Genomic DNA, 56,945 nt, shown 5'->3' with positions numbered 1-56,945 from the left:
CAGGTAGAGCGCTTCACGTCCTTTTGCATCCAGGCCTTCATCCGGTTCATCAAACAAGACTAAGGGGCCATCGGCCATCAGGGCGCGGGCCAGTGCCAGGCGTTTCCGGGTGCCGCGCGACAGGTTTCGGCCCCCCTGTTCCAGCCGGGTCGCCAACCCTTCCGGGCTTTGCTCGATGAAGGGACGCAGGCCGACCGTATCTATGATCATAGAGAGGCGAGCGGGATCTGCCTCCGGGGCATGCAGGCGCAAATTGTCGGTGATAGAGGCATCCAGGAATGCCGGTTCCTGTGGCATATAGCAGATCTGGCGGTGCCACCATTCCGGCATTACCTGCCGTAAATCCATGCCATCGGCGGTGATCCGGCCCCGTTCCGGCGGCAAAAGCCCGGCCACCAGCCGCAGGAAGGTGGTTTTTCCCGCACCGTTGTCGCCCTGCAGGATTAAAATGCTGCCCGGCTCCAAGGTCAGGTTGACGCCTTCGAACAGGGGGGACGCCTGGTTGGGATGGCGGTAGGCCATGTCGGCAAAGCCGATCTGACCGGAAAAGGGGCTTAGTGTGCTGCCCTGTTGGCGTTCCAGCGGCAGTTTTGCCAATTCCGCAACCAGGTTTCGGGCCTGGCGTGCCCGGGCAAGGCTGTCGGCCTGGGCAGCAAAGCGGTTGGCTTCAGCAAGTGCGCGGGCGGCTAGGATATTGATCCCAATAAGGGTGCCCAGCGCGAGTTCGGCTTGGACCACCATGGTGGCCCCGAGGCTGATGATGGCAATGGTCATGACCCCCTGGGCCGCCAAGGACAGGCCTTGCTGTCGTGATTTGGTCGCCGTGATCCGGCGGGTCAGGAAAGCCATCTCCTGATTGAGGCTGTCCCACAGACCGGCAACATACCCGACGGCATTGAAGGCGCGAACGGTGTCCGGACGATTGGTCAGACTGTCGGTCAATTCGTCCATGCGGGCGCGTTTTTTCATCAAGGCGGCCGTCGGTTTTTGCAGCAGAAGATAGCCGACATAGGATAGCAGCAAGACGGCGGCAATGAGAGTGGTCGCCACCAAAGCCAGCGGCGGGCTCAAGAGATAGATCCCCGCCAGGAACAGGATCAGGAAGGGCAGGTCCATCACACCCGCAAGCAGGGCCGGGCTGTAAACCAGGCGCAGGGTTTCGCCCGCGGCCAAAATCTGGCGGCGCATGCCGGCAGGAATGGCGCTGAGTGCCTGGTTGGTCACGCCTGCCATCTGCAGCATCAGGGCACGGCGGGTTTCCTCATCCCTCGGTTCGGTTACGGCAATGGCCAGACGGTTTCTGACCTGGCGGAACAGAAACTCAAAAACCAGAGCCATGGCGGCCCCCGCCACCAGTGTGACAAGGGTCGCATCCACGCCAAAGGCGACATAGCGGTTCAGGACCTGGATCACAAAGACCGGCCCTACAAGGGCCAGCAGGTTGATGAACAGGGACGCTACCAGCATCTCCAGGGAAGCCAGGGGATGCACGCGAAAATGGTTCAAGAGATAGAGCATCGGCGCGGCAATCAGGTGGAAAAGCTGTTTTCGGTGAAACTGTCGGCGGTGATATTATCGAGCTCCGCGATCAGAGTGACCTCCCCGCTTTGGATGGTTGAATCGCCGGATGTATCATCGGCTTTGAATATGGCGGCCTTGCCGCCTGCATCATAGGCAACCACCAGGAAAGAATCGTTGGCGGTGGAGGTTTGCAGGCTGGATACTGCGGCGAGCAGATTGGCAGCGGTAAAGGAAGACAGGGTGCCGTTCTGAAATTCAATCACCGCCTCGCCGCTCGCCATGGTGACAGCGGGGGTCGAACTGATATCAACCGCCTGATAATGGGCGGCCGCTCCCAGATTGGCGGTGTTGGTGAAAGACCCGCTGTCAAAGGCCAGCTTGTCGGAAGTTGGATCGAAGTTTTTGATGGTTGCCCCGCCCAAATTACTGGCCCCGTCCAGGCGCAAGGTCTGGTTGCTGGCCGTGGTGCTGAAATTAAAACTGGCGATGGTGTTCAGGGTGACGCCGGCAAAATCCAGGCTGCCGCCCGTGGCCCCGCCGAAGGCGATCACGTCATCACCGCCGGTGCCTTTCAGCGTGATACCAGTGGTTCCGGCGGTCAGGTTGGTATTGTTGGTGAGGTTGAGCGCCCGGACGCCACCATTCAGGAGATCGATCTGGATTTCATTGATATTAAAGAAATCGGTGTTGTCGAAAGTGCCGCTGTCATTGAAATGGATTTTCTGGGTACCACCAGAGCTTCCGTAGATGATGGATAAACCGAAACTATTACTATTGCTCAGTTTTGCGGTAACGGAGGTGCTTAATGAAAGATCCAGCTTTTCAACACCAGTGATAGAGGATTGGCTGAAATCTACCGTGGTTACCGCGGCGGCGGTTTCGATCTTGTCCATCGTTGAATGCGTGCCGCCGTCATAGATCTCGGTGCCTGTGGCCTGGGTATCGGTGTCGATCTTGAAAATATCGTCACCATTGCCGCCATACAGGCGGTCATTGCCATCCCCGCCGGTGATGATGTCATTGCCATCCCCGCCATAGAGGTCGTCGCTGCCATTGCTGCCATCAATGCTGTCGTCGCCGAGGCCGCCGTAAATGATGTCACCTGCATTGGTACCGGTGATACTGTCATTGCCGCTGAGGCCAAAGACCAGGGCACCGACTATGGTGCCACCGCCAATGGTGGTGCCATTGGTTGTCTGGCCCAAGATCGTGCCGGTGGAAAGATTGATGGTGTCGGCGGTGCCGTTGTTGCCTGCTATCAACAGGCCAACACCATTGTCCGAGGTCACATCTGCCAATTGCACGGCGCTTGTCCCATCGCTGGCCAGCAGCTGTTCGATGGCGCTGGTGGTGATAGAGCCGCTGGCGCTGCCGGCAGCCAGGGTTCCCATGTCGATGCTCATGGCCGTGGTGGCCGAGGTGATGGTGGCGATCGCCGCCACATTTTCCAGGCCGAGCAAGGTCAGCTGGTCTATTCCGCCCTGCCCATTGAAAACATCAGTATCGCTCAGTGCCAGGCTAGTGCCTAGGGTCATGATGAAGTTATTGTTGCCGGCATCGCCTGTCTTGTTGTCGTTGCCAATGGTGCCGAAAATCTGACTGTCAAACTCTGTCACCGCATCTTCCGGCGGATTGTCTGGCGGCGGTGGTGGCGGCGGTGGCGGTGGCGGCGGTGGCGGGGGAGGCGGTGCTACGATGATATCAATTATCGTTTTCGTGATCGGGATGGTTTGGATCGTGTCTGTCACAGGCGGTGGCGGGGTATTGTTGAAGGAAGCTGGCGACGCATTGAAAGCTGCACTCAAGGCGGCTGATTGAACCTCGGCCAGGCTAGTGGCGCCATTGGCAACTGCCTGCTGGGCGGCCTGTGTGGCCGCGGCGCGAACCGCTTCGATCTCTTCCGGGCTGGCGCCATTGGCTTCGGCCTCGGCCACGGCCTGGTCAACGGCCTGCTGGATGAGCTCTTCTTCCGTAAGTTCGCCGTCGCTTGAAGTGCCTGGCTCTGCTTCTCCCTCGCCGTCGGCCGGAGGGGGCTGATCATTGCCGCCTTCACTTTCGGGCGTGTCGCCGGCATCGGCGAGTTGTTCTTCATTCTCCGCTTCGCCGTCTGCTTCCGTCGTGGTTTCAGGTGGCGGGGTTGGCGCGGGACCTTCTTGGCCTTCGGCGAGAGCTTCAGTCACTGGCAGGGGATCCCCTTCCTCCAGGCCGCCTTCAGTTCGCTCGCCTTCAATGGGGGCGTCTTCCAGGGCTGCCAGGTCCTCTTCGCCTTCGGGCGGACCATCCTCCAGACCCTCTTCAGCGGGACCTTCCGGCAAAGGTTCTTCCGGTAACGGTTCTTCTGGCAGTTCGCCTTCAGCAAGCGCCTCTTCATCTACAGGCTCGCCTTCCGGCGGGGCATCGCCTTCGGCCACGCCTTCTTCCGGCACCTCTTCTTCCGCTTCACCTTCGGGGCCAGCTGCCTCGCCACTTGCGTCTTCGTCGCCATCCTCATCCGCGTCGTCATCCGGATCGCTCGGCGGGGAGGGCGGGCGTGCGTTCAATGCCGCGCCATATTGGTTCTGGATCTGTATGTCGGACAAGGTGATAGGCGGGGGCGGGGCCTGGAAAGCACTGCTGACGATGGTGGTGGCGCCGGGGGTGCCCAAAAGCTGGCCACCGGCAGTGTTGGAAACGAAAACCTGTCCGACACCGCCATCCAAATCCGGCATGAGGGTGATGGTGTTTTGTGAACCTTCTGCCGCAGCCTGGCCGGCAACGGTGGTGCCGCGCACGCCAATGGTGGCGACCGGGGTGACCACGGTCATGGCATCATCGCCGGTCTTGGCGATTTTGCCGCTGACAAAGGAAAAGACGCCCTGGACCACCTCAAGATTCATTGATCCCGAATTGCTGGCCGGGTCATAGACCAGCTCATCAAGAACCATGCGCCCGTTATTGGTCAGGGACATGGTGGTATTGTCAAGAAAGACGATACCGACCGAACCGGGGCCGGTTTCAATCACATCGCCCTGGAATACGGGCGCCCCCGCCGACAGGGGCACCTTGCTGCCGTCGGCGCGGGTCGCGGTCACGGTGCCGATGATGGTTTCCACCTGTCCGATGCTGTCCCCGGAAACGGCGCCCCCGGCCTGGGCATATTGTCCGGGGGCCTGGGACCCGGCCAGTTGGCCCGCCAATTTTGCAGAAACAACCGCGCCATTCGGCGTGACGAGATCTATCGGGTCATTGAAATAATTGGTGAGCTGGGCCTTTTCGCCGCCTTTACCGCGTAAAATGAGATCCTGCCCGTCGCGGATGAAATCCGCACGCAACAGCCAGTCTCCGCCGGGAATGACAAGATGACCGGCCTGCTGGCTGATGGCATGGACAGAAGCCGCCTTTTCCGCGCTGCTGCCAAAAGGGCCGCCGGTTAAATCATGGATAAGCGGATTGCCGGCTTGATCGAAGGTCCGATAAGCGATGGTACGTTACTCCCCGAAATCACAATGCATCCATGCCCCATGCATTAACTATACCAGAGAATAGTTTAATCCTTGGTTACTGTTTCGGGCAATTATCAGTTTTACCAGCCGTCATTGTCCCGGTGTTTATTGGTTCAGTGCGGCATCGAGCGAAAGCTGACCCATGGCGTTGAGCAGGGAAAAACCGGCAATGGCAACGTCTGCTTCAGCCGATGCGGCGTCGCTGCTGGCGTTCAAGAGATTGGTTTCCGCCTGAGTCACTTCCAAAAGCGATCTTTGCCCCAGTTCGCGTTCGCGCCGGGCCTGATCCAAAAAAGCCTCTGCCAGTTCGGCCTGGCTGCGCAGCAATTCGGAATTGAGCCGTGCCACTTCCAACTGTGCCCAGGAATTGCGCACCTGTTCCTCGACCTGATCGCGGGCATCACGGAAACGCCGCAGGACGCTGGTATGATCCTGTTCGGCAGCTTTCAGGGTATTGATGGCGGTCAGCCCCAGATTGAACGGGAAATTGATCTCCACCTTGCCCAGGGCTTCACGCTTGAAACCGACCGTGCCGGAGACATTTTTTTTGTATTTCACATCGGCGACCACATCGATGGTAGGACGGAAACCGCTGGCTTCGGCATTCTTGCGCGTTTCATCGGCAATGTCGGCAGACAGTTGCGCGGCGGTCAATTGGGGATTGTTATCCAACGCGATGGCCACGGCATCTTCTACATTGGCCGGGATCAAATGCAGGGGCAGGGCGGGCCTGGACATGTCGGCTTCATTTTCAGGAAAACGTCCAAACACACCTTTGAAACTGTTACGTGCGACCTTCAATGTACCCTGGGCGGCAACCAGGCGGGCCTGGGCACCAGCCAGTTGTGTTTTGGCTTGCAGAACGTCGGATGAATAACCGCCGCCTTTCTGTACGCGGATATCTTCCAGCTCAGCTTGTTTTTTAATGTTGTTTTCCGCGCGCTCGGCATAACCGATGGCCTCTTTCGCACGGGCCACATTGGTGTAGGCGGTGAGGCCCCGCAACAGGAGTGTTTGCTCGGTGGATGTCAGTTGGGCTTCATATTGCCGTACTGTCAGTTTTGCGGCGTCGATTGTGGCGTCGGTTGCGCCGAAATCATACAGACGCTGGGTGATGGAGAAATCGGCTTCGGAGAAAGCGAGGCTGGTATTGTCATCTGCCGGTTTGGTCTGATACTCGTGGCCCCAGTTGCTGGTGGTTTCAAACTCCGGGTAATAGCCGCCGCGCGCCACTTGATAACGTTCCTGCGCAGCGCTCAAATCCGAACGTGCCGCTTCGATCAAATTATGGTTGCTCACCAAAGTCGGTAAAATAGCGCTCAAATCTTCCGCAGACCCTGCGGCAGGCAGCATCAGCCCGAGGCCGAAACAGGAAACCAAAAGCCGTCGCCGTAACGTGGACTGGTTTTTGGTTCTGGATGGATGAGCGTGTCGATCCGGGCGATAGTCACCAAAAATCACTTGGATACCAGCCTCCCTGTTTCATCAAGGTCCTTTGATCGGGACCAAACCCCATGGGTCAGTTAATCCGATTCTCGCTGCGCTGCCAACAAAGAAGGGAGAGAGCAGTCTTAATCTTATCGGAAAGGGGGCTATTCCAAGGCGGATGCGCCGCTATCCTGGGTTCTCGCCCGCAGGATGGCTTCACAGATTTTGAACAGACGTTGAAGCATTTCATAGTCCAGCCGCTTGCCGCCGCTGCGTTCATGATAGCGCTGCCAGGTGATGGCACATTGGGCAAGCACGCCGTTGCAGGCGCCGATTTTCCAATAAAACTGGCTGGCTTTCTTGAGAAAGCGCCGGAAATTGGTCGGGTCGTCTTTCTGGATGAAACGGCGATAGCTGGTTTCATAATTCCGGAAAACGCTGGTGTTGTTGTTGATGACATTCTGGATCCGTTCAATGATGGATTTGCGCATCATCTGGACGGTTTCTTTTTCACTGCGGCCCATGCGCAGATATTCAGATGGTAGGGAATCGTCTGAGACCAGCCAATCCATCATGCGGGCGATGTCGCTGCGGCTGTTGGCAAATTCATTGTAAAAGAAAGTAATGCCTTTCCAGGCCTCGAACACCATGGGGGCTTCGCTTTCCTTGATGCCGAAAGCCTGAATGAAAATCCGTGCGGTACTATTGGATGGGTTCCAGATGGCATCAACAAACTCCTGGGTTTTGGATGAGGTGCCAACCCCTTGTTCGACATTCAGCGCCTTGGCGATGATCGGTTCGACCTTATTGCCGATCAGATGCCGGATGGCGGCGGTTTCGTTTTCCGTGATCGAGATATAGTTTGGATTGATTGTGATGCTGGCCAGTTTGAAACTCTCATTGAGCAGGAATGGATCCAAGGACGGAATCTTTTGCAGCACATCCAGGGTCTTGCGGTCCGGCTGGGTGTCCTCGTTTTCCAGATCCAGGCCGACATGGCGTTTGAGATGTTCCGGCATCAACGGGTCATCCAGAAAGATGCCATAGCCGCCAAGCGGCATATCCTGGGCATCTTTAGGAATATAGATGGCGGTGCGCACGGCTTCCAGGCCGGTGGGGATATCCTTGTCGGTGAATATGTTATTCTGGGTGGTGTCGAAATTGGGATATTTGAAGATGACCGTCGCATTCATGGTCTCGTTACGGAACATCCTCTCGCCCGAATCCAGTTCTTTCGAGAGCTTGTTGATGTTCAGCGAAACGGTCGGGCTGGAATATAACACGGCTTCCAGGGAAGGTGTCATCGTGATTCCTTCTGCATCCGGGCCTCCCCCCAAATGTAGGATTTGGGTATGATGAATGATGGTTTTAAACATCAGGATTACCGAAAATTCCTAACAAACCGTGACCAATCCGGAATAAAGTCAGAAACGACAATGTCTTGGCGCGGTGATGAAGCATGAAGCGGACCGGCAAAAATGAGATTCAAAGCAACACGGATTGGTCGCGGTCTTTGGCTTTTTCTGGCCTGGTGCATTCTGGGCGTACCGGTAACTGCATCCGGTAATGAAATCGTCGGTTCGGAGGACTTGTCCGGCACCCTTCTGGTCCTGTTCGCACCGGATCCGGACCGGCATTACGATGTTTCCATCCTGCCTGCGGGTGAGGCTGCGGCGAAATTGCGGGCCGCCATGGAATTGATCCGGGGAAAGTCGGTCTTTGCGCGCTCAGAGATCGGGCGTCTGCAAAAAGGCGGACGGGTGTTTTTGATTTATGACCCGGATTACCCGAAGAAGGGCCAAGGGCTGGGGCAGGTAAAGGTTGCCGCCTTCTCAAAGGATTATCCGTTGCCGGATCAAAAGGCACCCGGCGGAGCCGCCTTCATGGCAGTGGTGGGGCGCCATGGGATCAAATGGCCATTGCCACAGTTATCAGCCATTTTGGTGCATGAACTGGTTGGACATGGGATCCAGCATCTGGAAGGCCGCTGGGCACCAAAACGCCTGCGGGACATGGAATGCGAGGCCTGGCTCTATGAAAGCCTGGCCTATCAATCTTTTGGCATCGACCGGATGTCAGGAGACATGATCCGCTTCCATAAGCAGCTTTCCCGTCAATGCGAGGGGTTTGTTGGCTATCTGCGCCAACATGACCGGGCGGGACTTGGTCAATGGGAAAAGCTGAACCGGAATGTGCCGGTCGTGCTCAAACATTTTCGGCGCTATGACAAATCCCGTCGGTGAACCCAGCCGTTCATACCAGCAAAGCCCCTTCATGCCTTAGCAGATATTCCTTGCGATCGAGCCCCCCCGCATAGCCGGTTAAAGTGCCATCCTTGCCAATCACCCGGTGGCAGGGAATGAAGATTGAGATGGGGTTGAGTGCGTTGGCCCGCGCCACCGCGCGCACTGCCGATGGATTGCCGATATGGTCAGCCAGTTCCGCATAGGACCAGGTTTCGCCCCGTGGGATTTCACATAGGGCGTTCCAAACGGTTTTCTGAAACTCAGTGCCTCCGGTTTTGCACTTCAAATCCATGAGACTGGACCAGTCGCCGTTGAAATAGGCGGCCAGGCGATCCCTCATTTTTGCGGCATTCTCTTTAGGTGTCAGCTGATATGCGCCATAGCGCCTTTTCAGCAAGGTTGCCATCCGCACATCGCCATTTTCGAAATCGAGATGGCAAAGCTGATCGCCCTCCGCCACGACAGAGAGTTTTCCGATCGGGGTTTCGACAATATCCACAGCCAGTTCCATGATCATCATCCTTCATCATTTTTATCAGTTTGGCCGGAGGTTCGGTTTTTCTTCAATTCTGGGCCGCCTGGATCGGCACTCCATAACAATTGCGCGGCATAGGCCCGCCAGGGGCGCCAGTTTTCGGCCATTGCCAGCAGATCTTTGGGGCAGATTCTCTCTTCGCCGTTGGGAATGGCGCGAATGAGGCCCAAATCGCTTTCCGGAAAGGCATCCGGCTCTTTCAGGGCGCGCAAGGCGATATATTGCGCGGTCCAGGGACCGATCCCCTTCAATTGGCAAAGCCTGTCGTGGATATCTGCCAAATCACCGGCTTCTTCCAGTTTCAGTTGGTCTTCGGCAAAGGCGCGGGCCAGGCCGTTAATCGTATCCGAACGCCGCTGGGTGAGCCCGATGCTGGTCAGGTCGGCTTTGGCCAGGATTTCCGGGCTCGGGAATGTGTGGGTGATGCCATGCCGGTCACCAATGTCGAGCGATGTGCCGAAATGGCTGACGATCCGTTTGGCGAATGTGGCGGCTGCGGCCACAGTGATCTGCTGGCCTAGAACTGCCCGCACGGATAGCTCGAACAAATCCCAGGCACCTGGGACGCGCAAACCCGGATAGGCTTTGATCAAGGGCGAGAGATGGGGGTCCTTGCCCAATTGGCTGGTGATTTCACCAATGTCGGTATCCAGATCAAACAGCCGACGGATCCGATCTATGGCCGGCCGCAAGAGGGTGATGTCCGGCAGGGAGAATTCGGCGATCAGTTGATGCCGTTGCGGGTCGTGCTTGACGGAAACCAGGCCGGTCTTTTCCTCCAGCTGGATCGCCCGGTGATAACGGCCATCGCTTACCGCCTCCAGGCCGGTGATGGCGCGGGCGGCAAGGAAACCGATGATCCGGTCCCAGTCATAGGGCGGCCGGTAGGAGAGTTTCAGGCTGATTGTCCCCTCATTGGCGGGAACCTCGGTCAATGTTTCACGACGCAGATCGCGGGGCGCGCGCTTATAGAGTTTGACAAAGGCATCATTGAACCGGCGGATGCTGCCAAAGCCTGCGGCAAAGGCGATCTCGGTCAGGGGCAGGTGGCTTTCAGTCACCAGCTTCTTGGCAAAAAGCAGTCGTCTGGTTTGGGCAACGGCCTTGGGCGATGCTCCCAGATGGTCCAGGAATAACCGGCGCAAATAGCGTTCGCCAATGCCCAGGCGGCTGGCCAGTTCTTCTACTCCGCCCTCGTCCAGGGCCCCTTCATTGATCAGCTTCAAGGCGCGGTTCACTGTGGTGGAAACCCCTTTCCAGGCCGGACTGCCGGGAGCGGTTTCCGGTCGGCAGCGCAGGCAAGGGCGATACCCGGCATTCATCGCCGCAGCGGCGGAAGGGTAAAAGACGCAATTGGCCCGTTTCGGCACCGTGGCGGGGCAGATGGTGCGGCAAAAAACACCGGTGGAGGTGACGGCGGTGAAGAACCGCCCGTCAAAACGGGCATCTTTGGTTTTGAGTGCCTGATAGCATATGTCTTGGTCAAGATTTGTCATAAGCCGGACTATATCAGCCCGGCCCGGACAAACTAGCCATTTTCGGACCTGCATGTTTCAGGCCCGGAATGAGAATTATTGGTGAATGATTTCCAGCGCTTTTTGATGCAGTTCCGCCGTGCTGCAGGCCAGGACATCGCCTTTGGAATCGGGGGCCAGAGGCTGGCCCTGCCAATCGGTGATGACGCCGCCGGCCCCTTCGATCACCGGGATCAGGGCGCAGAAATCATAAGGATGCAGACCGCGTTCAATGGCAATGTCGATATGCCCGGCGGCCAGTTGGCCATAGGTATAACAGTCATAACCAAAACGGGTGAGGCGACAATGATCGGTCATGGATTGATAAATATCGGGGCGGGCGGACAGCATCTTATCCGCTTCGCCGATAAAGCATGTCGCCTCCGCCAATTCGGTTATCGCGCTGGTTTTCAGTGGCCTGCTGTTCCATAAGCTGGGGCGGTTGACCTGGCCGATAAAGGTTTCGCCAAGCGCCGGCATATGGATCAAACCGATCGCGGGTTTTCCTTTCACCAGAACGGCAATCAGCATGCCGAACATCGGATTGCCCGAAATGAAGGATTTGGTGCCGTCGATGGGGTCGAGCACCCAAACGATGTCCCGGTCCAACCCTTCACAACCGTGTTCTTCACCAAAAATGCCGTGGTCCGGATACTGTTTCAGGATGATGTCACGCAGAACCTGTTCCGTTTCCCGGTCAGCCCGGGTGACGGGAGAATCATCCCCCTTGAAATCAATCTGCAGCGGATTTCGGAAATGGCTGAGGCTTACTTCGGCGGCGGTGTTGGCGGCCTTTTCAGCAAGATTGGCCAGTTCTTCCAAAGTCGGCAGGGTTAATGCGGTTTCCATGGCGTTTCCGGGTATCTGTAGGTTGTTGGGCAATTCAGGCAACGGTCAGGGCAAGCTGTGCCTGGGTCATGGCGCTGACAATCTCTTGTGGCGGTGTCCGGTCGGTGACCAGCATATCCACCTGATCCATCGGGCATAAATTCACCGGTGCCCGCCGACCATGCTTGCTCTGGTCCAGGCAGATCACCACATCGTCCGCCCGTTCGATCACCCCTGCATAAAGCTCGGCTTCGCAGAGATAATGGCAGGTGAAACCGTTCCGGGAATCGATGGCCCCGGCAGAGAGGATGGCATGGTGATAGTTGAATTTTTCCAGGAATGTTTTGGCTTCCAGGCCAAAGGCCCCGCCGTCATGGTCGCGCAGTTCGCCGCCAGCCATGAAGACACGGTTATTGTTGCGCGAAATCAGGATATTGGCGATGAAGGCGGAATTGGTGATGACCTGCAGGTCCTTGTGGTCTTTCAGCGCATGGGCGACCAGGGCGGTGGTGGAGCCGATATCCAGAAAGATGGTGTCACCATTGCTGATCATGGCGGCTGCTTTTGCGGCAATGCGTTCCTTGACCGCGCGATTGGCCATCAGGCGCTGCTGGAAGGCCGGTTCATGCATCACATCGGGCAGGGAAGCGCCGCCATGGTGGCGCAGCACCAGGCCGTTGGCCGACATGAGTTTCAAATCACGCCGCACGGTTTCTTCCGAAACATCCAGCTTCCCGGCCAGATCCGCGATACTGGCCGAACCGCATAGGCCCAATTCGTTCAAAATTGCGGCCTGTCTCTTCGGGGTCATTGCGCCCATACCCTTGTTCCCATGGATTTATATTCATTCCCAGCATGATGACGCTAATGATCAATCGGTCAAAAAACAACAAAAAACCACAATAAACCAAAATATTGTTGACAAAATCTTTATTTTTTGACCGAATTTGACTGTCGGTTGGGATTTTTGTTGGTGCTTGTAGTTTTGGAGTCGGTTTTCGGGATTGCAGCCACAAAGCGCCAAGCGAAGGAGATGTCTTGTCGATGCTGATGGAAAAACTATCGGATCAGGGGGGAGACGAAGAAACCGCCGCCCTGATTGGAGAGGCGCCCGTACTGCAGGTAGGGGGGGCAGAGCCGCGTGAATTGCGGTTTGTGTTCCTGTTGTTGCCCGGGTTTTCCAATTTTTCCCTGCAGGCACTGCGGGAACCCCTGCAGCAAGCCCAGGCTTATCGCGGGGTGTCGCGTGGCGCCAGCCGCCTGGTTTCGTTGGATGGCGAGCCGGTGAAATCCGGGGATGGGTCGATCTGCCTGGTGGATTGCGGGCCGGATGAAGTTGAAGATTTCGACTATCTGGTTTTGTGCGGCGGCGAACATGAGCCGGATATCATCCCGACAAAACTGGGTGTCTGGCTGCGCCAGGCCGCGAGCCGCGGCAAACATATCGGGGCGATTGAATCGGGCTGTGTTCTCTTGGCCCGGCTTGGCTATTTGAAAGGCTACCGGGCGACTGCCCATTGGCGTTTCATGAGCTCTTTGAGCGAGAAATTTCCCCATCTCCAGTTCGAGAGCAGCTTGTTTGAAATTGATCGTGACCGTTTCACCTGTTCCGGTGGCGTGGCCGGGCTGGATATGATGCTGGAATTGATCGCACAGGAAATGAGTGAGGATATCGCGACGCATTGCCTGAATTATTTCAATCAGGATCGGCATCGGGCCGGCAATGAGCCGCAGCGTGTGCCGGGCAGCCCCTGCACGACTGGCAATAATCTGAAATTGAAACGCGCAATGGCGATGATCCAGAATAATCTGGAGGAAGACCTTACCGCGGAAGAGCTGGCGAATATGGTCGGCAGTTCCCGAAGGCAACTGGAACGTTTGTTTCGACGGTTCCTCGGTAAATCTCCCATGGCCTACCGCCAGGAATTGCGCCTTTGGCGGGCGCGTGACCTGGTGATGGGCACAGGCATGACCATAACGGAAGTCGCCTTCGCCAGCGGGTTCTCATCAAACTCGCATTTCTCCGCCCGCTTCAAGATGCAGTTTGGCATGAGCCCGCGCGAGGCCCGTATGACACGGGAAAATTACGAAGCGGCATAGAAACCGCCGCATCGGATCAGACGTTCGCGGCCAGCAGATCTGCCGGGATGCCAAATTCCTCGCGCAGGGCCTGATAGCCGGGCGGGGTAATCTGAATGGTGCGGCTGTTTTTCCGGCGATTGAGCCAGCCTTTTTCCAAAAAACGGTCCAAGATGGCTGCCCCCAAGGCACCGCCCAGATGAGGCCGACGTTCACTCCAATCCAGGCATGGGCGTGTGACGGCACGTTTGCCCGTTTTCAATTGCGGGATATCAATGCCTATCTGTTCGAAATAGCGGCTGCCCGCTTCGGTAATCGCCAGGCCGTGATCCTGATCACGGATCAGGCCACGTTCGATCAACGCGTCGGTTAGGGCGACCCCAACACATCCGGCAAGATGATCATAGCATGTTCTGGCATGCCGCATCGCCTGGTCTTTCGGGCCGGTATGGCGCTTGCGCGGGTTTGTTTGGCTGGACAGGACCATCAGGGCCTCCAGAGCATCTGCCACATCCTGGCCCGACAGGCGGAAATAACGATGCCGGCCTTGTTTTTCCAGGGAGAGCAGTCCGGCTGTCTGCATTTTGCCCAGATGGCTGCTGGCGGTTTGTGGCGTGACCCCGGCAATCAGGGAAAGCTCTGTTGCGGTCAGGGCGCGCCCGTCCATCAGGGCGGAAAGCATATTGGCCCGGGCGGGATCACCGATCAAACTGGCGATTTCAGCAATATAAGGTCCTTCGATCATGGTTCGATGTTAGTCGAACTGTTGTGGGGTGACAAGATTACCTCTCTGGGGGCATTCTAATGATCAGAAAAAAAAGAAGAGGATGATGCTGATGATTGCCGTGATTTTTGAGGTCTGGCCGGCTGAAGGCCGCGGGGCCGAATATCTGGATTTGGCTGCGGGGTTGAAACCGGTTCTGGAAACCATGGATGGATTTATTTCGATCGAGCGTTTTGAAAGCCTGGCGGAGCCGGGCAAGCTTTTGTCACTGTCCTTTTGGCGCGATGAGGCGGCCGTTGCCGCCTGGCGTCGTCAGGCAGATCATCGGGAAACCCAGGGAAAGGGGCGGCAGGGCGTTTTCCGCGATTACCGGCTTCGGGTTGCGGCCGTCATGCGGGATTATGGTTTGAACGAACGGGACCAGGCGCCGGAGGATTCCCGCAGGGCACATGCCGGCTGAAAATAGATCGCCTGCTTTCGGTTTGTTGCCAAACTGCAACGCTGGACGGATTTGCCGCAAAAGCGCAATTTCGGTCATTGTCGCTTGATGCTCTGTTCGGTATACCAAATGCCTGAACCTAATCACTCACCTAAAAAACAGAGGAGGACACCCAAGATGACCCATCATATCGCACGCCGTCCGTGGGCCATGGTATCTCCCCTGGGTGAGGCTGATGATCGACCGGTTCTGCGCTGTCACTAAGGCAGTATTCCGGCTCTAAGCCAATTTCACCAAAATCAGGAAGATACCCGGCTGAGGTTTGATCTCGGGCTGTTTCGTTTTATGCGCTGCAGCTGAGCTTTTTTCCTCGCCCGGCCCTATCGCTCCGGTTGCTTTGCGGCATCCGGCATTCCTTCACCTTCTCAATAATTTCATCAACAGGAGTCAGGCAAATGCTGCTCGAAATCTTTCGTCGTCTCGTGAATTATCTCTTTTATCGTACAGGCCGGGTCCATTGGTATGAGCTCAATGACCGTCTGCTCAAGGATATCGGTTATGAACCGGGTACCAGACTGCCCACCCGGGATCATTACTTAAGACGGGAACATTGGACGGATTTTTATCTGTAAGGGGGGCGTCGCTCCGGGCAAAGTCAGGCCGACCGGAGCGGCGCTTCGCCGATCAAGGCCCATAAGCGATGCGGCACCATTAAGGGATCTTCGGGAAAATACTTTTCGAGCATCTCCTGGTGGGCCGTGTCGAAGGCCTGAACCTGGTCTGGCGCCAGGCTGGCAGAAATGCCGGCGCTGGCCCGGATCCGTCCGCGCCAGGCGTCATGGCTGTAGGCGACCGGCATTTCCAGGGAAAAGCTTTCCAGATTGCGGAAGCCAGCATTGCCGAGATCCTTAAACCATTGCGGATAAACACCGCTGCCGCCGCCCATATGCCAGGCGGGGTTATGCTGCAGGATCAACTCCTCGGTTTTGGCGACCAGATTGCCATCCAGCGGCAGCCAGTCGAAATGGGTGATCAGGATCTTGCCGCCCGGTTTCAGAAGCCTTTCGATCTCCCGGCAGGCCCGACCCGCGTCAAACCAGTGCCAGCACTGTCCGGCGGCGACCACATCGAATTGCTTGTTTTCTCTCAGTCCGGTGCATTCTGATTGTCCAACCGTATAGTCGATTGTGACACCGGCTTCTTGATCGAGAAGCCGTGCCTGGTCCAGCAATTCCGGTGCGGGATCAATGGCGCTCACCCGGCATCCCTGCAGAGCAAAAAGCCTGGCCAGGGTGCCGGTGCCGGTGCCGATATCCAGGATAGTCTGATTAGCGATACCAATGTTAAAGGGACGCAGGCGGTCCATCAGAACTGGGGGAAAGCCAGCACGATGCGTTGCATAATCCTGCGCGGTTTTTCCGAAGTTGATTTCTGCTAACATTCTGACTTCCCCATTTTTATTTTGATTGTGCAATGCAGCATATGCGCTGGTCTCCCGGTCGTCAAATCACCAACGGATGGATTGAAATGCGAAAATCGGGCTATACTGTTACCGCTTCGGGCAGGGAGGGCCGCTTGATGGAAAGCTACGATTACCCGGAATATTACGAACATCCGGTATTGCATGATGCGGCTGTGATGAACCTGATTTTGAAGGCTTCGGCCTGCGGAGCCGTCACAAAGCGAGACTGCATCCAACAGCTATGTTGCAAGATCAACGCTGTGGATGGCATCACCTGCCGGGAAAGCCGGGAGCCGTTGCAGATGACGTTCATTGCGGAAAAGGTCCGGCTGGCAAAACGGTATCTTACCGTTGCCGGGTTGGTCGCCGATTTAGCGGAAGGGACCTTCCGGCTCACCGTGCGCGGCCGGGAGATGTTGGACCGGTATCCAACGGGTCTGGATCAATCGATCCTGGCGGTTTGCCCGGAATTTATCAACTATATCCATTCCCTGGGCAAACCGGCTGGCAGTGGTGACATGAAGGATCGGTATGCTGCGGGTTATAGGGCGTTCGGCGAGGGGCTTGATTATACGGAAAATCCCCATCGTGCGGACAGCATGGCCTTTGGTTCCTGGTCGGATGGTTGGCGGGAGGCCTTCGACGAGACCCTTGAACATAAACAGAGTTTTCCATCAGGCGGTTAACCAAATTTTATCGGATGATCAGGCAAAATGCAGGCGGTTGTTTCCTCAATCCCCGAGGAACGAAGAGTATCAGGAGCCTTCATGCCTGCGGATTCGACATTCTGTCCCAATTGTGGGGCAATCAGTGATTACAAGATCAACATGATTAACGGGCGTCAGGTGCTGCAATGCCGTGATTGCACAAAACGCTTTATTGCCGAAGTGCGTCAGCGAGAGTTTACCGGCCGGAATCGCTAGTCAGCGCCCTTCCTGATCCGCGCTTAAAGACGCGGCCTCCAAAGCGAGGCCGGGGACACTCAATAAGTTTATGTCCTGAGATTGAAGTGACGCCATCAATTCTTCATTCACCTTATAGCGGGTTTGGTAATATCGCTTAGAGGCCACCCAATAGCGCAATCCCAGTATGGTGCCGCCATAGGTAAAATCATGGACACCGATCTGCGGGGCGGGGTCACCGGCAATATCCGGATGATCGGCAAGGCATGCCCGCAAAATAGTGATGGCCTGTTCCATGTCGGTCGTTTGGGCGACGGGTATGCGGGTTTCCACGATCCGGTAATCATGGGAATTGACGATCACTTCACCAACGATCTGTTTGTTCGGAATGGTGATTTTTTCACCATCTTCACCGACCAGAACCGTATGGGCCAGGGTTACCTCCTCGACCACGCCGCTTACATCGTTGACAGTGATGGTATTGCCGACGATGAACGGGCGGCTCAGGATTATGGACAGACCTGCGCCATAATTGGAAAGGGGACCTTGGATTGCCAAGGTAAGACCGAAAGCAGATGCCCCTGCCAGGGCGATCAGAGGCGCGATATCGATCCCAAAATTACTCAAGGTGATGATCGCGACAAAACCGATCAGGACCAGTTTGACCAGATTGCCGATAAATTTGGCAAGTGTTTCATCCAGTTTCTTACGGGTGCATAGGGCGAAAACTTTCCGCCCGAGCCAGCCGGCGACCTTCAGCCCGATGAACAGAAAAATGAGAGCGCCCAAAATCTGGAAACCATAAGCGATTACAAATTCAATCAGCTTGTCCATCAATTTCTGGATGGTTTCGATATCGACGTCCATATCCACGGCGGCAACCCCTTGTTTTTCGGCGATCTTACCCGGTCCAACCCTAGACCAGCAGAAAGGGAGAGGCAATGATTCCCGCCGGTGGGGCCAATGAGTTTCAACAGCGGGGCATCCCGTTATATTTTGACCATGCCTCTTTCTCCATACCAGGAATCTCTCTGCCTGATACGGCACCAACAGGCGCAGCCATATCGTCGCGAAGATGAGAGGATAAGGATCGCTCCGGCTGAAAGAGGTTTTTAAGCATCCTGATGAACCAATGCCTGATCATAGTAGTTTCCTCGACATAAGGGATGTATTGCGTTGGCGACATTTGACAGGGATTGAGTTGGAAATAAAATTACCTATATCTGTGGATATCTATTCAAAATTTTAGGAACTAAATGGACTGGAATGACGCCAAGGTTTTTTCCGTGGTGGCAAGTTGCGGATCCCTCTCTGCGGCGGCACGTCAATTGGGAATGAGCCAGCCAACGGTTGGTCGACATGTGGAAGCCTTGGAAAGGGCATTGGACAGCCGCCTGTTTGACCGCGGGCCCCGTGGATACAGCCTGACCGAACAGGGACGCGAATTACTGCCCCATATTTATAATATGGAGCGCGCGGCACTGGCAGTCATGGATCATGGGGGGAATAGTGAAAACCAGATACATGGTTTAGTCCGGTTGGCGGTTCCCCAGGTGACCAGCAGCTATCTGACCCGGTTTCTGCACGATATGCTGGCGGAACTTCCGGGCATTGAAATTGAGTTGGAGGCCAAGAATGATTTCGTGAATATGGCCCGTCGTGAAGCTGATATTGCCTTGCGGACGGAAATGCCGCAGAGCGGGGATCTGCGGGTCAAGCATGCCTACAGTGTCGAGATCGGTATTTTCGGCAGCCCGGAATATGTGGCGGCCCATCCGGAAGCTCGGTCCGAGGAACGGTTCACCAAATGCGAATGGGTGGCGCTGCAGCGGGATGTGTCCGCACGGTCCGTGGATTGGCTGACCCGGAAAATGGATGGACGTCGACCCCGGATCCGTTGTGCGACTGCCGCCCATGTCCACAGCGCGGCGGAACATGGTGCGGGATTGTGCATGGGCACCATCGCCTATTTGAAAGACAACCCTAGGCTTGAACTGGTCAGTCCACCGGTATCGGAATTACGGTATGACTATTGGCTGGTATCCCATGCGGAATTGCTGAACCGGCAAAAACGGGTCCGGGCGGTTTGGGATTGGCTGGACGCTCTTTTTGAACGGGAGCTGCGGTGAAAAATCACATGGAAGCCAGCTTGCCGCCGAAATAGCTCAGCGCAAACACACCAATCACCAGCAACAGGACCAAAACAATCATATTGGCCAACACTGCGGAGGAACCGCGTTTTTTCTTTTTCTTACCGGGCTGGCCACCAGCTTCCAGAGCTTTCATCTCTTCTTGAAGTCCGCGCATGTTTTTCTTGAGTTCGCCTGCCATGCCCTTCTTTTCCGGCGGCAGTGAATTCAATACGGTTTTCAGGCGCTGGAACTCGGTCTGTATTTCTTGGGGCGTTCTGGCCAAAAAATCACGTCCTTCCGGTGGCTTTTAATTGCCGGTAAGAATGAATCAAATAAGAACCAAATTGCTGATACAGGCTACAGCTATGATTCCAATAAATAAAATAAGGATACTCGCAATTGTTGGAAAAAGCCATGCCCGATATGGACCAGGCTGAAAACCGGCGGGGAAACCGTCGTCAGTTTGCTGGATTGCCATCGGGTGATTGTGCTTTGTTGCTGTGTCATCAGATAGCTGATCAGCAAATGAAACCGTGCCATCTTCTGCGATGGCCCTGCTTGAGATGTCTGACAAGACGATCTCTCCCCATTACTGTCTAAACCCATTTGTTATTGCGGCGGGACTCAGAGAGCCCAGCCTGTTTTCATTCAGGATAGATAGATCGCAAATAAAAGGGAAGAGGTAATTAGATACCGCGTATTTTTTTATTTCAGGTACTGCGCAGGAACCAGGGCCGCAATTGCTGTTCTCCGGCCTGGGCAGCCTTGATCTGGTCCAATAGCTTTTCCCGATCTTTGGGCAGGTTACCGGCAAGCGCCAGGGCGTTGGAGGCATGATTGGACCGGTAGATGACTGGTGAGGGCGGTTTGAGCCCTTGAATGAGCCTTTCCTGTTCTCGCAATATGGCATGGTCATCCTGAAACTCGAACGGGTCTTCGAATTTTTCCAGGAAGCCTGGATAGGCGGCGCGGTCCAGATGCAGTTGCAGAGTGGAGAGATAGTTCACCGGTGCTTCGTTCAGGAGTGCGATGGTTCCGTCAATATGGTCCTGCCACAAGGTTTTTCCGCCCAGCCCCAAAATCACGGTAGCGGAGACTTTGACCCCAGCATTGCGGGCTTTTTGCAATCCCTTGATCATGCCTTTTGGGCTGGCCCCCTTGGTGATCCGTTTCAGGATGTCCGGAGAGCCGGATTCAATGCCGAAATAGACCAGCGAGAGCTTCTGCGCGATCAGTTCCGCCATTTCGGTTGTCGATTTCCGCAGCAGGGACATGGGGGTGGCATAGGCGGATACCCGGGTCAGGTTGGGAAAGCTGTGGCCCAGTTTCTCGAGGATTCGTTGCAGATGGTCCGTCTCCAGGATATAGGCGTCACCATCGGCGAGAAAGACCCGGGAGGCGTCAGGCCAGGCCTGTGCCGCGCGGTCGATATCGTCAAAAACCAGGTCCAGGGGGCGGGCCTGATAGGTTTTTGAATGATACATCGAACAAAAGCTGCATTGATTGAAGGAACAGCCGAGGGTTGCCTGGATAATCAGGTTGCGGCCTTCGGAAGGCGGGCGGTAAAGCGGTTCGTCATAATCAAGCATGGCCCCTCCATACCCAATGCGCGCCTTGCTGTCATCCAGATTTCTGCGTCGATATCTGGCCGGGCAAGGCTTGCCGGAGCGCAGAATCACCGGGTAAAACAGAGACTGTTCGCGGGCGGTCTTACTGCACCGCAATCTACCTCCCGCACCGTAATCCACAGGGGAAATTCCATTATGTCCGGCCAGCGCGCCATAGAAATCCTGCAATCGGTTTTTGGCTTTCCGGGGTTCCGCGAAGGGCAGGATCAGGCCATCGAAGCTGTGTTGGATGATCGCCATGTTCTGGCGGTAATGCCAACAGGTGCCGGTAAATCCCTATGTTTTCAGGTGCCTGCCCTGGTCAAAGGGGGATTGACGGTTGTTATTTCCCCCTTGGTTGCCCTAATGCAGAACCAAGTGGCGATCCTGAAACTTTCCGGTGTTAAGGCGGTTACAATCAATTCCGGGCAAAGCCGGGATGAGAATGTGGCGGCCTGGCGGGCGGCGGCGTCTGGCGAGGCCAATTTGCTGTACCTTTCGCCAGAGCGTCTGATGACGGAACGGATGATCGCGGCTCTGAAAAAGCTGTCGCCAGGGTTGATTGCCATCGACGAGGCCCACTGCATATCCCAATGGGGCCCGGCTTTCCGACCGGAATATGAAGATCTGAAACATCTTAAAAACCTGTTTCCCGATATACCGATCATTGCTCTGACCGCGACGGCGGATCCACTGACACGAGAGCATATCGCGGACAAGCTGTTTGACCGGGATGCGGAAATCATTGTCACCGGTTTTGACCGGCCGAACCTCCATCTCACCGTCGAGATGAAGGTGAATTGGAAAAAACAGCTGCTGAATTTCCTGGAAGGCCGGGACAATGAAAGCGGGATCATTTATTGCCTGTCGCGTAAGAAAACCGAAGAAACCGCGCAGATGCTGCAGGACCAGGGTTATAACGCGCTGGCCTATCATGCGGGCATGGACCAGGAGAGCCGGACGGTGAACCAGGACCGGTTTATCACCGAGCCGGGCATCATCATGGTGGCGACCATTGCCTTTGGCATGGGGATCGACAAACCGGATATCCGCTTTGTCTTCCATACCGACCTGCCGGGCAGTCCGGAGGCCTATTACCAGGAAATCGGCCGTGCGGGGCGTGACCGCAATGAAGCGGTTGTCCATATGCTCTATGGGCTTGATGACATCCGCATGCGCCGGACTTTTATTGAAAATGAAGGCGGCGGCGAAGAGCGCGCCCGTCGCGAGCATCAACGCCTGGACGCATTGTTGGCCTATTGCGAAGCGCCGGAATGCCGCCGCCGGACATTGCTCGATTATTTTGGTGAACAGATCGAGGCCTGCGGCAAATGCGACTGCTGCAACAATCCGGCGGAAACCGTTGAGGGGGATGAAGTTGGCCGAGTGATCCTGGGGGTGGTCGAGGCCACAGGCCAGCGCTATGGTGCCGGGCATATTGTTGATGTGATCACCGGCAAGTCGAATGAGAAAATCCTGCAGATGGGGCATGATTCCCTGTCCGCCTATGGATCGGGAAAAGCCCATAAGGCCCCGCAATGGCGCGGCATCATCCGCCAATTGGTGGCGGCGGGCTTCCTGGCGATCGACATTCGGGGCTATGGGGCCCTTGTGATCACGGATAAGGGGCGCGCTCTGGTCAAAGGCGACACCGCCTTTCGCTATCGGCTGGATGTGGTGCAGGATCGTGCGAAGACCTCCCGTGTGGCCAGGGCATCGCGACCGGCGATAGAAGTCAATCGTGAGGCGGAAGGATTGTTACAGCATCTAAAGGAATTGCGCCTGCAATTCGCCCGCGAGCGCAATGTGCCGGCCTACGTGATCTTCACGGATCGGACCTTGATTGATATGGCGAATAAACGCCCGCAAAGCACAGGTGATTTTGCCAAAGTGCATGGGGTGGGTGAGGCGAAATTGCGAGATTTCGCACCAACTTTCATAGAGGCGATTACCCATTATCAATCCATGGATGCCATTGCCATTCATTAGAGGTGGGGTACTATGTCCGGCATGACCGATGAGGATCGTGACCTGATTATGTTAAGCCAGCCGGCCCCTGCTGTCGGGCGGGTCGACGAACCCGATGTGGTCGGTCTGCATTTGGTCTCGGATAAGGATATCGAGACCCTGAAGCAGGCGGCTTCGAGATTGCGGGACAGGAAAGAGCTGCCCGAAGAATGCCATGCCTTGCTGGAGGCGGTGGATACCGTGTTGATCAAAGGCGGTTGGGGTGAAAAAACGGTTGCGCCGGTTTCGCCTGCGCCAATGGTGCCGCTGGCCAACGAACTGCCGGAAGGGGAGGTTGTGGAAGGGCACAGCCTGTCGCGACCGGGCAGGGGCGTGGATCAGGCTGTCAACAAGCCCCAGAAATCGAAAAATGACGACGAGGCCGGCGACGACGCGGCTGAACAGAAATCCGCCGCGCAATGGAGCGGTGATAATGTTGCTTTCCCGATTGAGTTGATGGGGATTTTGCATGATTCCATCCGGGAATTGGCCGAAACCTCGGCGGATGGGGATGATAACCCTGCCCGGGATGCGCTGATGGGGCTGATTGACCAAATGGAAGGGATTCTGGAAGCGTTGCCGGGCTCGGAAAATTTGGAATTGTTGAATCAGCTGAAACGGCGGAAATGAGCCCCTCAGGTTCTCTTTTAAAATGTTTCTTCCCTTGAAAGAGTCAAATATCCCATTCTCCTCCGATTTCTTAACATGTTGTTAAGGGATTCACGCTATTGAATCCGGTCGGGTCCCGCGGAAGCAGGGTTGAGCCACGGGACCTGGTCAGGCAATGCAGAGCTTTCTGTATCTGCGACCGGGGTGGATGATCAACAATTGGGTGGGTGAGACTTTCTGATATGGGCCAGACGCACGTTCCGACTGACAGGATGAGTATCCTGTGTCGTTCCCTCTATGCTTATTGGGAAACCATCCGCGGGGCGCGGGCCATGCCCTCCAGAAGTGATTTTGAACCGCTGGATGTGCCGAAACTGCTGCCCTATGTATTCCTGCTTGATGTGCAGCAGGAACCACTGGATTTCCACTACAGGATTGTCGGTGAAACCATCATTCGGTTCTCCGGACAAAATCTTATGGGTCAATGGGCCAGCGCACTGGATCGTCACCGTGACCCCAGCCCGGTTTGGGCCTTATTGCGCAACACCGTGAATGACCGTGTTCCGCGCCTGATCCATTTCTCCTATTCCGCCGGGGATATCACCGTCAGCCATCTGCCGGTCCTGGCTCTGCCACTGTCTGATGACGGAATAACCGTGAACAAGATCGTTGGCATGGTTGATTATGCCGAATGTATTGAAAAGCGCCTGATGCCAAGACAGTTGGAGCGCAAACAGCGGCTGATGGAAGAGGTTGAGACTGTTGCTGCGGACGGCACCTCAGTGAATGGGCCTGAAAAGGACGGCGGTGCGCTCGGGGATGACAATCGGCAATCGGACGCGACTTTCTATAACGCCCTTTAAGGGGCTCTCTCCGGGCTTCCGGCAAACATTTTCCCCAATAATGGCGCAGAAACCAGAATCAATGTGATACGGGCCAGGTGATGCAGCGCCACGAAGCTGGGGTCGACATTCAATGATAGCGCGATCAGACACATTTCCGCCACACCACCGGGGGCGAAGGCCAGCAGGACCGCCAGCAACTCCAGATCCAGAAGATTTGCCACCAACAGGCTTGCCAGATAGGTGACGGCAAAAAGCAGGATGATGTTGGCAAATGCATGCAGGATGAAGGGGGTGAGGCTGCGCAGCGGCATTCCGGCAAAACGGCTGCCGATTGCTGAACCGAGCACCCAGAGGGTGATATCCAGCAAAATCGGTGGCAGGCCGTTTTCAACAAAACCAAAAATATGAAGGGCTGCGCTGACCAACATTGGGCCGGTCATCTGGGGGGCTGGTATGCGAAGAGCCCTCGCGACAAACAGGCCTGCCAACGCTCCGCCAATCAGGATCAGGCTGTCCATGGGATCGAGCGGGTTGATCTCCAGGACCGCCTGGCTCGCCGGTGACATATCCAGAATGCCGTAGACCAGCACGGGGGTGAAGAAGACCACCAGTACCACCCTCAGCCCTTGAACAAGAGCGATCTGCTGTTCGACCCCGCCGCAGGCGGCCCCCAGCACCGTCATCGGCGTGAGCCCGCCCGGTGTCGCGGAAAACAAGGCGGTGATCCGGTCCATGCCCGATACCATGCGGTAATAGAGATAGGAAAAGCCCGATGCCGCGATGACAAATACAATCACAGAGACGAGGCTTGCTGGCCAGAGATGAACCTGATTGAGCATATCCGGCGTGAAGGTGCTACCCAGAAAAGTGCCCAAAATGATCAGCATGCCGGATCTAAGCCCGGTCGGGACGAAGATCGGTGAATTCATCATGCTGGCGGTGATGGTTGCAGCCATGGCACCGATCATCCAGGCAAGTGGCAGCTCGATAGCATGGGCCAAGCCGCCGCCCATGCCGCCAAGGGCCAATGCCAGAGCCAGCTTCGGCCAGGAAATGCCTTGAAGGCGGGTTAACGCCTTTCCGCATGTTTGCTTCATTCAACTGGCTTCCTGAACGACAGAGATGAACCCGTTGATGGCCTGTCGCAAAGCGGCCACCTGTGTTTCTACCGCTCTTGTTGCGGTGACGACTTTTTCCGTGCCCTGGACATTATCACCGGCGCGCCGGTCGACCACGGAAACCATGGAGGCCACATTGCCGGCGCTGCTGTTGGCCTGTTGAATGTTATCGGAAATGCCGCTTGTCGCGGCCCCTTGCTGTTCGACGGCAGATGCGATGGCGGTGGAGATGGAATCCACTTCGTTGATGGTTTCCGTTACGGAGGTCAAGGCGTCAACCACATCACTGGTATGGCCCCGTATCTGATTGACCTGCGTGGTGATATCCTCGGTCGCTTTGGCGGTCTGGGTGGCCAGGGATTTGACTTCGTTGGCGACCACGGCAAAGCCTTTGCCCGCATCCCCGGCGCGCGCCGCTTCAATGGTTGCGTTCAGCGCCAGCAGATTGGTCTGGTCGGCGATCTCGGTGATCATGGTGACCACATCACCGATTTTTTCCGCGGTGGCTGCCAGTGTGTTGACCTGGGCGGCGCTATGTTCGCTGGCGTTACGCGCACGGCTTGAAACAACGGTCGCCTGCGCCAGCTGGCCGCTGATCTCCCGGATCGCCTGGGACAGCCCCTGGGACGCTTCGGACACGGAATTGAGATTTTGGGAGACCTGCCGGATTCCGGCATCCGCCTCGGCCGTCTGGGTGGTGGTTTCCTTGGCGGACTGGTTCATTTCACCAGAGGCCTGGCGCATGATGTTGAAATTGCCTTCAAAGGCCTCCAGGGTTTCGGTCACCGACAAATTGAACGCTTTGACTGCCTCTGTCAGCTGCTGGTGGCGTTTGCGGGTTCGTTCGGCCTGCTGTTCCTGGCTAGCCTGCAAATTGTCGGCGGCCTGGGATTTTTCCTGTAAAACCTTGAGGGATCTGACCATCTGCCCAACTTCATCTGTCCGCTCAGCATCCTTGAAGGCGGCAGTATAATCACCATTGGCAATTTTCTCGATATTATGGGATGTGCGGATAAGCGGCCGGGCGATTAGGCGGGAAATCAGGAACGTGACCAAAACTGCCACCAGGATCGCGATAACAACAGCGATAGTATAGGCGGTATTGGCCGCGTTGATCCGCTCTACGGCGGTGGCGACATTATCTTTGGCGGAGCTATCAGTCCGGGCTTTGGCGTTTTCAAGCTCGGGAGCCAGGGCAGTATAGGCTTCGTCCACGCTGGTGATGACCGAAAGTGCCTGGCCGAAATTGAAGGCTTGCTCGAATGCGCCGACTGCTTCGACATAATGGTTGAAGGCCTGTTCCAGGCTGTTGGTGCGGCTGGAATCCATCAAGGCCAGGAAAGTGCGTGATTCTTCCAGGTCTGTTGCCAGGGATTGCAGCAGGCTGTCCACCTGACCGGCATTGATACCGTTAGAATCCCAGGTCAGGATCCGGAAAAGATTGCCATGCACCCGGATCAGGGTCGCCCGCAGGGACTGGGTTGCGGCTGCTTGGGCGAAGGCGCTGGACTCCAGGGTCTGCAATGTCCGCTTTTCCGCTGAGAAAATCAGGCTGGATGACAGCCACATGCCTGATATCACCAATAGAAGGAAAACGGGTGCGATGAAGAGCTTGATGCTCACCGGAAAATTGTTCAACCAACGCATGATTATACTGCTCCCAGGCGGTTTTCTGTGCGGACAAGTTGTGTCCCAACCGGTGTCGGTCTCCAAAATGGGTGTTTTTTTGGGGGGGTGTTTTCACCAAGCCAAACAATCCGGACCGTTGCAGGCTAGGGGCGGAACCTTTCGTGGACCTGTCAGCGGTGAAAGATCATCGGATGACAGGATGGCGAAAGTTCTTTTCTCTATCATCACAATAAGATGCCGGTTTCCCAATTCACTCCGGATCGGGTTATGATATCTTTCTGCCGCAAAGGGAAAAAGCAGCGGCCAGGCGGCGCATAAGCGAGGGCAGGCAATAAGCAATGAGACTGTTGGTGGTGGAAGATAATGCGGCCCTGGCCGATGGTGTCAGCAAGGCGCTCCGCGATGACGGATATGCGGTGGACCTTGTCACCGATGGCAATGAGGCGGCCGATATCCTGCTGGTCCAGGATTATGACCTGATTGTGCTGGATCTTAATCTACCGGGCCAGGACGGCCTGTCGATCCTCAAAAACTATCGTGCCAGGGGCGGGCGGGCGCAGGTCATGATCCTGACGGCCAGGGATTCGGTGGATGACCGGGTTCGGGGGCTGGATATCGGGGCCGATGACTATCTGACCAAGCCTTTCGAACTGCAGGAACTGGAAGCCCGGGTCCGGGCCCTGATGCGTCGCGGCAGCGGGCAAAAATCACCGGTGATCCAATGCGGCGCACTCAGCTATGACACGGTGGCGAGACAGGCCAGCCTGGGGGGGGCTCTGCTGGATCTGCCCCGGCGGGAATTGTGCCTGTTGGAAGTGCTGCTTTCCAGGGCCGGTCATGTGATCAGCAAGGATCATATCGCCGAGCGACTGGCTAGTTTTGACGAGGAAATCAGCCCCAATGCGGTTGAGATTTACATCAGTCGGCTGCGCAAACGATTCCATGACCATGATATCAACATCAAAACAGTACGCGGGCTCGGTTACCTTATGGAGATCAATAGCTGAATGAGCTGGCGTGACCGATCCCTCCGGCGGCGTCTGCTGCTTTGGCTGCTGGGGCCTTTGGCCCTGGTCAGCGCGGTGATGATGATCGAAGTGCATACCAGCGCCAGCAAGGCTGCCAATGAGGCCTATGATCGTGTGTTGCTGGGCGCGGCGTTGGCGATTACCGAACGTGTGCTGGTGCGTGACGGCCAGTTGGATGTGGATATTCCCTATGTAGCGCTGGAAATGCTGACCAATGCGGCGCAGGACCGGGTTTTTTATCGGGTGGATGATGGCAGCAGTGGCTTTGTCACAGGATATGATAACCTGCCGCTGCCGCCCGAACGTTTTCTGCCGCTGGGGGATGACCCGGTTTTCTATGATGCCGTTTACAATGGTGAAACGGTCCGGATCGGCGTGGTCTCGCGATTTGTCACCAGTCCTGGCCTGTCCACCCGTTACCGTGTGATGGTCGCGGAAACCGTGGATGCCCGGGGTAACCTGATCGCGGAACTGACCGCCAGCGCGGCCCTGCGCCAACTGGCCTTGATCTGTATTGCTGGTGTGATCACCTGGTTTGGTATCGGTTGGGGGCTGCGTCCGCTGGCCCGCCTGCAGGAGGCGCTGAACCGGCGAAGTCCGGGCGATCTTAGGCCGATTGAACATGATGTGCCCTATGAAGTGCTGCATCTGGTGGGCGCGATAAACGCGCTGATGACGCGCCTTGGAGACAGTATTGCCGCCATGCAGCGTTTTACGTCCAACGCGGCCCATCAATTGCGCACCCCGCTCTCGGCGATTATGACCCAGGTTGAATTGGCCAGCCGCGAGGATGACCCAAAAAAGCTGAATCAGCGACTGACCCATGTTCAGGATGGCACCCGCCAGACCGCAAGACTGGTTTCGCAGCTGCTCACCTTGGCCCGGGCCGAGCCGAACGAGCGTATGGGCGACTTCCTGGAGCTGGATTTCCGCCAACTATGCGAGGCGGTGACCAGAAATTGCGTGCCGCGTGCGCTTGAAAAATCCACAGATCTGGGATTCGAAGCATCGGAGGGTGAAATCAATGTGCGCGGTATGCCAGCCCTGTTGGAGGAGATGCTGGTCAACCTGATCGATAATGCACTGACCTATTGCCCGTCGGGCAGTCATGTCACGGTAAGGGTCGCGGTGAGGGAAGGCCGGGTGTTTCTGGAAGTTGAAGACAACGGACCCGGCATTCCCGAAAAAGAATATGACCGGATATTCGAGCGGTTTTATCGGTTGGATCGACCACAGGCCGAAGATGGCTGCGGGCTGGGACTTGCAATTGTGCGTGAGATTGCTGCCCGTCATGGCGGGGCTGTCCGGTTGAGGGGTGCAAAAGGCGGTAAGGGGCTGGTGGTTGCAATCGAACTGCCGCTTGCCGAACCGGTCTGAATGGTTGAAAGTGAAACGATGTTGCGGTCATTGTTCTGTTTGTCAGAACGGATGCGGACAAGATAAAAACGCTCATACGGAACAATAGGCATGAAGATCCAACTTTCAGGAGCCTCCTGGATCATACCGGCGTTATTGATGATGGCCAGCGCGACGAGCATCCTGGCGACGGATCTCTATGCGCCCAGCCTGCCGCATCTCCCGGAATTTTTTCAAACCGACAATGACATGGTGAAACTCACCATGTCATTGAATGTGATGGGCTATGCGGTGGCACAGCTATTCTATGGCCCGCTTGCAGACCGGTTCGGCCGGCGCCCGGTCATGCTGGCCGGCATGGCGGGTTTTATTCTGTTCAGCCTGGCCTGTGCGCTCGCCGATTCCATTGAGTTTCTGATTGCTGCACGGGTGTTGCAGGGGCTGACCGCCTGTGCGGAGGCAGTGGTTGCCTTGCTGGTGATCCGGGATCTTTATGACGAGGATGACAGCGTCAAACTGATGGGCTTTTATGGCATGACCATCAGTCTGGCTCCTGCGGTCGGGCCGATCATCGGCGGCTATGTCCATGTCTGGCTCGGCTGGCGTGCCAATTTCTATCTTCTGACGGGATTGGCCTTGGTTGTCACCGCCTTGATCCTGATTTATCTGCCGGAAACCGGGACAAGAGAAAAGGGGGCAGCCCGCCCGGGCAGGATTTTGCGGGATTACACGAAACTGCTCTGCTGCCGGGAATATCTGTCCTATGCCATTCCGTTAGGGGCTGTGATGGGCGGGTTGTTTGCCTTCATCACCGAGGCCCCCTTTGTGTTGATTGATTTGATGGGGGTTCCCACGCAGTCTTTCGGATATTACCAGGCAGTGATCGTGGTCGCCTATTTCCTGGGCAGCCTCGCGGCAAGCGGGGCGGTTAAAAAGGTCGGGGTGGAAAAGCTGACCCAGGGGGGGCTATGTCTGGTGGCCGGCGGGGGCATATTGTTGATGATGATGGCTCGGTTGATCGATTTGACCCCCATGTTGATTGCCGGGGGCATGACGATCTTTGCAATCGGATTGGGGTTGGTCTTTGCCTCTGCCCCGATCCGGGCAATGGATTGTGCGCCGACCGGGCGCGGGCCGTCTGCGGCGATGCTGGGGGCATTGGAGATGGGCGGCGCGGGGCTTGGTTCGCTGACAGTCGGGCTATTGAATGATGGCACGGACTGGCCCCTGGCCGTTGGGGTCGGTGGATTTTCGCTCGTGGCTCTATTGCTTTATCTAGGGCTTCGCGGGGGCGATACCCGGCAATTGTCCTCGACCTGATCCGGCCCCAACATTCCACAGAATTGGGCAGTTTTGTGGCTGTGGTACAGTCTGATACAAAATAGGCCTGCGGCGGGGAAAGTTTTGCGACAACCGGCCGCTATATCTCGATCATCCAAAATGAAGATGATCGAGATTGTAAAATGACTGAGAGATTTGAAAGACTGTTGCTGGGCTGCGGGCTGGTTATGCTGATTGGAACGGCAGGTGTCGGCGTGGCCCAGGCTCAGGAAAACGCCCCTATATCAAATGGCAAAGACGGCAAGGCATTAAGCGGAGAGGAACTCCAAGGTTCCGTCGGAATGATGGGCATGGTAGCCCCTGAATATGAGGGCAGTGATGAATATGAACTAAGTCCTCTGCCCAATATCGATGTGCGCTATGGCGATCACGTTTTCCTGAATATGCAGGATGGCTTAGGGGTTAACCCGTTAGTTGGTGAAAATTACCGCCTGGGGATGGCTCTGGGCTATAAGCTTGGCCGGGATGAGGATGATTCCGACTACCTGCAGGGCATGGGCGATATTGATGGCGGGGCGACGGCGTCCCTGCTGGGTGGGTACGATCTCGGGCCTGTCACCCTGTCGGGAAAGTTGAGTCATCAATTCACCGGTGAGGATGATGCCGGCATGCGCGCGGATTTTAAACTGGCGGCCCCGTTGAAGGCAGCGGACAAAATCACCCTGACCCCGTTTGTGTCCACCAGCTATCTCAGCGATGACTATGCCAGTACCTATTTCGGTGTCAGCGCCAGTCAGGCGGCCTCTTCTGGCAATGCCGAATATGACCCGGAGGGCGGTTTCAAGGATGTCACGCTTGCCATGAATGCCCGATATGAGCTGAACCAGGATTGGGTCCTGACCGGGACGGTCGGTTACAGCCGTTTGGTGGGAGATGCGGCGGACAGCCCCCTGGTCAAGGATGAAAACCAGTTTTTCACCGGTTTTGGTGCCAGCTATAAATTCTGATCACCCAATCGGTTGGCTTGGAACCCAGCAATAGCCGTCCGGATCCAGAATGAAACATTCCCGCATGCCGTGGGGCTTGTCCATGGAGCCGGCAAGAATGATATCGCCCCGGTCACGCGCGATTGCCTCGGCGTGATCGGGGGCGCGATCGTAGAGCCGCAATTCTATGCCCGCCCCCCGGCCATCCAGGTCTTTGACAAAGCCGCTGAGCGGATGGTCGCCATAAGTATGGTCTGCATGAACCATCCATTCAAAGCCCGATGCCTGGAAGATGGCGATATCCTCATTCCAGTAACGGGTATGCGCCTGCAGGACTTGCTCGCAAAAAGCAATAGTGCGTTCAATATCACTCACCAGGAGATTGATGCCGAACCCACGCAGGGACCGTCCATAATCATCGCCGGAAATCTCCCATTCGGGTCTGGTGCTTTTACTGCTCATCTTCCTGTTTCCTGACTGATCCTGCTTGGCGGGAGGATGCCTTTGTGGAAAGGCAGGGCAAAAGGACCATTTGTGATGAAAGGAAAGGGGCCATTTCGGAAAAAAACGGGTCCCTGAAACGCAAAAACGCCCCCGAAGCTTTCCGAGGACGTTTGCGACAAACAATTAAGTTTGTGTGCTTGGCTTGTGGCCTTAGTAACCTTCGCGCTCAAGACGCTTCCGCAGAAGCTTGCGATGGCGACGCTGGGCTTCAGCTTTTTCGCGGGCCTTCTTCTCAGACGGCTTTTCGAAATGACGACGAAGCTTCATCTCGCGGAAAATGCCTTCACGCTGCATTTTTTTCTTCAATGCACGCAGAGCCTGGTCCACATTGTTATCGCGTACGACAACCTGCACTTGCACTCACCTACTTTCTAGAAAAGAAAAGGGTTATCCCGCAAGCTTGTCCTGCGGGCTGGCCACTGTATAGCACGGTTGGCGGCAAAAGGGAAGGGGCAGAATCCTAAGCGATTTCGGGTCCTTTGGCCTTGCTGCGCGGGGGCTTCGATATCATATTGCTTCCCATGGCTATTTTGAAAATCGCCCGTATGGGCCACCCTGTCCTCAACCGGCCGGCGGATCCGGTTGAGGATCCCGATGTACTAGAGATCAGACAATTGGTCTCGGACATGGTTGAAACCATGCTGGATGCCGGCGGAACGGGCCTGGCGGCTCCCCAGGTGCATGTGCCGTTGCGGGTCCTGGTGTATTTTGTGGCAAAAGGTCGCGGGCGTGGCCCCGCGGCCGAGGATGTGCCCCTGACCGTGCTGGTCAATCCGGTTGTGACACCACTTGATGATGAGATGGATTATGATTGGGAGGGATGTCTGTCCGTCCCCGGTTTGACAGGGCTTGTGCCCCGGTACAAGCGCATTCGTCTCGAGGCGATCGATCTGGAAGGTAACCGGATCGAAGAGGATTTAAGTGGTTTTCATGCGCGTGTGATCCAGCATGAATATGATCATCTGGACGGGGTTTTATATCCCCAGCGTATGGATGATCTCTCTTTATTGATGTATTCAGAAGAAATGAAACATGGGATGCCGGAAAAAGCGAAGCAGCTTTTGGAGGCTAAGTCTGCAGGAGAAGAATAATGGCCACGAAAACGGATCGGCAGGTGGATGAGATAGCGGCCCTTCGGGACCGGCTGATAGATGCCGCGGTTGAGCATGTGCCGTTTGATGGCTGGGGGCGCGAAGCACTGGCCCTTGCAGCCGACGATATCGGGATTGATCTTGATACTGCCAGCCGGCATTTCCCGGGCGGTGCGCGCGATATGATTTCCTGGCACAGTCAGATGGCCGACCGCCGTATGCTGGCTGCGCTAGAGGCCGGCGGACTGAAAGAGATGAAAATCCGGGACCGGATTAAATGCGCGGTCAAGACGCGGCTGGATCAAAATCAGGAACAGAAAGAAGCAATCCGCAAGGCGCTGAGTTTCTTGAGCATGCCGGGCAATACGGTGCTGGCAACCAAGCTCTTGTACCGGACGGTGGATGATATGTGGTTCGCGGCGGGGGATACCTCCACGGACTGGAATTTCTATACCAAGCGCAGCTTGCTGTCGGGTGTATACAGCTCCACTCTGTTATATTGGCTGGCGGATCATTCCGAAGATCATAAAGACACCTGGGCGTTTCTGGATCGGCGGATCGAGAATGTGATGCAGGTACCGAAACTGACGGGTGCGGTAAGCAAGGTCGCCTGTTGGCTTCCCCGGCGTTTTGGGGCGGTAAAGGCTTTCCGTGCGGGCGCGCGGTCCGAAATGCGCGGCCGCGGGCGGTTTGCCTGACGGGGCCGATTGATGGGCCAGCGCTCTCCTTTTGAGCCGGAATTTCACGAGGCGGAAGCAGATGATCCGCGCATGGCGGCCCGGTTACAGGCGCGCAATGTGATCATCGGTTCGGCCGTGGTGATGATCCCGTTATCGGTGATCATGCTGATTATCACGATGATTGTTTGGAAATCCGTTCCGGATCTGCCGTCGGATCTGTGGGCCAGCGCGCTTCTCCATCCCTTCCTGTCGGCCGGGCTTTTGCTGCTGGCGCTCAGCATTCACCGCCGGGGAGGATATCGGATATCCTCTGTCCTGGCGGTTCTGCCTGTTGTAAATCTTGTGTATTTCATTGGGCGGTTCCTAAGCTGGGCTTGAAGGAACCCGAACGGCCTTAATCCTGGTCGGTGAAAAGCCGGTTCACATGCCCCATCTTGCGGCCGGCCTTGATGGCGGTCTTGCCATAAAGATGCAGGTGGGCACCGGGTTCCTTCAGGTAATCCATCCAGCGATTGATATCATTGCCCAGCAGATTCTGCATCTCAGCGCGTCCGAGGCGCTCTACGGAACCGAGCGGCAGGCCGCATACGGCGCGCACCAGTTGTTCAAACTGTGAGGTGACACAGGCGTCCTGGGTCCAATGGCCGGAATTATGCGGGCGCGGGGCGACTTCATTGACCAGAATCCGGCCATCCTCTGCAACAAACATCTCAACGGCGAGCAGGCCGACCAGATTAAGGTTCTCCGCAGCCGTGACGGCGATTTCCACAGCTTTTTCCGACTGCTCGGGCGTGATGCCGGCGGGTACGATCGTCTTGTCCAGGATATGATTGCGATGCTGGTTTTCCACCGGCTCATAGGCTTTGACCTCGCCGGAAACACTGCGCGCGACAATCACCGATATTTCCTTGCTGAAGGACACAAAGCCTTCCAGGATGCAGCGGGTGCTGCCCAGTTCGCGCCAGGCGGCAATCGGGTCAACACCCTTTTCAATCTTGGCCTGGCCCTTGCCATCATAGCCGAAACGGGCGGTTTTCAATACGGACGGGCGGCCCAGTTTTTCCAGTGCAATATCCAGCTCTTCCGCATTGCTGGCCGATGCCCAGGGTGCGGTTTCAATGCCGCAGTCATTCAGAAAACTTTTTTCCAGAATGCGGTCCTGGGAGACTTCCAGCACTTTCGGGCCTGGATGGACCGGGACATAGCGTTCCAGGATCTGCAGGGTTTTGACCGGGACATTTTCAAATTCCAGGGTGACGACATCCACCTTGGAGACAAATTTCAACAACGCCGCTTCGCTCTCATAATCCGCAGAAAGATGGCTGGCGGAAACGAGAGAGGCCGGGCAGTTTCTTTCCGGTTCGAAAATGTGGCAGCGATAGCCCAAGTTGGCGGCGGCCAGGGCGGTCATCCGGCCAAGCTGGCCACCGCCCAGAATGCCGATATTGCTGCCGGGGGGGATGATTGCCTTATGCATCGTCGCTGGGCTCCTCGGCAACAGAGGCGGTCTGTCGGGCACGCCATTCATCCAGGGCGGTTGCAATGGCATTGTCATTCAAGGCCAGAACAGACCCGGCCAGCAAAGCGGCATTGATGGCACCGGCCTTGCCGATGGCCAGGGTGCCGACGGGCACGCCGCCCGGCATCTGGACGATGGAAAGCAGGCTGTCCTGGCCCTTCAATGTTTTGGATTCGATCGGAACGCCGAAAACCGGCAGGGGGGTCATGGCGGCTGTCATGCCCGGCAAATGGGCGGCACCGCCGGCACCGGCGATAATGACTTTCAAGCCGCGGTTACGCGCGCTTTCCGCATACTCGACCAGTCGGCCAGGCGTGCGGTGGGCGGACACAATCTTCGCCTCAAAGGGGATGCCGAGGGCTTCAAGTGTCTCGGCGGCATGTTTCATCGTCGGCCAGTCGGACTGGCTGCCCATGATGATGCCCACCTGCGGTTTGTCGGTCATGATGGATGCTCCTGATCGCCGGAAAGCCGGGAGTATAGGAATATAGGCTATTTTCGCAAGAGGCGATTAACGCCACTCAGGCGATGATATCGGGAATCAGCAAGGCTTCTATCCGGGCGATCTCATCCTTGATCGCTAGCTTACGTTTTTTGAGCCGCTGCATCTGCAATTGGTCATAGGGAATGCGTTCCGTCAGTCGGTCAATGACATCGTCCAGATCCCGATGTTCGGATTTTAATTCTTCGATCTGGTGAAGAAGGACCAGTTCTTCCTGCTCATCCATGGGCGATTGCTGCTATATAGAATGTGAAAACCGTTGGAGAATCGGTCCATCATATCCCGCCGGGATGATGCCGATCAGAGTGTTATAACTGATCAGCGGTGATTTAGATAGGAATTTCATAAGTTTATGAAAAAAATAAAGAAAATCGGGATTTTGACCAGTGGCGGCGATTGCGCCGGGTTAAATGCAATATTGCGGGCTGTGGTCAAGCGCGCGGAAGGCGGTTATGGCTGGGAAGTCTATGGTATTGAAAAAGGTACCCATGGGCTTTACGCGCGGCCACCGCTGCTTCGACGCTTGCGTCCTGGTATGTTTAACGGGGCGCTTTTACGTCAGGCCGGGACGATTTTGGGGACCACGAATAAAGGTGATCCCTTCGCTTATCCCATGGAAGATGGATCGACATCTGATCGGTCGGACGAATTGATCGAGGGGTTTCAGCTGGCCGGGCTGGATGCTCTGATAGGTGTTGGCGGTGATGGCAGCCAGGCAATTTTGCTAAAACTCGCTGAGAAGGGCGGTATCCCGCTGGTCTGTATTCCGAAAACGATAGATAACGATATTGGCGCGACTGAGGTGGCGGTAGGCTATGATACCGCGATGCAGGTGGCAACGGATGCATTGGACAAATTGCAGCCTACGGCAGCCAGCCATGACCGCGTTATGGTCTTGGAAGTAATGGGGCGGGATGCAGGGCATATCGCCTTGAATGCAGGGATTGCCGGCGGGGCCGACGTGATCCTGATCCCGGAAATATCCTATGACCTTGAGAATGTCGCAACCCATATCCGGGGGATTTATGACCGGGGCCGGAATTTTGCGCTCGTTGTAGTGGCGGAGGCGACCCCCGGACCGGCATCCCATCAGGTGACGCGTACCATGGAAGACGGGCAGGTCCGTTATGGCGGGGTCGGCCATTGGGTCGGACAGGAAATTGCCCAGCGGACCGGGGCGGAAGTCCGGGTGACCGTTCTGGGGCATATTCAGCGCGGCGGTGTGCCGACCCCCCGGGATCGTCTTATGGCGAGCGTCTTTGGGGTGCGCGCGGTTGATCTTCTCGCCCAAGGAAAGGCGGGCCATATGGTCGCCTGGGTCAACCGTCAGGTGACGGAATTGCCGATCAGGGATGCGATTGCTGCCTTTGCCAATGTTGATGTTGCAGGGCCGTTGGTGTCTACAGCGCGCGGTCTTGGCATTTGTTTTGGGGATGGGAAAGAGGCATGACGTTTTTTCAGGATAAGCCCAGTCATCCATTCTGGGCCTTCTCGCTCGATTTCTATGGCAAGGTCCGCGTTGAGGAAACATTGCTGGCGCTGCAAAACAGCCGGGGCCTTGATGTGAACCTGATTTTGCTCTGCGTTTGGTTGGGAACCAAGGGGGTTAGTCTGCAAAAGGAAAGCATGCAAAAACTGGTAGGCCTTTCCAGCGGCTGGCATTTGCAGGCGGTTTTGCCTCTGCGGCAATTGCGTCAAAGCCTCAAAGAGCCGGTGGCGGGTATTGATCGTGACGACGCGGAAAGGGTCCGCCAGGGAATTAAGGAATTGGAATTGGCCACGGAACGCATGCAGCAGGATATGCTGTTTCAGGCGCTTGAGGAATTGCCTGGCAAGGATGCCAGGCTAGCGGACCGGGCAGGGGTGATCAGGGGCAATCTAAGCCGCTATGCGTCAGCTGCAGCCATCCGGGTTGGCGGGGAAGAGCGCGGCTATTTTGAAACCCTGGTTCAGGCCGCGATTTAGAGGGGACGGTTCAAAATAAAAAGGAGCAAGCGATAAGGCTTGCTCCTTTGGATGTTTTCTAAATCTCGATGGTTGGCGCTGGGTCAGCCTGCATTTTCCGGCGCATCTGCTGCAGAGAGCGATTCGTCGCTTGCGGGATCGTCATATAGATCTTCGTCAATGCTCAGATCTGTACCCTGGGTGCCAAGTTCAGGATCCTGGAGATCCAACTCTTCGTTGTTAATCAACTGACGGCGCTGCTGGCGATAAATACTGCGAATGGTCGCATAGAAATCGATGGAGGTTTCTTCCAGCCGATCAATCTCATCCAGATTGCGGGCTCGGAAATCCATGAATTCTGCACCGGCGCGTGCGGTTACCAGGGAATCCCGGTCATTGTGGCGGATCCAGTAATTGACCGGATCAGCGGCATAATCGACAAGGCGGCCTGCGCCATCGCGAACTGTGGTCGGCCCGAAGATCGGCAGCACAAGGTAGGCGCCTTCTTCGACTCCCCAGACGGCAAGCGTCTGGCCGAAATCTTCTTGATGTTTCGGGACACCGGCACCGCTGGCAGGATCGAACAGACCTCCCGCGCCGGCTAAAGTATTGAAGAAGAAGCGGCCGAGGCTGTCGCCCATGGCTTCAGGATTGCCTTGAAGCAGGGAGTTGGCGGCGATCACCGGCTGTTTCAGGTTGGTCAGGAAATTGGTGACCATGTTTTTGATGAATTCGGGCATGACCTTGTCATAGGCCGATGCTGTCGGCTTTACAGCAATGGTATCGATCGTATTGTTCAAGCCAAACATAGCCCGGTTGAAAGGCTCCAGAGGATCATTCGCCTCTTCATAGGCCTTCAACGCTTCAGGATCTGTCGGAGGCGTCGCGCAGCCAGAAAGGCCCAGCGCCAGAATCGCAGCAGCTGCAAGCTGACCGATCTTTGATGCCGGTTTATTTAATACAGAATTCATCAACACAATTTCCGTTCCCGTTACCCATAATGCCCCTTACCTGACCAGTGAATGGGTGGCCGCAATCCATAAGACACCACACTCAAATTGAGGTATTAAGGTTAGATTCGAAAAGCTGCAAGTTCTTAATGTCCCTGTATGTCCCTGTTGCGTGTTTGTATCAGCATACTATTGCGGAGGTTAACAGTAGCCTAACCCGGAGGGGCCTGATTTCCGTAAGGTTTTAGATGGTGTTGCAAAAATGTCTCTACCGCTCACAGATTTCTCCCCATTCGGGTCCCGGGGGATCATTCTCCGGAAACAGGACTGATCGCGTGTTGGCGGCAGAGATTTGACACTGGCTTTTTGTATATTGATCCGATAATTAAGGACTAAATTTAGAGAAAATTTCATATAAAGTCGGTTTGACCGTAACGGCGCTGAAAAAGTCTGCGAGTTGCGTGTTGGATACCGGTATGGTTTCAGCAGGTTGTTACGGGGAGCAGCGTTGGATATGTCGGGCGATTTTCAGTTGCAGAGCCAATCCTTTTCTCAAGAAGCGCTGGCGCGGATGACTGAGTATGAAATACCCCCGACACCGATCAACTATGCCGTCTGGTATGGGTATGTCAGCAACAGCGTGCCTGGCCTGCGCCAAATGATGGATGTCCTGATCAGCAACAAGCGCGTGTTGACCGAAGATTTGTGCGCCGAATTATATGGTCGATATTTCAGTCATATGGATGACGGTTTGGTGATCCAGGACGCGGGCATGCGGCTGGAACATGAAGTGGGCAGGGTTATCCAATGGATTGATGATGTGGCGGACGGCACTGCCGAGTTTGATGTTTCGCTGAAATCGAATATGGGGGAATTGACGCAGCCGGAAGGTTTGAAGAATCTCCGAAACATCATGGAGACCTTGCTGGAAGAAAGCAAAAAAGCATATCACAATAACCAGCGATTGAGGGCCAAACTGGAAGAGACCAGCTCAGAGATCCATTCTCTGCGGGAAAAAGTTGAATCAGTGCAAAAAGAGGCATTAACGGATCCCCTGACCGGCATTGCCAACAGAAAACAATTTGATATGTCGCTCCGTAATGAAGCGATGCATGCGATGGAAAGCGGGGCATCCCTGTGTCTGGCTTTCGTGGATATCGATCATTTCAAGCTGTTCAATGACAAATATGGCCATCCGGTGGGGGATCGTGTTTTGAAGCTGGTGGCGGATATGCTGTCCAAAAACATTAAAGGGCGGGATCTGGCTGCCCGGTATGGCGGAGAGGAATTTGTGCTGATGCTGCCACAGACGGAGCTGGAAGATGCTATCCAGCTCTGCGACCAGATCCGCGGGACCGTGGCGGATAAGGTTTTGCGCTCCAAGCAATCATCCGAGGATTATGGCAGGATCACAATCTCGGTCGGGGTCGGAATTTTTGATCCCGGTGAGCGGTTGAGCGGCTTTGTCGAGCGTGTTGACCGGTGCCTGTATCAGGCGAAAGGAAACGGACGAAACCAGGTCATATCCCAGGATATGCTCAAAGCGACGGTAAACTGATGACGGGTATGGTAGCGTTGCCGGGAAAGGGGCGGGGCGGCTGCAGTTTCAAGGCCCGGAAATGGTCACCCGGAGATAGTCATTAGAATGAAAACATCCTTTCGTGAATTATTGCGAAACATCCGCCGGGTATTACGCCATGAGCAAGTCGTGCTTGCGATTGTCGCGATCGCAGTTGGTTTGATGGGCGGTGGCGCGGCCATTCTTTTTCGGGAAGCGATCTCTTTGATCCAGGAATTCATCTATGGGTATGGAGATGAGCGCTTGGCTAGTCATATTCGCGATCATGTGCCCTGGTGGCAGGTCATGCTGGCGCCGGCGCTCGGTGGGCTGCTGGTGGGCACCATCACCTTCTTTTTCATGCCTGGGCGCAGGCCCCATGGTGTTGCTGATGTGATCCGAAATAGCGCGCTCAGAGGCGGGCGGATGCGCCTACGAACAGGTCTGGGCGCGGCTTTGGTCAGCGCGCTTACCCTGGGCTTTGGCGGTTCGGCCGGTCGTGAAGGACCGGTGGTGCATCTGGCGGCAAGCTTCACATCCTTTATCTCTGAGCAGATGAAAATGGGCCGGTCCATGGGCCAGACCCTGCTGGGCTGTGGTGTGGCGGCTGGGGTTGCGGCCTCTTTCAATGCGCCTTTCGCGGGGATCTTTTTCGCCCTGGAAGTGGTTACCGGCAACTATGCCATAGCCAGCTTCACGCCGGTGGTCATCTCCGCCGTGGCGGGGACATTGGTCAGCCGCGCCTATTATGGCGATGTGACGGCCTTTGTGATTCCGGAACATGCGATCGCTTCCTTTTGGGAATTCCCCGCCTTCGCGATCCTCGGGATTGTCAGCGCTGTGGTGGCGGCCTCTTTCATTTGGTCGGTTGGGGTGGTCAAGAAAACCATGGTCATGGTGCCGGTGCCCAAATGGGGGCGTCCTGCGCTGGGTGGTTTGGCGGTGGGTATGATCGCCCTGTTGTTCCCGCAGGTCTTGGGGGTGGGCTATGAAGCAACCGACCAAGCTTTGAATGAAGAATTGACCCTGGCCCTGCTGATCACATTGGTGGTGGTCAAGACCGCCGCCACGGCCATTACTTTGGGCAGTGGGTTCGGCGGCGGCGTTTTTTCCCCGTCCCTGTTTCTGGGGGCGATGGTTGGCGGTGCCTTTGGTTTGATTGCAACCGAGGTGTTCCCAACGCTGTCATCCGGGCACGGCGCCTATACGATCGTCGGCATGGGCGCGGTGGCGGGGGCTGTGTTGGGGGCACCGATTTCCACGATCCTCATGGTGTTTGAGCTGACGGGGGATTATACGCTTACCGTCGCGGTGATGATTTCGACCGTTATTGCATCCCAGATCGTGATCCAGGGGCTGGGGCACTCCTTCTTCCATTGGCAGCTCAAGCAATGGGGGGTCAATCTCTCCGGCGGGCGTGAGAGCCGCATCATGCGTTCCAGGCGAACCCGGTCCGTGATGCGGCATGATTTCATCACCATTTCACCGGATGCGCCGATCAATGAGATCCGGCAAAAACTGATGCAATGCCGCTATGGCGAGATTTTCCTGGTGGATGAGAAGCATACTTTGCTCGGGACCATTATGCTGCAGGACCTCTCAGATGCCGCCTTCGACCACAGCAAGGATGAGATCGTCAAGGCACAGGATGTGGCGCGGATGAACCCGCCGGTGATTGCCATCGATGAGGATATGGAAAACGCCATGACCCTGCTGGAAACCTGTGGCGAGGAACATGTTGCCGTGGTCGACAATAAAGAAAGCAAACGGCTGGTCGGTGTGCTTCATGAACGTGACATTATGGCGGCCTATCATCACGCGGTGCTGGAAACCAGGGCGTCGGAACGTCTATAACCGACTTCGATGGCGGATCCGGGCTTTTTTTGCATTGGCCAAACGGCCCGAATCTGCCAGCTTGTGCTGGCTTTGTTCCTGTAACTCTATATAGTGCCCTTATGTCTGATCCACTCGATTTCGATGATGATATCCCGTTTCCCGACCTGCCCAATGGTCCGGTGCCGCCTGCGCCGCCGTCCCGTTTTGGGGCGCCGCGCCCGACCGGTTTCCTGGAGGGGTTGAACGAGGCCCAACGGGAAGCGGTGGAGAATATGGACGGGCCCCTGTTGGTGCTGGCCGGTGCCGGGACCGGTAAGACACGGGTGCTGACCACCAGGCTCGCCAATATTCTCTCATCGGGGCGGGCGCGACCGTTCCAAATGCTGGTGGTGACCTTCACCAACAAGGCCGCTCGCGAAATGCAGGAACGCGTGACCAATCTGGTTGGTCCCATGGCGGAAGGTTTGTGGCTTGGCACCTTCCATGCGCTGGCAACCAAGATTTTGCGACGGCACGCGGAATTGGTGGGCTTGCAGTCCAATTTCACCATCCTTGACACAGATGACCAGATCCGCCTGCTCAAGCAAGTGATGGAAGCGGAGCATATTGACGAGAAAAGATGGCCTGCGCGTACGCTGATCCATGTGATCCAGCGCTGGAAGGATAAAGGCCTGCCGCCGGAAAAAGTGGGTGCGGGCGAGGCGGGCGACATCGCCAATGGCCGGGCGGTTGCGATCTATCGCCAGTATCAGGAACGTCTGACCACGCTGAACGCGGCGGATTTCGGCGACCTTTTGATGCATAACCTGACGCTCTTCACGAACCACCCGGATGTCTTGCAGAAATATCAGGAAATGTTCCGCTATATCCTGGTGGACGAATATCAGGATACCAACGTTTCTCAATATCTCTGGCTGCGGCTGCTGGCGCAGAAGAACAAGAATATCTGCTGTGTCGGCGATGATGACCAATCGATTTATGGCTGGCGCGGGGCCGAGGTGGGCAACATTCTCAAATTCGAGAAGGATTTCCCCGGCGCCCAGGTGGTCCGGCTGGAAAAGAACTATCGATCCACCTCCCATATCCTGGGCGCGGCTTCAAAACTGATCCAGAATAATGAGGGTCGGCTGGGTAAAACCCTCTGGACCGATCAGGAAGGCGGCGAATTGGTCACCGTCCATGGTGTCTGGGACGGGGAAGAGGAAGCCCGCATTGTCGGGGATGAGATCGAGGCTGCCCAGAAAAAGAAAGTCAGCCTGAACGAGATGGCGATCCTGGTCCGGGCCGGTTTCCAGACCCGTGAGTTTGAGGAAAGGCTGATCACGCTGGGCCTGCCTTACAAGGTGATCGGCGGCGCGCGCTTTTACGAGCGCGAGGAAATCCGCGATGCGCTGGCCTATTTGCGCGTGATCCGCCAACCGGCAGACGATCTGGCACTGGAGCGCATTATTAACAAGCCGACCAGAGGAGTCGGAAAAACGACCCTGCAAGCCATGCATCAGGTGGCGCGATTGGAAAACTGCCCCTTGTCGCTGGCAGCACTGCGCCTGCTGGAAACGGATGAATTGAAACCGGCTGGCAAACGTGCGCTTGGCCGGATCATGGAGGATTTCCGCCGCTGGCGCGAGATGGCCGGAGTGGTCAGCCATATCGAATTGGCGGAAACGGTGCTCGATGAATCCGGCTATACGGATTTCTGGAAAAACTCCAAAAAGCCGGAAGCGCCGGGCAAGCTGGAAAACCTCAAGGAATTACTGGTTGCCATGGAGGAGTTTGAGAATCTCGATGAATTCATGGAGCATGTCAGCCTGGTGATGGATGTGGATGCCCAGGCGGAGGCAGGGGCGGAAATGATCAGCATCATGACCCTGCATGCGGCCAAAGGCCTGGAGTTTGACCTTGTCTTTCTGCCCGGCTGGGAAGAAGGGCTGTTCCCCCATCAGCGATCCATGGATGAAAGCGGCATGGCAGGCCTGGAAGAGGAACGGCGTCTGGCCTATGTGGGCATGACAAGGGCGAAGAAGAAGCTGCATATTCTGTTTTCCGCCAACCGGCGCATCCATGGCCAGTGGCAGTCGGCTATCCCGTCACGTTTTGTTGATGAGCTTTCGCCGGAACATCTGGAAGAGCGCACCGACCGCGGCCTTTATGCCGGATCTGGCGGCGGCCGGGCGGAAGAACGTTCGCAATACGGTTTCAGCGGCTTTGACAATGGCTATGACAGCGGCAGCTATGGCAATGCCGGTTACGGTGCCCAGCGTCGCCAGACCCAGGGCGGCCCTGGCTGGCAGCGTATGCAGACGCGCAAGAAACCGGTGACCTTGGAAGGCCGTGCCACCCGCAAACCGGCACCGGTCAATCCGTTCAAGGTGGGCGACCGCTGTTTTCACCAGAAGTTTGGCATGGGCGATGTGGTCTCCATTGACGGGGACCATCTGACCATTCAGTTTGACAAGGCGGGTACGAAGAAGGTTGTGGCCGCCTTTGTCGAAAAACCTTGATGACACTTAATCAAATTAGGAAGCAACCATGACGGCTCAGGCAGTATGGAAACTGGAAATCATCCTGCCCGACGCGGAGGCGGCGGAACTGTTTGGTGCAGCACTGGACGATATGCATTTTGCGGCGGCTGCCTTTGAGATGGTGCCGGATGTGGGCCCCTGGCGGCTGGAATGCTATTGCGATGGCGAGCCGGACGCGAGTGCGCTGGGCGTCGCCCTGGCCCTGGCCAGCCTGCAAGCGGGCATATCCGAACCAGATTACAAATGCGAGCCGCTGCCGGATGTGAATTGGGTCGCGGAAAACCAGAAGAGCTTTCGCCCGATCCGGGCCGGGCGTTTCTTCGTGCACCCTTCCCATTTTGAAGGCGTGGTCCCGGCGGGCAGTTGGGCATTAAAGGTGGATGCGGCTACTGCCTTTGGCACTGGCGAGCATGCCACGACCCGCGGATGCCTGCTGGCGATTGATCAACTGGCCAAATCCCGTGAGATCCGCCGGCCCCTGGATCTTGGCACCGGGACCGGCATTCTGGCCATGGGCATCGCCAAGGCCTGGCCGGTCGGTGTGGTCGCGTCCGACATTGATCCGGAAGCGGTCAAAGTGACCGATTATAATGCGGTGCTGAACGGCATGCGCGGGCGTATTTATGCCATTGAAAGTGCCGGTTTCCGTGACCGAACTTTGAAGGATAGCGGTCCCTATGACCTGATCGTGGCCAATATTCTGGCCAATCCGCTCCGCAAAATGGCGCGTGATATTGCAACTAACCTGGTGCCTGGCGGGGATCTGATCCTGTCGGGCCTGCTGGAAACGCAACAGGCGGCCGTATTGCAGGCCTATCGCGAACAGGGCCTGAAACTGCACCGGCGCTATCCCATCGACCGCTGGATGACCCTGCATCTGCGTGCCTGGTAAAGAGACATATTCCATGACTGCTGCCTTGAAGATCACGGACCTGAAAAAGGTCTATGCCAATGGTCCTGAAGCCCTGAAAGGGATTTCCATGACCGTGGATAGCGGGGATTTCTTCGCTTTGCTTGGCCCCAATGGGGCCGGGAAATCCACGACATTGGGGATTGTGTCGTCCCTGGTTAATAAAAGTGCGGGCAGAGTTGAAATCTATGGCCATGACCTGGATACGGATCTGGTGAGTGCCAAGATGTGCCTGGGCGTCGTGCCGCAGGAATTTAATTTCAATATGTTTGAAAAGGTCTGGGACATTGTCATCACCCAGGCCGGCTATTACGGCATTCCGCCCCATGTGGCGAAGGTGAATGCGGAAAAATATCTCAAAAAGCTGGGGCTCTGGGAAAAGCGGGATACCGTGTCGCGCACCCTGTCCGGGGGTATGAAGCGCAGGCTGATGATTGCGCGTGCCCTGATCCATGAACCCAAATTGCTGATCCTGGATGAACCGACGGCGGGTGTCGATATTGAGCTGCGCCGCTCCATGTGGGACTTCCTGAAAGAGATCAATGCCCAGGGCACAACCATCATCCTGACCACCCATTATCTGGAAGAGGCGGAGGCCTTGTGCCGCAACATCGCGATCATTGATAAGGGCACGATCCTGGCCCATACCTCCAAGCGGGAATTGTTGCAAAATCTGCAGACCGAGAGCTTCGTCATCGAATTAAGTGAGGCCATCACCGAGCTGCCGGACCTGGATCCCTTCAGCTGCCATTTGGATGACCAGGGCAACCTGGTGGTGGAGGTGGCCAAGGGCCGCAGCCTGAATGCGGTGTTTGAGCGATTGAACGCAGCGGGTATCAAGGCCAGCAGCATGCGCCCGACCTCCAACCGGCTGGAAGAGCTGTTCATTAATATGGTGGAAGGAACCCTGTCATGAAGGCCTCGGAGATCCTTGTTGCCTATCGCACGATCACGGTGCGCGAAATTCGCCGCTTCACCCGGATCTGGGGCCAGACCATCCTGCCGCCAGCGATCACCATGTCGCTTTATTTTGTCATATTCGGCAATCTGATCGGCCCGCGGATCGGTTCCATGGACGGGCATGACTATATGGATTTCATCGTGCCGGGCCTGATCATGATGTCTGTGATCACCAACAGCTATTCCAATGTGGTCTCCAGCTTTTTCAGCCAGAAATTCCAGCATTCCATCGAGGAATTGCTGGTCTCGCCCGTGCCGAACTGGGTGATCCTGGCAGGCTATGTCACCGGCGGCGTGGCCCGGGGCCTGGCGGTAGGGTTGATCGTGACGCTGCTGTCGCTGGGTTTCACTGATCTGCAGCTTCATAACCCGCTGATCATTGTGGCGGTGGTTCTTTGCACGTCTGTGCTGTTTTCCCTGGGCGGCTTCATCAATGCGGTCTTTGCCCGCAGCTTTGACGATGTCTCGATCGTGCCGACCTTTGTGCTCACCCCGCTCACCTATCTGGGCGGTGTTTTCTATTCCATCAGCCTGCTGCCGGATTTCTGGCAGGGGGTCTCAAAGGCAAATCCGATCCTCTATATGGTCAACGCCTTCCGCTACGGTTTCCTGGGCATCACGGATATCGATGTTGGCTTTGCCTTTGCCATGATCCTGGGCTTCACCGGCCTTCTGTTTGCCTTTGCGCTCCATCTTCTGAACGTCGGCAAGGGGATCCGCAGTTAGCGGTAGATCGCGCAGCCCCGTTCTTCCAGGTTTTTGAGCCAGGCGGGTTCGTCCCGGAAGCGGGTCCAGCGCAGATCCAGCTTCCGGAGGTTTGGCAATGTTGCGATACTGTCCGGCAGGCTGGTGAAGCGATTGGCGCGCAAATCAAGATGGATTAATTGCCGCAGGTTTCCGATGCTGTCGGGGATCCGGCCAATGCGGTTGCTTCGCAAATCCAGGACCTCCAGGCTCTCGAGGTTACCCAGCTGATCCGGCAAGGCGGCCAACTGGTTGCCCTTTAGATGCAGCTCGCGCAAGTTGGACAAATCGCAGAGATCATCCGGCAGTTTATGGAAACGGTTGTTGTAAAGCCGCAATTCCCTGAGGCTGGCGAGGTTTCCGATATCCTCCGGCAGATGATCAAGGAGATTATCCGTCAGATTGAGGTAGATGAGATTATTGAGCGACCAGAGGCTTTCCGGCAGATGGGTCAGCCGGGCGTTGCTGCAATAGAGGATCTCCAGTTGTTTCAGCGCGCCGATATTGGAGGGCAGCCGGGTCAGGCCCTGGTGGCTGAGATCAAGAATGCGCAACCGGGTGAGCTCGCACAGGCTTTCGGGTAACTGTTCCAGGCGGTTGGCATAAACATATAGCTCTTCAAGACTAATGAGCCGGTTAATATTGTCGGGTAATGTTTCCATGCGGTTGCGGCCAAGGAACAACCGCCGGAGCGTTTCTTCTCTGAGCAGGGTGTGGGGAAATTCGGTCAGATCGCATTTTTCGGCGGCATAGTCGATCAATCCGGCCTCGCCGGTGACCCGGCCAATGCTGCCGTCGCGCCGGTCTGAAATATGCTTTAGCACGGCTCCAGGCGCAGTCCCGCTATGATGATACACCCTGTTTCACTCCCATGTGAGATGCCCCTCGCCATGGTGTCGGGGAGGAAACTAACAGGAGATTCCGTCGTCGCCAACCGGCAAAAAACAACCCGCCTGCCGGGGAGGGCAGGCGGGTCATTATATCATTCCTGTGTCCGGTTGGATCCGGGGAGGGAACCATCCGGCCAGCGGCAGGTAAATGCGCCTTAGGAAGGGTAGGACAGGTTCATCAGGTCGGCGCTGCCATGGCGCAGGGCGCGCATGCAGGAGGTCTCAACCCGGTTGTTGCGGGTCAGGCCACGGACTTCAGCGCGGGTCAGGCCGATGTCGTTCAACTGGTGGTCATTCAGATCCGCCAGTTTCGCAACAGCGCGCTTATACTGTACATGGGCCTTCACCTTGGCCATCGTATTGACCATCAGGTCCCACAGAGAATGCTGGGACAGGGGAGCTGCATATACGTAAGTGGTTTGGGTTGCTGTTGTCATGGCGGTTACTTTCAAATGCCTGGGCTACCACGGCCCGAATGAACAAATATCATGGTGTCTGAACACCGTTTCTGAGCGTCATATGCGCCCAAAATCGGGAAAAAATAAGTGAGGATTTTGCAGGGCTGACATGCGATTCGCGCATGACTTCCCCGGAAAAATAAGTGTCGCTTTTCTCTTGTTTTGCGTGGTCAAAAACCGCAAATAAGAGACGCAGATATATCAATTCCTATCAGAGGTGCCATTGTGACCTATCAGGGCGATTCCCGGCTCAATCAATTGCTATTGGAAAACAGCGCGGCCATGGATGCCGGAGAGGTGCGGAATCTGATCCGCGGTGTGCTGGCAGCGCCAAATTTTGGCGATGGCTGGTTTGATCTGATCGCGCCTGCGGCCAATGACGCGCTCAAGACAGAGCTGTCGGCGCTCCGGTCCGAAATCGAGCGGGAATGCGACGCGGGCTTTACCGATGGCCCCGCGCCGCGTACGCGCATTGATGCGCTGCGTGCATATATGAAGGAAAAAGGCCTGGCCGCCTTCATCGTTCCGCGCACCGACCGCTATCAGGGCGAATATGTCCCGGCCCGGTTTGACCGTCTCTTGTGGCTGACCGGCTATTCCGGCTCTGCCGGTCTGGCGGTGATCGGCCAGGAAAAAGCCGCGATGTTTGTTGATGGCCGCTATACCCTGCAGGTGCGCCAGCAGACGGAAGAGGCATTGTTTGAATATCGCCACCTGATCACCGAACCCGCCTGGGACTGGATCGCAGAAACCTTCAAAGCCGGTGACCGGATCGCCTATGATCCCTGGCTGCATAGCGCGCACGGCCTCAAGCGTCTGCAGGCGGCTGTGCAGAAGATTGGCGCGATCCTGGAGCCGCTGGATGAAAACCCCATTGACCTGATCTGGCAGGGCCAGCCGGAAGAGCCGGTTTCCCCGGTACGGCCCCATGCCCTGGACAAGGCCGGGGAAAGCGCGGTTTCAAAGCGCGAACGCCTGGGCGCTTTGCTCTCGGAAAAACAGATCGACAGCGCGGTGATCACCGCGACCGATTCGATCGCCTGGCTGCTGAATATCCGGGGCCGGGATGTGCCTAATTGCCCGCTGCCCCTTAGCGCGGCAATCCTGCATGCAGATGGCGCGGTGGAGCTTTTCATTGATGACCGGAAGCTGACCCAGGAGGCCCGCGAAAGTTTCGGCAACGCGGTTTCCGTTCAGGCGCCGGGCACCTTTGGTACCCGCCTGGAGGCCTTGGGCCTTGAGGGCCGCACGGTTTTGGCCGATCCGGCAGGCAGCCCCAGCTATGTTTTTGACCGGCTGAATGAGAGCGGTGCCAAATTGGTGGAAGGGGAAGACCCCTGCCTGCTGCCGCGGGCCTGCAAGAATGATGTAGAGCTGGCCGGCATGCGTGCAGCCCATAAACGTGACGGCGCCGCGATTGTTAAATTCCTGGCCTGGTTCGATGCCCATAAAGGCGATGAAGGCTTGAGTGAACTGGATGTGATTGAGCAGCTGGCGGCCTTCAGGAATGAGGACCCGACCTGCACGGACGCCAGTTTTGATACCATTGCCGGTTCCGGCCCCAATGGCGCGGTGATCCATTACCGGGCCACAGAAAAAACCAACCGGCGGCTGGATAAAGACTCCCTGTTGCTGGTGGATTCCGGGGCGCAATATCCCGATGGCACCACCGACATCACCCGAACCATGCCGACCCATGGCACGCCCAGTGAAGAGATGAAGGAACGTTTCACCCTGGTGCTGAAGGGGCATATCCAGCTGGCTATGGCCCGTTTTCCGGAAGGTATTCCGGGCCAACGGCTGGATACCCTGGCACGCGCGCCGCTCTGGTCGCTGGGCCTGGATTATGACCATGGCACCGGCCATGGGGTTGGCAGCTATCTGAATGTCCATGAAGGTCCGCAACGCATCGCGTCCGCAGGAAATCCGGTGCCGTTGCGTCCGGGCATGATCCTGTCCAACGAACCTGGATATTATAAAGACGGGGATTATGGCATCCGGATTGAAAACCTGGTGATTGTCACAGAGTTGGATGGCGGCCTGCCGGAAGGGAAAAAGGTCTTCGGTTTTGAAACCATCACCCTGGCCCCCATTGAACCTTCCCTGATCAAGGTGGATCTGTTGAGCGAAGCTGAGCGCGACTGGCTGAATGCCTATCACGCCAAGGTTCTGAAAGAGATCGGTCCGTTGGTAGATGGCGATGAGCTGGCGTGGTTGGAAAAGGCCACAGCGGCAATCTGATCCGGGGGCGGCTCATGGGGATCCGGTTTTTCCATAACGATAATCATCCGATCCCCCTGCCGCCGGGACACCGTTTCCCAGGTGGGAAATACCGCCTGTTATACGAAGGTCTGCTGGCGGCCGGTATCGTGCGCCCGGAACAACTGCTGCCGGCGCCGCAAGCCGATCCGGTTGATATTCTGCGCGCCCATGACCAAGATTATGTGGATGCCTTTGAGCAGGGGACTTTGGATGAAGTGGCCATGCGGCGTATCGGTGTTCCCTGGAGCGAGGGGCTGGTGCGGCGTGTCCGGGCCACCATGGGCGGGGCCGTGGCCTCGGCCGCCTGCGCGCTTGAAACCGGCCTTTCCGGGCAGTTGGCTGGCGGCACCCATCATGCCCATCGGGATTTTGGTTCGGGCTATTGCATCTTTAACGACCAGGCGGTCGCGGCCCTTTGGGCCTTGCAGCAGCCGGGGGTGTCCAAGGTGGCCGTCATCGATCTGGATGTACATCAGGGCGATGGCACGGCGGCGATCCTGAAAGGTAATCCGGGCACCCTTGTTTTTTCCATGCATGGTGAGAAAAACTTCCCATTCCGCAAACAGCATTCCGATATTGATATCCCGCTCGAAGATGGCATGGCGGATGATGCCTATCTCCAGATATTGGAGGAAAACCTACCGCGTGTGATGCGTTTTTCACCGGATCTGGTCTTATACCAGGCCGGGGTGGATGCTTTGGCGCAAGACCGGCTCGGGCGGCTCGCCTTGACCGAGGAAGGGTTGGTGGCCCGTGACCAAATGGTTTTGCTGGCTTGCCGGGAAGCAGACGTGCCGGTTTGCATAGCGATTGGCGGTGGTTATGCCGACCCGATAGAACAATCGGTCGCCTGTTATGTGAACACCTACCGGATGGCCAAATCCATCTACGGTTTTTAAGCGAGCATCCAGCGGATCAGCAGTTGGGTTTCAGCCGGACCAGGCCCCAGCCATAGGTAAGATCCTTGCCTTCCTGTCCCAGATCCTTGGAATAGCGCTGCATGGAAGCGCGAATTCTCTTTACATCGGGGGGATAGCCGGCCAGCAGATGCAGGGCGGTAATCCCGGTGATATAGGGGGCGGCAAAGGAGGTGCCTGATTGCGCCTTGCGACCGGTGCGGGTCAAGGTTTCGATATCGACACCGGGGGCGGCGAAGTCAATATAGTTCCCTTGGTTTGCCCATTGATAGACGCCCAGGCGCTGATTGATAGCGGTCACGGCCAAAACATTGGGATGGGCCGCCGGCCAAGCAGGCTGCGCATTGGCTCCATTATTACCGGCGGCGGCAACAGCCAGTATCTTTTTTTCGGTCAGGCGGGTCAAAATCAGCTTCATGATTTTGTTTTGGGCCCCGGCGATGGACAGGTTGACCAACTGCACATTCTTTTCGGCCAGCCAGTTGATCGCCCGCAACATGGCGGCAAGGTTGCCTTTTTCCTTGCCCTTGCGATACTCGAAGATACCGGCGGCATAAAGTTCCGCGCCGGGCAGCAGGCCGCCCGGATAGCCCTGAATGCCCGGTTCGCCCACCAGCATGACGGCAACTGCCGTGCCATGGTCGAAAGCGGCTTCCTTACGCCCTTTCTTAATGAAGGTCTGGTAATGGATTCGTTGGTTTTTCAAGGCCGGATGATTGATGTCAACCGAACCGTCTATCATGCCCAGCTTTAAACCCTGGCCACAGGAATTGGGGACCAGTCCCCAGCCGACTGCGCGCCGGTCAAAGGGGAGAGGGGCGTTGTTTGTCGGGCCGGCGCCAAGGTCCATCAGGTCATTGGTGTCAAGCTGAACACCGGGAAGTTCGCGGGCCAGTTCTTTCAGCGCTTCGCTGATGGGAAGGCCGTCCGGGGATTTCACCAGCCAGATCTTGGTGTCCAGCCGACCGAAGGTCATTTTCTCAATAACCTTGTAACCAAGCCGTTCAAGCTTGGTTTCGGTGCCGATCGGCGGGTCGGCGATCAACAGTTCCCCCGCCTCGATCTCCTTTTCCAGGCTGTTGCCTTTTTGCTGTTTGTCCGCTTCACGGTTGCCACATCTATCTTCGGATTTTGCGACGCCGCGCTTGTCATAGGTCAGCACCGACCAACAGCTTTGCGCGACCGCCGGAGGGCCAGCCAGGCAGAGAAGGGAAACCAGCAGGATCAGCCCGGAAAAAGGGGCGATTGCCTGTTTTACGTTAAAGGAGACTGCCTTGCTCGTTACTGGAATCCGAACTGTCATGGTCGTTTTCAGAGATGCCTTTTTGTCCGTCCTGATCATCATTGTCAGCCGCCGTGCTGTCGCCGTCAATAAGGGCGAGCCATTCTTCTTCACTGAGAATGGAAACGCCCAGTTCCTGCGCCTTTCTGGCCTTGGAGCCAGCGTCGGCGCCGGCGATGACATAGTCGGTTTTCTTCGAGACGGAACCAGATACCTTCGCGCCCAGTGACTCCGCGCGCGCTTTGGCTTCGTTCCGGGTCATCAGGCTCAACGTGCCGGTGAAGACCACGGTCTTGCCTGTCACGGGTGAGGCGGTTTCCTTCACCACGAACTCTTCCACCGTGACATTGCCCAATAGATCGTCGAGCATCTCGCCGTTATGGGGCTCGGAAAAGAAATTCACCAGGTCCTCGGCCATGGCGGGACCGATCTGGTCAATATTCAACAAGTCCGCATAGGCGGCCCCCTCCCGGTCGACCGCTTCCACCATGGCGGTGCGAAGGGCGGTCATGGTTCCATAGTGGCGGGCCAGCAATTTGGCGGAAGCCTGGCCAACCTGGCGGATGCCCAACGCATAGACAAACCGGTCCATGGAAATGGTGCGCCGCTCCTCGATTGCCTTCATCAGGTTCCGGACCGAGAGTGCTCCCCAGCCTTCTTCGCCGCGCAAATCATCGCGGTGACGGTCGAGGCGGAAAATGTCTGCGGGCGTTTGGATCCAGCCTTTTTCCAGGAAAAATTCAACCTGTTTGGCACCGAGGCCGTCAATATCCATGGCGTTGCGGGAGACAAAATGCTTCATCCGCTCCAGACGCTGGGCGGGACAGATCAGGCCGCCCGTGCAACGGCGCACCGCCTCGCCCTCTTCGCGCATGGCAGCAGAGCCGCATTCCGGGCAATGATCGGGGAAGGTGAAGGGCTCCAACCCGACAGCCCGTTTCTCAACAACTGCGCGCACCACCTGCGGTATTACATCGCCTGCGCGCTGGATGATAACCCGGTCGCCGGGGCGGACATCCTTGCGCGCCAGTTCATCTTCGTTATGCAAGGTGGCGCGGCTGACCACCACGCCGCCCACCGTGATCGGCTCCAGGTTGGCCACCGGGGTCAGCGCACCGGTGCGTCCCACCTGGATAGTGATTTCGTTTAAGGTGGTTTCGGCCTGTTCGGCCGGGAATTTATGGGCAATCGCCCAGCGCGGGGCCCGGCTGACCGTGCCCAACCGTTCCTGCCAGTCCAGCCGGTTCACCTTATAAACCACGCCGTCGATGTCGAAATCCAAATCCGAACGGATTTCACCGATATGGCGGTAATGGGCGAGGATTTCTTCCAACCCTGTGCAGAGTTTTGCCGGCTCATTGAGGTGGAAGCCCCAGCGGGAAAATGTCTCGCGCATGCCCTGGACTGTATCGGAAATGGGGGCGGACAGCTCGCCTACGGAGTAACCAAAGAAATGCAGGGGCCGTTGGGCGGTGATGGTGGGGTCCAGTTGGCGCAGGCTGCCGGCGGCGGCATTCCTGGGGTTGGCAAAAACCTTCCGGCCTTCCGCTTCCTGGCGACGGTTTAGCGCGAAGAAGTCGTCCCGGGCCATATAAACCTCGCCGCGAACCTCAACGATATCGGGTGCATCGGCCGGCAGCTCTTTCGGGATGCTGTTCAATGTCAATAGATTGCGGGTGATATCCTCACCCACGGCACCATCGCCACGGGTGGCCCCCACCGTCAGTTTGCGGTTTTCATAGCGGATGGAGGCGGACAGCCCGTCGATCTTCGGTTCCGCCATAATGCCGACCGGTTCATTTTCATTCAGGCCCAGGAAGCGGCGCACGCGGGTGATGAATTCAGAGACATCCTCATCGGCAAAGGCGTTGCCAAGCGACAGCATAGGCCGGGCATGGATAACCTTGGCAAAGCCGCTGGCCGGAGCGGCACCAACCCGGAGGCTGGGGCTGTCTTTCCGTTGCAATTCGGGAAAGCGGGCTTCGATCGCCTCGTTGCGCTGGCGCAGGGCGTCATAGGCGCCATCCGAAATCGCCGGTTCGTCTTTCTCATGATACAGGCGGTCATGATATATGATATCCTGCGCCAGCCGGGCCAGTTCCAGGCGGGCATCCGCCTCCGACAATTCCTCGACAGCGATGAGGGCAAGATTCTTGCCGTTGCTCATGCGGATATTCCTTCTAAAACACGAATACTTGAACTGAAATCAGGCCGGGACCGGCCCTAAGAGACGATCTGCGGCGGCTCTGGCTTCTTCTGTGATCTCCGAGCCGGACAGCATGCGTGCGACTTCCTCGCGGCGTTCCTGCCCCATCAGCCGGTTGACCGATGTTACCATGGATTTACCATTCATGGATTTCGCCACATTCCAATGATCGCGCCCGGCGGCGGCGACCTGCGGGGAATGGGTGATCACCAGCAGCTGTACATTGCCGGCAAGGCGGCCCAGCCGGTCCCCGATGGCGGCGGCGGTTGCTCCGCCAACGCCGCTGTCGATTTCATCAAAGACCAGGGTCGGAACCGATCCGATTTCCGCCAGCGATACTTTCAAGGCCAGCAGGAAACGGCTTAACTCGCCGCCCGATGCAATCTTGGAAAGCGGGCCGGCCGGTGCGCCGGGGTTGGTCATGACCTGAAAAGCGACCTGATCCATGCCATTGGCATTCCAATGGCCGTCTTCCAGTGGCTGGACGGTGGTGATGAAGGTGGCCTTGTCCATCTTGAGCGGTGGCAGTTCCGTATTGACCGCCTGGTTCAGGCGCTTGGCAGCAGTTTGGCGTTTTTTCGAGAGGGCCTCGGCCTTGGCGATGTAGTTTTCCCGAGCGGCTTTTGCCTCCTGCTGAAGGCGTAAAAGCGCTTCTTCGCTGTCATTGATCAGCGCGATATCCTGACGGAATTTCTCGATCAGGGCGGGCAGCGCATCGGGATGGACGTTATGTTTGCGCGCGAGATCCCGCAAGGCAAACAGTCGTTCTTCCACATGTTCCAGATGCTGATCGTTCGCACTGACTTCGCTGGCGGCGCTGTTCAACTGGGAGATGGCCTCCTGGATCTCAACCGAAGCCCGGTCGAGTGCCCCCAAGGCCCCGTCAAGATGCCCTTCAGCCTTGTCGATCAGGCGCTCCAACGCTTTTTGCGCCTGGCGCAGGCAGTCATCTGCCCCTCTGGCACCGTTCAGCTTGTCAAAGGCAGTGCTGATGGCTTCGGTCAGTTTTTCGGCATTTTGCAGGAGGCTGCGCTCAGCGGAAAGAGTGTCTTCCTCATTATCATCCGGGCCGAATTTCTCCAGCTCGTCCAGGCTGTGGCGTAAATATTCTTCATCTTCCTTGGCCTGATCCGCGGCCCGGATCGCATCTTTCAGCGCTGTTTCCGCATTTTGCCAGGCCTGGAAAGCATTGCCGCAGGCCTTTCGTTCCCGCATCAGTTGGGCATAGGAATCGAGCACATCGATATGGGTGGCGGGGTTGAGCAGGCCATGCTGGTCGAACTGGCCTTGAATCTCGACCAAGGTTTCGCCCAACTGGCGCAGCAGGGTGACGCCGACGGGTTGATCATTGATAAAGGCGCGGCTTCGGCCGTCGGCACTGAGCAAGCGGCGCAGGATCAGGTGGCTATCGCTCTCAAGCCCCTGTTCATGCAGCATCTCATGGGCGGGGTG

At 56.7% G+C, this 56,945-nt stretch carries 52 protein-coding genes and 1 pseudogene (2 of these 53 only partly in view); 26 read left to right on the top strand and 27 right to left on the bottom strand.

Annotation, left to right across the window (positions count from 1 at the left end; genetic code table 11):
• The 4 genes from DFP90_RS04860 to DFP90_RS04845 all read right to left on the bottom strand — a co-directional run.
• On the bottom strand, window positions 1-1,518 hold the 5' portion of the coding sequence (locus DFP90_RS04860; RefSeq protein ID WP_115935247.1) for an ATP-binding cassette domain-containing protein. It extends 177 nt beyond the left edge of the window; only the first 1,518 of its 1,695 coding nucleotides appear in the window; it begins with the start codon at window positions 1,516-1,518; its stop codon lies beyond the left edge, outside the window.
• A gap of 11 nt (window positions 1,519-1,529) precedes the next feature.
• On the bottom strand, window positions 1,530-4,832 hold the full coding sequence (locus DFP90_RS04855; protein ID WP_115935246.1) for a FecR domain-containing protein: 3,303 nt from the start codon (window positions 4,830-4,832) through the stop codon (window positions 1,530-1,532).
• Between the two features lie 276 nt (window positions 4,833-5,108).
• Entirely contained in the window at window positions 5,109-6,326 is a 1,218-nt protein-coding gene (locus DFP90_RS04850; RefSeq protein ID WP_181905192.1) for a TolC family outer membrane protein, read from the bottom strand.
• 269 nt (window positions 6,327-6,595) lie between these two features.
• On the bottom strand, window positions 6,596-7,735 hold the full coding sequence (locus tag DFP90_RS04845) for a hypothetical protein (protein WP_147300933.1): 1,140 nt from the start codon (window positions 7,733-7,735) through the stop codon (window positions 6,596-6,598).
• 174 nt (window positions 7,736-7,909) lie between these two features.
• On the opposite strand from DFP90_RS04845, the gene DFP90_RS04840 reads away from it, so the two are divergent.
• Window positions 7,910-8,674, top strand: a complete 765-nt coding sequence (locus DFP90_RS04840; RefSeq protein ID WP_115935243.1) for a hypothetical protein — start codon at window positions 7,910-7,912, stop codon at window positions 8,672-8,674.
• A 10-nt stretch (window positions 8,675-8,684) separates the two neighbouring features.
• Here the strand turns inward: DFP90_RS04840 and DFP90_RS23330 are convergent, their stop codons facing one another.
• From DFP90_RS23330 to DFP90_RS04820, 4 genes are all read right to left on the bottom strand, one after another.
• Window positions 8,685-9,188, bottom strand: a complete 504-nt coding sequence (locus DFP90_RS23330; RefSeq protein ID WP_281269676.1) for a methylated-DNA--[protein]-cysteine S-methyltransferase — start codon at window positions 9,186-9,188, stop codon at window positions 8,685-8,687.
• A 5-nt stretch (window positions 9,189-9,193) separates the two neighbouring features.
• Window positions 9,194-10,708, bottom strand: a complete 1,515-nt coding sequence (locus DFP90_RS04830; protein ID WP_115935241.1) for a DNA-3-methyladenine glycosylase 2 family protein — start codon at window positions 10,706-10,708, stop codon at window positions 9,194-9,196.
• A 75-nt stretch (window positions 10,709-10,783) separates the two neighbouring features.
• A complete protein-coding gene (locus tag DFP90_RS04825; RefSeq protein ID WP_115935240.1) occupies window positions 10,784-11,575 on the bottom strand; it encodes an inositol monophosphatase family protein in 792 nt (263 codons plus the stop codon).
• 34 nt (window positions 11,576-11,609) lie between these two features.
• A complete protein-coding gene (locus DFP90_RS04820) occupies window positions 11,610-12,365 on the bottom strand; it encodes a DeoR/GlpR family DNA-binding transcription regulator (protein WP_181905191.1) in 756 nt (251 codons plus the stop codon).
• Between the two features lie 233 nt (window positions 12,366-12,598).
• Here DFP90_RS04820 and DFP90_RS04815 point away from each other — a divergent pair, with 233 nt between their 5' ends.
• Window positions 12,599-13,654 (top strand): GlxA family transcriptional regulator, encoded by a 1,056-nt coding sequence (locus DFP90_RS04815; protein WP_115935238.1) that lies wholly within the window; start codon window positions 12,599-12,601, stop codon window positions 13,652-13,654.
• Between the two features lie 16 nt (window positions 13,655-13,670).
• Here the strand turns inward: DFP90_RS04815 and DFP90_RS04810 are convergent, their stop codons facing one another.
• On the bottom strand, window positions 13,671-14,378 hold the full coding sequence (locus DFP90_RS04810) for an ArsR/SmtB family transcription factor (protein WP_115935237.1): 708 nt from the start codon (window positions 14,376-14,378) through the stop codon (window positions 13,671-13,673).
• A 91-nt stretch (window positions 14,379-14,469) separates the two neighbouring features.
• Here DFP90_RS04810 and DFP90_RS04805 point away from each other — a divergent pair, with 91 nt between their 5' ends.
• Window positions 14,470-14,817: an antibiotic biosynthesis monooxygenase family protein gene (locus DFP90_RS04805; RefSeq protein ID WP_115935536.1), complete on the top strand. Its 348-nt coding sequence runs from the start codon at window positions 14,470-14,472 to the stop codon at window positions 14,815-14,817.
• A gap of 434 nt (window positions 14,818-15,251) precedes the next feature.
• Entirely contained in the window at window positions 15,252-15,428 is a 177-nt protein-coding gene (locus DFP90_RS22785) for a hypothetical protein (RefSeq protein WP_181905190.1), read from the top strand.
• A 23-nt stretch (window positions 15,429-15,451) separates the two neighbouring features.
• On the opposite strand, the gene DFP90_RS04800 is transcribed toward DFP90_RS22785, so the two are convergent.
• A complete protein-coding gene (locus DFP90_RS04800; protein WP_115935236.1) occupies window positions 15,452-16,237 on the bottom strand; it encodes a class I SAM-dependent methyltransferase in 786 nt (261 codons plus the stop codon).
• Between the two features lie 137 nt (window positions 16,238-16,374).
• On the opposite strand from DFP90_RS04800, the gene DFP90_RS04795 reads away from it, so the two are divergent.
• Window positions 16,375-16,944 carry a hypothetical protein gene (locus DFP90_RS04795; protein WP_115935235.1) on the top strand — a complete coding sequence of 190 codons (570 nt, stop codon included), beginning with the start codon at window positions 16,375-16,377 and terminating at the stop codon, window positions 16,942-16,944.
• A 237-nt stretch (window positions 16,945-17,181) separates the two neighbouring features.
• On the opposite strand, the gene DFP90_RS04790 is transcribed toward DFP90_RS04795, so the two are convergent.
• Window positions 17,182-18,027 carry a mechanosensitive ion channel family protein gene (locus DFP90_RS04790; RefSeq protein ID WP_115935535.1) on the bottom strand — a complete coding sequence of 282 codons (846 nt, stop codon included), beginning with the start codon at window positions 18,025-18,027 and terminating at the stop codon, window positions 17,182-17,184.
• Window positions 18,028-18,416: 389 nt separating this feature from the next.
• Here DFP90_RS04790 and DFP90_RS04785 point away from each other — a divergent pair, with 389 nt between their 5' ends.
• Window positions 18,417-19,289, top strand: coding sequence for a LysR family transcriptional regulator (locus DFP90_RS04785; protein ID WP_115935234.1), 873 nt, complete (start codon window positions 18,417-18,419; stop codon window positions 19,287-19,289).
• A 4-nt stretch (window positions 19,290-19,293) separates the two neighbouring features.
• Here DFP90_RS04785 and DFP90_RS04780 read toward each other — a convergent pair whose 3' ends face one another.
• The 3 genes from DFP90_RS04780 to DFP90_RS04775 all read right to left on the bottom strand — a co-directional run bounded on the left by DFP90_RS04780 (window position 19,294) and on the right by DFP90_RS04775 (window position 21,016).
• Window positions 19,294-19,575, bottom strand: a complete 282-nt coding sequence (locus DFP90_RS04780) for a hypothetical protein (protein ID WP_115935233.1) — start codon at window positions 19,573-19,575, stop codon at window positions 19,294-19,296.
• Between the two features lie 45 nt (window positions 19,576-19,620).
• The gene (locus DFP90_RS22660; protein WP_147300931.1) at window positions 19,621-19,866 is read right to left on the bottom strand and encodes a hypothetical protein; all 246 of its coding nucleotides are present in this window, start codon (window positions 19,864-19,866) and stop codon (window positions 19,621-19,623) included.
• A 136-nt stretch (window positions 19,867-20,002) separates the two neighbouring features.
• Window positions 20,003-21,016, bottom strand: a complete 1,014-nt coding sequence (locus DFP90_RS04775) for a radical SAM protein (protein WP_245956964.1) — start codon at window positions 21,014-21,016, stop codon at window positions 20,003-20,005.
• Window positions 21,017-21,055: 39 nt separating this feature from the next.
• On the opposite strand from DFP90_RS04775, the gene recQ reads away from it, so the two are divergent.
• From recQ to DFP90_RS04760, 3 genes are all read left to right on the top strand, one after another.
• A complete protein-coding gene (recQ, locus tag DFP90_RS04770) occupies window positions 21,056-22,888 on the top strand; it encodes a DNA helicase RecQ (protein WP_115935232.1) in 1,833 nt (610 codons plus the stop codon).
• 12 nt (window positions 22,889-22,900) lie between these two features.
• Entirely contained in the window at window positions 22,901-23,536 is a 636-nt protein-coding gene (locus DFP90_RS04765; RefSeq protein WP_115935231.1) for a hypothetical protein, read from the top strand.
• 251 nt (window positions 23,537-23,787) lie between these two features.
• A complete protein-coding gene (locus tag DFP90_RS04760) occupies window positions 23,788-24,378 on the top strand; it encodes a PAS domain-containing protein (RefSeq protein WP_181905189.1) in 591 nt (196 codons plus the stop codon).
• Here the strand turns inward: DFP90_RS04760 and DFP90_RS04755 are convergent.
• Window positions 24,375-25,457, bottom strand: coding sequence for an AbrB family transcriptional regulator (locus tag DFP90_RS04755; RefSeq protein ID WP_115935229.1), 1,083 nt, complete (start codon window positions 25,455-25,457; stop codon window positions 24,375-24,377). The genes DFP90_RS04760 and DFP90_RS04755 overlap by 4 nt on opposite strands.
• Entirely contained in the window at window positions 25,458-27,125 is a 1,668-nt protein-coding gene (locus tag DFP90_RS04750) for a methyl-accepting chemotaxis protein (protein WP_115935228.1), read from the bottom strand. It abuts the gene before it with no gap.
• 320 nt (window positions 27,126-27,445) lie between these two features.
• Here DFP90_RS04750 and DFP90_RS04745 point away from each other — a divergent pair, with 320 nt between their 5' ends.
• The 4 genes from DFP90_RS04745 to DFP90_RS04730 all read left to right on the top strand — a co-directional run bounded on the left by DFP90_RS04745 (window position 27,446) and on the right by DFP90_RS04730 (window position 31,779).
• Window positions 27,446-28,114: a response regulator transcription factor gene (locus DFP90_RS04745; protein WP_115935227.1), complete on the top strand. Its 669-nt coding sequence runs from the start codon at window positions 27,446-27,448 to the stop codon at window positions 28,112-28,114.
• Window positions 28,115-29,512, top strand: a complete 1,398-nt coding sequence (locus DFP90_RS04740) for a sensor histidine kinase (protein ID WP_115935226.1) — start codon at window positions 28,115-28,117, stop codon at window positions 29,510-29,512.
• Between the two features lie 90 nt (window positions 29,513-29,602).
• Complete coding sequence (locus DFP90_RS04735) at window positions 29,603-30,811, top strand: multidrug effflux MFS transporter (RefSeq protein ID WP_115935225.1); 1,209 nt, start codon at window positions 29,603-29,605, stop codon at window positions 30,809-30,811.
• A gap of 143 nt (window positions 30,812-30,954) precedes the next feature.
• Complete coding sequence (locus DFP90_RS04730) at window positions 30,955-31,779, top strand: MipA/OmpV family protein (protein WP_115935224.1); 825 nt, start codon at window positions 30,955-30,957, stop codon at window positions 31,777-31,779.
• Here the strand turns inward: DFP90_RS04730 and DFP90_RS04725 are convergent, their stop codons facing one another.
• A complete protein-coding gene (locus tag DFP90_RS04725; protein WP_115935223.1) occupies window positions 31,780-32,220 on the bottom strand; it encodes a VOC family protein in 441 nt (146 codons plus the stop codon).
• A gap of 192 nt (window positions 32,221-32,412) precedes the next feature.
• Window positions 32,413-32,616 (bottom strand): 30S ribosomal protein S21, encoded by a 204-nt coding sequence (gene rpsU, locus DFP90_RS04720; RefSeq protein WP_115935533.1) that lies wholly within the window; start codon window positions 32,614-32,616, stop codon window positions 32,413-32,415.
• Window positions 32,617-32,783: 167 nt separating this feature from the next.
• On the opposite strand from rpsU, the gene def reads away from it, so the two are divergent.
• Genes def through DFP90_RS04705 form a run of 3 tightly spaced genes read left to right on the top strand, consistent with a single transcriptional unit; the run spans window position 32,784 to window position 34,411 of the window.
• Entirely contained in the window at window positions 32,784-33,353 is a 570-nt protein-coding gene (gene def / locus DFP90_RS04715) for a peptide deformylase (RefSeq protein WP_115935532.1), read from the top strand.
• Entirely contained in the window at window positions 33,353-34,051 is a 699-nt protein-coding gene (locus DFP90_RS04710; protein ID WP_115935222.1) for a COQ9 family protein, read from the top strand. Before def ends, DFP90_RS04710 begins: the two co-directional genes overlap by 1 nt.
• Before the next feature lie 12 nt (window positions 34,052-34,063).
• Window positions 34,064-34,411 (top strand): hypothetical protein, encoded by a 348-nt coding sequence (locus DFP90_RS04705; protein ID WP_115935221.1) that lies wholly within the window; start codon window positions 34,064-34,066, stop codon window positions 34,409-34,411.
• A 16-nt stretch (window positions 34,412-34,427) separates the two neighbouring features.
• On the opposite strand, the gene DFP90_RS04700 is transcribed toward DFP90_RS04705, so the two are convergent.
• From DFP90_RS04700 to DFP90_RS04690, 3 genes are all read right to left on the bottom strand, one after another.
• Window positions 34,428-35,510, bottom strand: a complete 1,083-nt coding sequence (locus DFP90_RS04700) for a 5-(carboxyamino)imidazole ribonucleotide synthase (protein WP_115935220.1) — start codon at window positions 35,508-35,510, stop codon at window positions 34,428-34,430.
• Window positions 35,503-35,997, bottom strand: coding sequence for a 5-(carboxyamino)imidazole ribonucleotide mutase (gene purE, locus DFP90_RS04695; protein ID WP_115935219.1), 495 nt, complete (start codon window positions 35,995-35,997; stop codon window positions 35,503-35,505). The genes DFP90_RS04700 and purE overlap by 8 nt, the downstream gene beginning before the upstream one ends.
• A 76-nt stretch (window positions 35,998-36,073) precedes the next feature.
• Window positions 36,074-36,280 (bottom strand): YdcH family protein, encoded by a 207-nt coding sequence (locus DFP90_RS04690; RefSeq protein ID WP_115935218.1) that lies wholly within the window; start codon window positions 36,278-36,280, stop codon window positions 36,074-36,076.
• A 126-nt stretch (window positions 36,281-36,406) separates the two neighbouring features.
• On the opposite strand from DFP90_RS04690, the gene DFP90_RS04685 reads away from it, so the two are divergent.
• Both DFP90_RS04685 and DFP90_RS04680 read left to right on the top strand, forming a co-directional pair.
• Window positions 36,407-37,504, top strand: coding sequence for an ATP-dependent 6-phosphofructokinase (locus tag DFP90_RS04685; RefSeq protein ID WP_115935217.1), 1,098 nt, complete (start codon window positions 36,407-36,409; stop codon window positions 37,502-37,504).
• The gene (locus tag DFP90_RS04680) at window positions 37,501-38,019 is read left to right on the top strand and encodes a TIGR02444 family protein (protein ID WP_115935216.1); all 519 of its coding nucleotides are present in this window, start codon (window positions 37,501-37,503) and stop codon (window positions 38,017-38,019) included. Before DFP90_RS04685 ends, DFP90_RS04680 begins: the two co-directional genes overlap by 4 nt.
• Before the next feature lie 83 nt (window positions 38,020-38,102).
• Here the strand turns inward: DFP90_RS04680 and DFP90_RS04675 are convergent, their stop codons facing one another.
• Complete coding sequence (locus DFP90_RS04675) at window positions 38,103-38,969, bottom strand: MlaA family lipoprotein (protein WP_115935215.1); 867 nt, start codon at window positions 38,967-38,969, stop codon at window positions 38,103-38,105.
• 493 nt (window positions 38,970-39,462) lie between these two features.
• On the opposite strand from DFP90_RS04675, the gene DFP90_RS04670 reads away from it, so the two are divergent.
• From DFP90_RS04670 to DFP90_RS04645, 6 genes are all read left to right on the top strand, one after another.
• The gene (locus tag DFP90_RS04670) at window positions 39,463-40,506 is read left to right on the top strand and encodes a GGDEF domain-containing protein (RefSeq protein ID WP_115935214.1); all 1,044 of its coding nucleotides are present in this window, start codon (window positions 39,463-39,465) and stop codon (window positions 40,504-40,506) included.
• Window positions 40,507-40,593: 87 nt separating this feature from the next.
• Window positions 40,594-42,360 (top strand): chloride channel protein, encoded by a 1,767-nt coding sequence (locus tag DFP90_RS04665; RefSeq protein ID WP_115935213.1) that lies wholly within the window; start codon window positions 40,594-40,596, stop codon window positions 42,358-42,360.
• Window positions 42,361-42,461: 101 nt separating this feature from the next.
• Window positions 42,462-44,843: an ATP-dependent helicase gene (locus DFP90_RS04660; RefSeq protein WP_115935212.1), complete on the top strand. Its 2,382-nt coding sequence runs from the start codon at window positions 42,462-42,464 to the stop codon at window positions 44,841-44,843.
• Window positions 44,844-44,871: 28 nt separating this feature from the next.
• Complete coding sequence (locus DFP90_RS04655; RefSeq protein ID WP_115935211.1) at window positions 44,872-45,756, top strand: 50S ribosomal protein L11 methyltransferase; 885 nt, start codon at window positions 44,872-44,874, stop codon at window positions 45,754-45,756.
• A 13-nt stretch (window positions 45,757-45,769) separates the two neighbouring features.
• A complete protein-coding gene (locus DFP90_RS04650; RefSeq protein WP_115935210.1) occupies window positions 45,770-46,690 on the top strand; it encodes an ABC transporter ATP-binding protein in 921 nt (306 codons plus the stop codon).
• Entirely contained in the window at window positions 46,687-47,460 is a 774-nt protein-coding gene (locus DFP90_RS04645; protein ID WP_115935209.1) for an ABC transporter permease, read from the top strand. The genes DFP90_RS04650 and DFP90_RS04645 overlap by 4 nt, the downstream gene beginning before the upstream one ends.
• Here the strand turns inward: DFP90_RS04645 and DFP90_RS04640 are convergent.
• Both DFP90_RS04640 and DFP90_RS04635 read right to left on the bottom strand, forming a co-directional pair.
• On the bottom strand, window positions 47,457-48,302 hold the full coding sequence (locus DFP90_RS04640) for a leucine-rich repeat domain-containing protein (RefSeq protein WP_115935208.1): 846 nt from the start codon (window positions 48,300-48,302) through the stop codon (window positions 47,457-47,459). The genes DFP90_RS04645 and DFP90_RS04640 overlap by 4 nt on opposite strands.
• A gap of 221 nt (window positions 48,303-48,523) precedes the next feature.
• Window positions 48,524-48,805: a DUF1127 domain-containing protein gene (locus DFP90_RS04635; protein ID WP_115935207.1), complete on the bottom strand. Its 282-nt coding sequence runs from the start codon at window positions 48,803-48,805 to the stop codon at window positions 48,524-48,526.
• Window positions 48,806-49,051: 246 nt separating this feature from the next.
• Here DFP90_RS04635 and DFP90_RS04630 point away from each other — a divergent pair, with 246 nt between their 5' ends.
• A complete protein-coding gene (locus DFP90_RS04630) occupies window positions 49,052-51,067 on the top strand; it encodes an aminopeptidase P family protein (protein ID WP_245956963.1) in 2,016 nt (671 codons plus the stop codon).
• A 14-nt stretch (window positions 51,068-51,081) separates the two neighbouring features.
• On the top strand, window positions 51,082-51,987 hold the full coding sequence (locus tag DFP90_RS04625; protein WP_115935206.1) for a histone deacetylase family protein: 906 nt from the start codon (window positions 51,082-51,084) through the stop codon (window positions 51,985-51,987).
• 16 nt (window positions 51,988-52,003) lie between these two features.
• On the opposite strand, the gene DFP90_RS04620 is transcribed toward DFP90_RS04625, so the two are convergent.
• The 3 genes and pseudogenes from DFP90_RS04620 to recN form a co-directional block, all read right to left on the bottom strand.
• Window positions 52,004-53,308: a S8 family serine peptidase gene (locus tag DFP90_RS04620; protein ID WP_181905188.1), complete on the bottom strand. Its 1,305-nt coding sequence runs from the start codon at window positions 53,306-53,308 to the stop codon at window positions 52,004-52,006.
• Window positions 53,309-53,369: 61 nt separating this feature from the next.
• Window positions 53,370-55,454: pseudogene (ligA, locus tag DFP90_RS04615) on the bottom strand (NAD-dependent DNA ligase LigA); the annotation flags it as partial.
• A 39-nt stretch (window positions 55,455-55,493) separates the two neighbouring features.
• On the bottom strand, window positions 55,494-56,945 hold the 3' portion of the coding sequence (recN, locus tag DFP90_RS04610; RefSeq protein ID WP_115935203.1) for a DNA repair protein RecN. Its footprint extends 219 nt past the window's final position; the window shows 1,452 of its 1,671 coding nt (coding positions 220-1,671); its start codon lies off the right edge, out of view; the stop codon is at window positions 55,494-55,496.

The organism is Aestuariispira insulae (assembly GCF_003385955.1).
Taxonomy (GTDB): domain Bacteria; phylum Pseudomonadota; class Alphaproteobacteria; order UBA8366; family Aestuariispiraceae; genus Aestuariispira; species Aestuariispira insulae.
The sequence above is the reverse complement of the archived record's forward strand: the minus strand, read 5'-3'. Positions and strand labels throughout refer to the sequence as shown.

What these genes read in the sequence shown, in the direction of transcription:
- DFP90_RS04845 (WP_147300933.1), bottom strand. Translation starts at nt 7,735, where the DNA reads ATGACACCTTCCCTGGAAGCCGTGTTATATTCCAGCCCGACCGTTTCG.
- DFP90_RS04840 (WP_115935243.1), top strand. Translation starts at nt 7,910, where the DNA reads ATGAGATTCAAAGCAACACGGATTGGTCGCGGTCTTTGGCTTTTTCTG.
- DFP90_RS23330 (WP_281269676.1), bottom strand. Translation starts at nt 9,188, where the DNA reads ATGGAACTGGCTGTGGATATTGTCGAAACCCCGATCGGAAAACTCTCT.
- DFP90_RS04830 (WP_115935241.1), bottom strand. Translation starts at nt 10,708, where the DNA reads ATGACAAATCTTGACCAAGACATATGCTATCAGGCACTCAAAACCAAA.
- DFP90_RS04825 (WP_115935240.1), bottom strand. Translation starts at nt 11,575, where the DNA reads ATGGAAACCGCATTAACCCTGCCGACTTTGGAAGAACTGGCCAATCTT.
- DFP90_RS04820 (WP_181905191.1), bottom strand. Translation starts at nt 12,365, where the DNA reads ATGACCCCGAAGAGACAGGCCGCAATTTTGAACGAATTGGGCCTATGC.
- DFP90_RS04815 (WP_115935238.1), top strand. Translation starts at nt 12,599, where the DNA reads ATGCTGATGGAAAAACTATCGGATCAGGGGGGAGACGAAGAAACCGCC.
- DFP90_RS04810 (WP_115935237.1), bottom strand. Translation starts at nt 14,378, where the DNA reads ATGATCGAAGGACCTTATATTGCTGAAATCGCCAGTTTGATCGGTGAT.
- DFP90_RS04805 (WP_115935536.1), top strand. Translation starts at nt 14,470, where the DNA reads ATGATTGCCGTGATTTTTGAGGTCTGGCCGGCTGAAGGCCGCGGGGCC.
- DFP90_RS22785 (WP_181905190.1), top strand. Translation starts at nt 15,252, where the DNA reads ATGCTGCTCGAAATCTTTCGTCGTCTCGTGAATTATCTCTTTTATCGT.
- DFP90_RS04800 (WP_115935236.1), bottom strand. Translation starts at nt 16,237, where the DNA reads ATGTTAGCAGAAATCAACTTCGGAAAAACCGCGCAGGATTATGCAACG.
- DFP90_RS04795 (WP_115935235.1), top strand. Translation starts at nt 16,375, where the DNA reads ATGGAAAGCTACGATTACCCGGAATATTACGAACATCCGGTATTGCAT.
- DFP90_RS04790 (WP_115935535.1), bottom strand. Translation starts at nt 18,027, where the DNA reads ATGGACGTCGATATCGAAACCATCCAGAAATTGATGGACAAGCTGATT.
- DFP90_RS04785 (WP_115935234.1), top strand. Translation starts at nt 18,417, where the DNA reads ATGGACTGGAATGACGCCAAGGTTTTTTCCGTGGTGGCAAGTTGCGGA.
- recQ (WP_115935232.1), top strand. Translation starts at nt 21,056, where the DNA reads ATGTCCGGCCAGCGCGCCATAGAAATCCTGCAATCGGTTTTTGGCTTT.
- DFP90_RS04765 (WP_115935231.1), top strand. Translation starts at nt 22,901, where the DNA reads ATGTCCGGCATGACCGATGAGGATCGTGACCTGATTATGTTAAGCCAG.
- DFP90_RS04760 (WP_181905189.1), top strand. Translation starts at nt 23,788, where the DNA reads ATGAGTATCCTGTGTCGTTCCCTCTATGCTTATTGGGAAACCATCCGC.
- DFP90_RS04755 (WP_115935229.1), bottom strand. Translation starts at nt 25,457, where the DNA reads ATGAAGCAAACATGCGGAAAGGCGTTAACCCGCCTTCAAGGCATTTCC.
- DFP90_RS04750 (WP_115935228.1), bottom strand. Translation starts at nt 27,125, where the DNA reads ATGCGTTGGTTGAACAATTTTCCGGTGAGCATCAAGCTCTTCATCGCA.
- DFP90_RS04745 (WP_115935227.1), top strand. Translation starts at nt 27,446, where the DNA reads ATGAGACTGTTGGTGGTGGAAGATAATGCGGCCCTGGCCGATGGTGTC.
- DFP90_RS04740 (WP_115935226.1), top strand. Translation starts at nt 28,115, where the DNA reads ATGAGCTGGCGTGACCGATCCCTCCGGCGGCGTCTGCTGCTTTGGCTG.
- DFP90_RS04735 (WP_115935225.1), top strand. Translation starts at nt 29,603, where the DNA reads ATGAAGATCCAACTTTCAGGAGCCTCCTGGATCATACCGGCGTTATTG.
- DFP90_RS04730 (WP_115935224.1), top strand. Translation starts at nt 30,955, where the DNA reads ATGACTGAGAGATTTGAAAGACTGTTGCTGGGCTGCGGGCTGGTTATG.
- DFP90_RS04725 (WP_115935223.1), bottom strand. Translation starts at nt 32,220, where the DNA reads ATGAGCAGTAAAAGCACCAGACCCGAATGGGAGATTTCCGGCGATGAT.
- def (WP_115935532.1), top strand. Translation starts at nt 32,784, where the DNA reads ATGGCTATTTTGAAAATCGCCCGTATGGGCCACCCTGTCCTCAACCGG.
- DFP90_RS04710 (WP_115935222.1), top strand. Translation starts at nt 33,353, where the DNA reads ATGGCCACGAAAACGGATCGGCAGGTGGATGAGATAGCGGCCCTTCGG.
- DFP90_RS04705 (WP_115935221.1), top strand. Translation starts at nt 34,064, where the DNA reads ATGGGCCAGCGCTCTCCTTTTGAGCCGGAATTTCACGAGGCGGAAGCA.
- DFP90_RS04700 (WP_115935220.1), bottom strand. Translation starts at nt 35,510, where the DNA reads ATGCATAAGGCAATCATCCCCCCCGGCAGCAATATCGGCATTCTGGGC.
- purE (WP_115935219.1), bottom strand. Translation starts at nt 35,997, where the DNA reads ATGACCGACAAACCGCAGGTGGGCATCATCATGGGCAGCCAGTCCGAC.
- DFP90_RS04690 (WP_115935218.1), bottom strand. Translation starts at nt 36,280, where the DNA reads ATGGATGAGCAGGAAGAACTGGTCCTTCTTCACCAGATCGAAGAATTA.
- DFP90_RS04685 (WP_115935217.1), top strand. Translation starts at nt 36,407, where the DNA reads ATGAAAAAAATAAAGAAAATCGGGATTTTGACCAGTGGCGGCGATTGC.
- DFP90_RS04680 (WP_115935216.1), top strand. Translation starts at nt 37,501, where the DNA reads ATGACGTTTTTTCAGGATAAGCCCAGTCATCCATTCTGGGCCTTCTCG.
- DFP90_RS04675 (WP_115935215.1), bottom strand. Translation starts at nt 38,969, where the DNA reads ATGAATTCTGTATTAAATAAACCGGCATCAAAGATCGGTCAGCTTGCA.
- DFP90_RS04670 (WP_115935214.1), top strand. Translation starts at nt 39,463, where the DNA reads ATGTCGGGCGATTTTCAGTTGCAGAGCCAATCCTTTTCTCAAGAAGCG.
- DFP90_RS04665 (WP_115935213.1), top strand. Translation starts at nt 40,594, where the DNA reads ATGAAAACATCCTTTCGTGAATTATTGCGAAACATCCGCCGGGTATTA.
- DFP90_RS04660 (WP_115935212.1), top strand. Translation starts at nt 42,462, where the DNA reads ATGTCTGATCCACTCGATTTCGATGATGATATCCCGTTTCCCGACCTG.
- DFP90_RS04655 (WP_115935211.1), top strand. Translation starts at nt 44,872, where the DNA reads ATGACGGCTCAGGCAGTATGGAAACTGGAAATCATCCTGCCCGACGCG.
- DFP90_RS04650 (WP_115935210.1), top strand. Translation starts at nt 45,770, where the DNA reads ATGACTGCTGCCTTGAAGATCACGGACCTGAAAAAGGTCTATGCCAAT.
- DFP90_RS04645 (WP_115935209.1), top strand. Translation starts at nt 46,687, where the DNA reads ATGAAGGCCTCGGAGATCCTTGTTGCCTATCGCACGATCACGGTGCGC.
- DFP90_RS04635 (WP_115935207.1), bottom strand. Translation starts at nt 48,805, where the DNA reads ATGACAACAGCAACCCAAACCACTTACGTATATGCAGCTCCCCTGTCC.
- DFP90_RS04625 (WP_115935206.1), top strand. Translation starts at nt 51,082, where the DNA reads ATGGGGATCCGGTTTTTCCATAACGATAATCATCCGATCCCCCTGCCG.
- DFP90_RS04620 (WP_181905188.1), bottom strand. Translation starts at nt 53,308, where the DNA reads ATGACAGTTCGGATTCCAGTAACGAGCAAGGCAGTCTCCTTTAACGTA.